Annotated in this window: 60 protein-coding genes and 2 pseudogenes (2 of these 62 cut by a window edge); 8 read left to right on the top strand and 54 right to left on the bottom strand. The window is 42.3% G+C overall.

The window, feature by feature from the left end; genetic code table 11:
• The 5 genes in view from nuoH to QLQ22_RS23870 are tightly spaced (at most 3 nt apart) and all read right to left on the bottom strand, a layout consistent with a single transcriptional unit that may run on beyond the window.
• Positions 1-130, bottom strand: partial view of an NADH-quinone oxidoreductase subunit NuoH gene (nuoH, locus tag QLQ22_RS23850; RefSeq protein ID WP_223438628.1) — the 5' portion only. The gene continues 875 nt to the left of window position 1, outside the view; 130 of the gene's 1,005 nt are visible here — the first part of the coding sequence; it begins with the start codon at positions 128-130; the stop codon falls past the left edge of the window.
• Complete coding sequence (locus QLQ22_RS23855) at positions 130-1,230, bottom strand: NADH-quinone oxidoreductase subunit D (RefSeq protein WP_284015727.1); 1,101 nt, start codon at positions 1,228-1,230, stop codon at positions 130-132. The genes nuoH and QLQ22_RS23855 overlap by 1 nt, the downstream gene beginning before the upstream one ends.
• Positions 1,231-1,233: 3 nt before the next feature.
• Complete coding sequence (locus tag QLQ22_RS23860) at positions 1,234-2,562, bottom strand: NADH-quinone oxidoreductase subunit C (protein ID WP_284015728.1); 1,329 nt, start codon at positions 2,560-2,562, stop codon at positions 1,234-1,236.
• Positions 2,552-3,073 (bottom strand): NuoB/complex I 20 kDa subunit family protein, encoded by a 522-nt coding sequence (locus QLQ22_RS23865; RefSeq protein WP_223438631.1) that lies wholly within the window; start codon positions 3,071-3,073, stop codon positions 2,552-2,554. Before QLQ22_RS23865 ends, QLQ22_RS23860 begins: the two co-directional genes overlap by 11 nt.
• Positions 3,064-3,438 (bottom strand): NADH-quinone oxidoreductase subunit A, encoded by a 375-nt coding sequence (locus tag QLQ22_RS23870; protein WP_252207701.1) that lies wholly within the window; start codon positions 3,436-3,438, stop codon positions 3,064-3,066. The genes QLQ22_RS23865 and QLQ22_RS23870 overlap by 10 nt, the downstream gene beginning before the upstream one ends.
• Before the next feature lie 535 nt (positions 3,439-3,973).
• On the opposite strand from QLQ22_RS23870, the gene QLQ22_RS23875 reads away from it, so the two are divergent.
• Entirely contained in the window at positions 3,974-4,477 is a 504-nt protein-coding gene (locus tag QLQ22_RS23875; protein WP_223438633.1) for a hypothetical protein, read from the top strand.
• A 192-nt stretch (positions 4,478-4,669) separates the two neighbouring features.
• Here the strand turns inward: QLQ22_RS23875 and QLQ22_RS23880 are convergent, their stop codons facing one another.
• Positions 4,670-5,656, bottom strand: coding sequence for a Gfo/Idh/MocA family protein (locus tag QLQ22_RS23880; RefSeq protein WP_252207702.1), 987 nt, complete (start codon positions 5,654-5,656; stop codon positions 4,670-4,672).
• Between the two features lie 152 nt (positions 5,657-5,808).
• On the opposite strand from QLQ22_RS23880, the gene QLQ22_RS23885 reads away from it, so the two are divergent.
• Positions 5,809-7,008, top strand: coding sequence for an NAD(P)/FAD-dependent oxidoreductase (locus tag QLQ22_RS23885; protein WP_284015729.1), 1,200 nt, complete (start codon positions 5,809-5,811; stop codon positions 7,006-7,008).
• A 101-nt stretch (positions 7,009-7,109) separates the two neighbouring features.
• Here the strand turns inward: QLQ22_RS23885 and QLQ22_RS23890 are convergent, their stop codons facing one another.
• The 18 genes and pseudogenes from QLQ22_RS23890 to QLQ22_RS23975 all read right to left on the bottom strand — a co-directional run bounded on the left by QLQ22_RS23890 (position 7,110) and on the right by QLQ22_RS23975 (position 23,228).
• Complete coding sequence (locus QLQ22_RS23890; RefSeq protein WP_223438636.1) at positions 7,110-7,382, bottom strand: hypothetical protein; 273 nt, start codon at positions 7,380-7,382, stop codon at positions 7,110-7,112.
• Between the two features lie 118 nt (positions 7,383-7,500).
• A pseudogene (locus tag QLQ22_RS23895) lies at positions 7,501-7,752 on the bottom strand (sugar ABC transporter permease); the annotation flags it as partial.
• Between the two features lie 58 nt (positions 7,753-7,810).
• On the bottom strand, positions 7,811-8,470 hold the full coding sequence (locus QLQ22_RS23900) for a TIGR03943 family putative permease subunit (RefSeq protein WP_284015730.1): 660 nt from the start codon (positions 8,468-8,470) through the stop codon (positions 7,811-7,813).
• Between the two features lie 326 nt (positions 8,471-8,796).
• A complete protein-coding gene (locus QLQ22_RS23905) occupies positions 8,797-10,113 on the bottom strand; it encodes an MFS transporter (RefSeq protein WP_252208820.1) in 1,317 nt (438 codons plus the stop codon).
• Between the two features lie 263 nt (positions 10,114-10,376).
• On the bottom strand, positions 10,377-10,781 hold the full coding sequence (locus QLQ22_RS23910; protein ID WP_070877088.1) for a F0F1 ATP synthase subunit epsilon: 405 nt from the start codon (positions 10,779-10,781) through the stop codon (positions 10,377-10,379).
• A 25-nt stretch (positions 10,782-10,806) separates the two neighbouring features.
• Positions 10,807-12,228, bottom strand: coding sequence for a F0F1 ATP synthase subunit beta (gene atpD, locus QLQ22_RS23915; protein WP_252202733.1), 1,422 nt, complete (start codon positions 12,226-12,228; stop codon positions 10,807-10,809).
• Positions 12,229-12,297: 69 nt separating this feature from the next.
• On the bottom strand, positions 12,298-13,155 hold the full coding sequence (gene atpG, locus QLQ22_RS23920) for an ATP synthase F1 subunit gamma (RefSeq protein ID WP_223438640.1): 858 nt from the start codon (positions 13,153-13,155) through the stop codon (positions 12,298-12,300).
• An 85-nt stretch (positions 13,156-13,240) separates the two neighbouring features.
• Positions 13,241-14,749, bottom strand: a complete 1,509-nt coding sequence (gene atpA, locus QLQ22_RS23925; RefSeq protein WP_223438641.1) for a F0F1 ATP synthase subunit alpha — start codon at positions 14,747-14,749, stop codon at positions 13,241-13,243.
• Positions 14,750-14,764: 15 nt separating this feature from the next.
• A complete protein-coding gene (locus QLQ22_RS23930; protein ID WP_223438642.1) occupies positions 14,765-15,310 on the bottom strand; it encodes a F0F1 ATP synthase subunit delta in 546 nt (181 codons plus the stop codon).
• Complete coding sequence (atpF, locus tag QLQ22_RS23935; protein WP_223438643.1) at positions 15,307-15,825, bottom strand: F0F1 ATP synthase subunit B; 519 nt, start codon at positions 15,823-15,825, stop codon at positions 15,307-15,309. Before atpF ends, QLQ22_RS23930 begins: the two co-directional genes overlap by 4 nt.
• Before the next feature lie 167 nt (positions 15,826-15,992).
• Positions 15,993-16,205, bottom strand: a complete 213-nt coding sequence (atpE, locus tag QLQ22_RS23940; RefSeq protein WP_029283354.1) for a F0F1 ATP synthase subunit C — start codon at positions 16,203-16,205, stop codon at positions 15,993-15,995.
• Positions 16,206-16,271: 66 nt separating this feature from the next.
• Entirely contained in the window at positions 16,272-16,982 is a 711-nt protein-coding gene (gene atpB, locus QLQ22_RS23945) for a F0F1 ATP synthase subunit A (RefSeq protein ID WP_223438644.1), read from the bottom strand.
• Positions 16,983-17,002: 20 nt separating this feature from the next.
• Positions 17,003-17,371 carry an ATP synthase subunit I gene (locus QLQ22_RS23950; protein WP_223438645.1) on the bottom strand — a complete coding sequence of 123 codons (369 nt, stop codon included), beginning with the start codon at positions 17,369-17,371 and terminating at the stop codon, positions 17,003-17,005.
• A gap of 7 nt (positions 17,372-17,378) precedes the next feature.
• Positions 17,379-17,600, bottom strand: coding sequence for an AtpZ/AtpI family protein (locus QLQ22_RS23955; protein WP_070877080.1), 222 nt, complete (start codon positions 17,598-17,600; stop codon positions 17,379-17,381).
• A 187-nt stretch (positions 17,601-17,787) separates the two neighbouring features.
• Positions 17,788-19,713: a S8 family serine peptidase gene (locus QLQ22_RS23960; protein ID WP_284015731.1), complete on the bottom strand. Its 1,926-nt coding sequence runs from the start codon at positions 19,711-19,713 to the stop codon at positions 17,788-17,790.
• Positions 19,673-20,026, bottom strand: coding sequence for a hypothetical protein (locus QLQ22_RS23965; RefSeq protein ID WP_284015732.1), 354 nt, complete (start codon positions 20,024-20,026; stop codon positions 19,673-19,675). Before QLQ22_RS23965 ends, QLQ22_RS23960 begins: the two co-directional genes overlap by 41 nt.
• A gap of 210 nt (positions 20,027-20,236) precedes the next feature.
• Positions 20,237-20,866, bottom strand: a complete 630-nt coding sequence (upp, locus tag QLQ22_RS23970) for a uracil phosphoribosyltransferase (protein ID WP_070877078.1) — start codon at positions 20,864-20,866, stop codon at positions 20,237-20,239.
• A gap of 235 nt (positions 20,867-21,101) precedes the next feature.
• On the bottom strand, positions 21,102-23,228 hold the full coding sequence (locus QLQ22_RS23975; RefSeq protein WP_284015733.1) for an alpha-amylase family glycosyl hydrolase: 2,127 nt from the start codon (positions 23,226-23,228) through the stop codon (positions 21,102-21,104).
• Between the two features lie 374 nt (positions 23,229-23,602).
• Here QLQ22_RS23975 and QLQ22_RS23980 point away from each other — a divergent pair, with 374 nt between their 5' ends.
• Entirely contained in the window at positions 23,603-24,430 is an 828-nt protein-coding gene (locus QLQ22_RS23980; protein WP_223438647.1) for an undecaprenyl-diphosphate phosphatase, read from the top strand.
• Positions 24,431-24,510: 80 nt separating this feature from the next.
• On the opposite strand, the gene QLQ22_RS23985 is transcribed toward QLQ22_RS23980, so the two are convergent.
• The 8 genes from QLQ22_RS23985 to spoIIR all read right to left on the bottom strand — a co-directional run bounded on the left by QLQ22_RS23985 (position 24,511) and on the right by spoIIR (position 30,742).
• Positions 24,511-25,746, bottom strand: coding sequence for a serine hydroxymethyltransferase (locus QLQ22_RS23985; protein ID WP_223438648.1), 1,236 nt, complete (start codon positions 25,744-25,746; stop codon positions 24,511-24,513).
• Positions 25,747-25,948: 202 nt separating this feature from the next.
• Positions 25,949-26,521 (bottom strand): TIGR01440 family protein, encoded by a 573-nt coding sequence (locus tag QLQ22_RS23990; RefSeq protein ID WP_284015734.1) that lies wholly within the window; start codon positions 26,519-26,521, stop codon positions 25,949-25,951.
• A gap of 5 nt (positions 26,522-26,526) precedes the next feature.
• On the bottom strand, positions 26,527-26,976 hold the full coding sequence (gene rpiB, locus QLQ22_RS23995) for a ribose 5-phosphate isomerase B (protein WP_223438650.1): 450 nt from the start codon (positions 26,974-26,976) through the stop codon (positions 26,527-26,529).
• Positions 26,977-26,996: 20 nt separating this feature from the next.
• Positions 26,997-27,446: a low molecular weight protein arginine phosphatase gene (locus QLQ22_RS24000; RefSeq protein WP_252207707.1), complete on the bottom strand. Its 450-nt coding sequence runs from the start codon at positions 27,444-27,446 to the stop codon at positions 26,997-26,999.
• A gap of 106 nt (positions 27,447-27,552) precedes the next feature.
• Positions 27,553-28,113, bottom strand: a complete 561-nt coding sequence (locus QLQ22_RS24005; protein WP_420828808.1) for a manganese efflux pump MntP — start codon at positions 28,111-28,113, stop codon at positions 27,553-27,555.
• Between the two features lie 75 nt (positions 28,114-28,188).
• Positions 28,189-29,229, bottom strand: a complete 1,041-nt coding sequence (locus QLQ22_RS24010; protein WP_284015735.1) for an L-threonylcarbamoyladenylate synthase — start codon at positions 29,227-29,229, stop codon at positions 28,189-28,191.
• Positions 29,230-29,392: 163 nt separating this feature from the next.
• On the bottom strand, positions 29,393-29,836 hold the full coding sequence (locus QLQ22_RS24015) for a hypothetical protein (protein ID WP_252207709.1): 444 nt from the start codon (positions 29,834-29,836) through the stop codon (positions 29,393-29,395).
• Between the two features lie 234 nt (positions 29,837-30,070).
• Positions 30,071-30,742, bottom strand: coding sequence for a stage II sporulation protein R (gene spoIIR / locus QLQ22_RS24020; RefSeq protein ID WP_284015736.1), 672 nt, complete (start codon positions 30,740-30,742; stop codon positions 30,071-30,073).
• A gap of 453 nt (positions 30,743-31,195) precedes the next feature.
• Here spoIIR and QLQ22_RS24025 point away from each other — a divergent pair, with 453 nt between their 5' ends.
• Positions 31,196-32,191 carry a nuclease-related domain-containing protein gene (locus QLQ22_RS24025; protein ID WP_284015737.1) on the top strand — a complete coding sequence of 332 codons (996 nt, stop codon included), beginning with the start codon at positions 31,196-31,198 and terminating at the stop codon, positions 32,189-32,191.
• Here QLQ22_RS24025 and prmC read toward each other — a convergent pair.
• Complete coding sequence (gene prmC, locus QLQ22_RS24030) at positions 32,185-33,051, bottom strand: peptide chain release factor N(5)-glutamine methyltransferase (protein WP_284016939.1); 867 nt, start codon at positions 33,049-33,051, stop codon at positions 32,185-32,187. The genes QLQ22_RS24025 and prmC overlap by 7 nt on opposite strands.
• A 5-nt stretch (positions 33,052-33,056) precedes the next feature.
• Positions 33,057-34,127 (bottom strand): peptide chain release factor 1, encoded by a 1,071-nt coding sequence (gene prfA / locus QLQ22_RS24035; protein WP_223438655.1) that lies wholly within the window; start codon positions 34,125-34,127, stop codon positions 33,057-33,059.
• 228 nt (positions 34,128-34,355) lie between these two features.
• On the opposite strand from prfA, the gene gloA2 reads away from it, so the two are divergent.
• Entirely contained in the window at positions 34,356-34,769 is a 414-nt protein-coding gene (gloA2, locus tag QLQ22_RS24040) for an SMU1112c/YaeR family gloxylase I-like metalloprotein (RefSeq protein ID WP_223438656.1), read from the top strand.
• A gap of 127 nt (positions 34,770-34,896) precedes the next feature.
• Positions 34,897-35,415, top strand: coding sequence for a MerR family transcriptional regulator (locus QLQ22_RS24045; protein WP_284015738.1), 519 nt, complete (start codon positions 34,897-34,899; stop codon positions 35,413-35,415).
• 33 nt (positions 35,416-35,448) lie between these two features.
• Here QLQ22_RS24045 and QLQ22_RS24050 read toward each other — a convergent pair whose 3' ends face one another.
• The 9 genes from QLQ22_RS24050 to QLQ22_RS24090 form a co-directional block, all read right to left on the bottom strand.
• Positions 35,449-35,859: a hypothetical protein gene (locus tag QLQ22_RS24050; protein WP_284015739.1), complete on the bottom strand. Its 411-nt coding sequence runs from the start codon at positions 35,857-35,859 to the stop codon at positions 35,449-35,451.
• Between the two features lie 84 nt (positions 35,860-35,943).
• Positions 35,944-36,564 carry a thymidine kinase gene (locus QLQ22_RS24055; protein ID WP_223438659.1) on the bottom strand — a complete coding sequence of 207 codons (621 nt, stop codon included), beginning with the start codon at positions 36,562-36,564 and terminating at the stop codon, positions 35,944-35,946.
• A gap of 229 nt (positions 36,565-36,793) precedes the next feature.
• Positions 36,794-36,994: a 50S ribosomal protein L31 gene (gene rpmE / locus QLQ22_RS24060; RefSeq protein ID WP_029283312.1), complete on the bottom strand. Its 201-nt coding sequence runs from the start codon at positions 36,992-36,994 to the stop codon at positions 36,794-36,796.
• A 134-nt stretch (positions 36,995-37,128) separates the two neighbouring features.
• The gene (gene rho, locus QLQ22_RS24065) at positions 37,129-38,412 is read right to left on the bottom strand and encodes a transcription termination factor Rho (protein WP_223438660.1); all 1,284 of its coding nucleotides are present in this window, start codon (positions 38,410-38,412) and stop codon (positions 37,129-37,131) included.
• Between the two features lie 317 nt (positions 38,413-38,729).
• Positions 38,730-39,692 carry a class II fructose-bisphosphatase gene (glpX, locus tag QLQ22_RS24070; protein WP_223438661.1) on the bottom strand — a complete coding sequence of 321 codons (963 nt, stop codon included), beginning with the start codon at positions 39,690-39,692 and terminating at the stop codon, positions 38,730-38,732.
• A 158-nt stretch (positions 39,693-39,850) separates the two neighbouring features.
• Positions 39,851-41,140: a UDP-N-acetylglucosamine 1-carboxyvinyltransferase gene (locus QLQ22_RS24075; protein ID WP_223438662.1), complete on the bottom strand. Its 1,290-nt coding sequence runs from the start codon at positions 41,138-41,140 to the stop codon at positions 39,851-39,853.
• Between the two features lie 356 nt (positions 41,141-41,496).
• Positions 41,497-42,141 (bottom strand): fructose-6-phosphate aldolase, encoded by a 645-nt coding sequence (gene fsa, locus QLQ22_RS24080; RefSeq protein ID WP_284015740.1) that lies wholly within the window; start codon positions 42,139-42,141, stop codon positions 41,497-41,499.
• Between the two features lie 121 nt (positions 42,142-42,262).
• On the bottom strand, positions 42,263-43,120 hold the full coding sequence (locus QLQ22_RS24085) for a class II fructose-bisphosphate aldolase (RefSeq protein WP_223438664.1): 858 nt from the start codon (positions 43,118-43,120) through the stop codon (positions 42,263-42,265).
• A 189-nt stretch (positions 43,121-43,309) separates the two neighbouring features.
• The gene (locus QLQ22_RS24090) at positions 43,310-43,681 is read right to left on the bottom strand and encodes a response regulator (RefSeq protein WP_223438665.1); all 372 of its coding nucleotides are present in this window, start codon (positions 43,679-43,681) and stop codon (positions 43,310-43,312) included.
• 401 nt (positions 43,682-44,082) lie between these two features.
• Here QLQ22_RS24090 and QLQ22_RS24095 point away from each other — a divergent pair, with 401 nt between their 5' ends.
• Together QLQ22_RS24095 and QLQ22_RS24100 are read left to right on the top strand one after the other, a co-directional pair.
• Positions 44,083-44,616, top strand: coding sequence for a DUF2529 domain-containing protein (locus tag QLQ22_RS24095; protein WP_284015741.1), 534 nt, complete (start codon positions 44,083-44,085; stop codon positions 44,614-44,616).
• Positions 44,603-44,734 carry a hypothetical protein gene (locus QLQ22_RS24100; protein WP_284015742.1) on the top strand — a complete coding sequence of 44 codons (132 nt, stop codon included), beginning with the start codon at positions 44,603-44,605 and terminating at the stop codon, positions 44,732-44,734. Before QLQ22_RS24095 ends, QLQ22_RS24100 begins: the two co-directional genes overlap by 14 nt.
• Positions 44,735-44,958: 224 nt before the next feature.
• Here QLQ22_RS24100 and QLQ22_RS24105 read toward each other — a convergent pair whose 3' ends face one another.
• The 11 genes and pseudogenes from QLQ22_RS24105 to QLQ22_RS24155 form a co-directional block, all read right to left on the bottom strand.
• Positions 44,959-46,563, bottom strand: coding sequence for a CTP synthase (locus QLQ22_RS24105; protein WP_284015743.1), 1,605 nt, complete (start codon positions 46,561-46,563; stop codon positions 44,959-44,961).
• Between the two features lie 467 nt (positions 46,564-47,030).
• Positions 47,031-47,585 (bottom strand): DNA-directed RNA polymerase subunit delta, encoded by a 555-nt coding sequence (rpoE, locus tag QLQ22_RS24110; protein WP_284015744.1) that lies wholly within the window; start codon positions 47,583-47,585, stop codon positions 47,031-47,033.
• A gap of 283 nt (positions 47,586-47,868) precedes the next feature.
• Entirely contained in the window at positions 47,869-48,957 is a 1,089-nt protein-coding gene (locus QLQ22_RS24115; RefSeq protein ID WP_223438669.1) for a toxic anion resistance protein, read from the bottom strand.
• A gap of 26 nt (positions 48,958-48,983) precedes the next feature.
• The gene (locus QLQ22_RS24120) at positions 48,984-50,591 is read right to left on the bottom strand and encodes a YceG family protein (protein ID WP_223438670.1); all 1,608 of its coding nucleotides are present in this window, start codon (positions 50,589-50,591) and stop codon (positions 48,984-48,986) included.
• 91 nt (positions 50,592-50,682) lie between these two features.
• A pseudogene (locus QLQ22_RS24125) lies at positions 50,683-50,868 on the bottom strand (helix-turn-helix domain-containing protein); the annotation flags it as partial.
• A 128-nt stretch (positions 50,869-50,996) separates the two neighbouring features.
• The gene (locus QLQ22_RS24130) at positions 50,997-51,812 is read right to left on the bottom strand and encodes an HAD family hydrolase (RefSeq protein ID WP_284015746.1); all 816 of its coding nucleotides are present in this window, start codon (positions 51,810-51,812) and stop codon (positions 50,997-50,999) included.
• 12 nt (positions 51,813-51,824) lie between these two features.
• Positions 51,825-52,943, bottom strand: coding sequence for a cysteine protease StiP family protein (locus tag QLQ22_RS24135; RefSeq protein WP_284015747.1), 1,119 nt, complete (start codon positions 52,941-52,943; stop codon positions 51,825-51,827).
• Positions 52,936-54,303 carry a phosphoribosyltransferase family protein gene (locus QLQ22_RS24140; protein ID WP_284015748.1) on the bottom strand — a complete coding sequence of 456 codons (1,368 nt, stop codon included), beginning with the start codon at positions 54,301-54,303 and terminating at the stop codon, positions 52,936-52,938. The genes QLQ22_RS24135 and QLQ22_RS24140 overlap by 8 nt, the downstream gene beginning before the upstream one ends.
• The gene (locus QLQ22_RS24145) at positions 54,242-55,459 is read right to left on the bottom strand and encodes an HpcH/HpaI aldolase/citrate lyase family protein (protein ID WP_223438674.1); all 1,218 of its coding nucleotides are present in this window, start codon (positions 55,457-55,459) and stop codon (positions 54,242-54,244) included. The genes QLQ22_RS24140 and QLQ22_RS24145 overlap by 62 nt, the downstream gene beginning before the upstream one ends.
• 373 nt (positions 55,460-55,832) lie before the next feature.
• Positions 55,833-56,411: a TerD family protein gene (locus QLQ22_RS24150; RefSeq protein ID WP_223438675.1), complete on the bottom strand. Its 579-nt coding sequence runs from the start codon at positions 56,409-56,411 to the stop codon at positions 55,833-55,835.
• A 43-nt stretch (positions 56,412-56,454) separates the two neighbouring features.
• On the bottom strand, positions 56,455-56,799 hold the 3' portion of the coding sequence (locus tag QLQ22_RS24155; RefSeq protein WP_223438676.1) for a TerD family protein. It continues 264 nt past the right edge of the window; 345 of the gene's 609 nt are visible here — the last part of the coding sequence; the start codon falls outside the window, past its right edge — the gene reads right to left on this strand; it ends in the stop codon at positions 56,455-56,457.

Consider the following 56,799-nt stretch of genomic DNA (forward strand, 5'->3'; position numbering starts at 1 on the left):
TCACTTTGCGCTCTGCCAGAATGCCATAGGTGACGAAACCAAGGACGACGAACAGAAATGCTGTTGCTAGCCCAAAGAATATTGCAAAGTTGCCTATGCCCGGCGATGATTGAAGCAAGCCTTCCACCATTATCCGTCCACCTCCCCAAGGACAATGTCAATGGCACCGAGAATGGTAATAAGGTTTGCCATGTTTTCTCCTTCCAAAAGCTTTGGCAGGATCTGCAGATTGTAAAAGGAAGGACGCCTGAACTTCAGACGGTATGGCTCTTTTTTTCCATCACTTGCAATGTAGCAGCCGATTTCACCGCGTGGAGATTCAATCCGTACATAAGCCTCTCCTTTTGGTGCTTTAATGATTTTCGGCACTTTTGCGATGATCGGTCCCTCAGCAGGGAATTGTTCAACAGCCTGCTCTAGGATTTTCAAGGATTCCTCAATCTCTTCCATGCGGCATTCGTAGCGGGCGAAAGCATCACCTTTTGTCCGTACAGGCACGTCAAAATCAAATCGGTCGTATATCGAGTATGGTTCATCCTTGCGAAGGTCCCATTTCACTCCAGTACAGCGCAGGTTTGCCCCGCTTAAGGAGTAAGCAAGCGCCTCTTCTTTTGTGTAAATGCCGACCCCTTTTACACGATTTAAGAAGATTTCATTTCCTGACACGAGATCATGATAGCCTTTCAGCTGCTCTCTCATATAAGGAATGAATTCTGCAACCTTTTCAATCCAGCCCTCAGGCGCATCCCACTTCACGCCGCCGACCCTCATGTAATTGAAGGTAAGCCTCGCTCCTGAAAGCTCCGTCAGCAAATTAATAATCATTTCCCGCTCGCGGAAGGCATATAAAAATGGACTTACTGCTCCAATATCAAGCAAATAGGTGCCCCACCAGACGAGGTGGCTTGCTACTCTTCCAAGCTCCATCGCAATCACCCTTAAATACTCGCCCCGTTCAGGGACCTGAATGCCGGTCATCGTTTCCACAGCATGACAAATCACATAATTGTTTGTCATGGCAGAAAGATAATCCATGCGGTCTGTATAAGGAATGATTTGTGTGTATTGAAGGTTTTCTGCAAGCTTTTCGGTGCCTCTATGTAAATAGCCGATAACCGGTGTAGCTTCTTTAATGATTTCTCCGTCAATTTTGATCACCAGCCGGAACACGCCATGTGTGCTCGGATGCTGCGGTCCGACATTCAGGAGCATTTCTTCTGTCCGTATCAAAAGCTACACCTCCACATCATAGGGTTCATAATCTTTGCGAAGAGGATGTCCGACCCAATCATCCGGCATCATAATTCTTGTCAGGTTCGGGTGGCCGGTAAAATGAATCCCAAGTAAATCAAATGCTTCGCGCTCAGGCCAATCCGCTCCTTTCCAAAGCGGTTCAAGGGAATCAATTTCAGGCTTGTCGCGGTCAAGCTTTACTTTCAGCACAACTGTATGGCGGTGGACGTAGGAAAAAAGATAAACGTACATTTCCATATGTGTTTCAAAATCCGTTCCATGCAATTCAGAGACGTAATCAAATGCCAATTCTTCCTGTTCTTTTAAAAACTTGGCGATGGTAAAATAGGATTCTTTCTTTGCAACAAGTGTCGGATTATCTTTAGACAGCCTATTAATATAGGATTCTTCTAAAACTTCTTTGCCGAGATGCTCCTCGATTACTTTTACATAATTTTTTAAAATGGGCTCATTTGGTGAAGGTTCTTCTTGTTGAGGCTGCTCTTCTGGAGTAAGTTTCTTCGCTTTTGCTGCAGCTGCTGCTTTTGCTTTTGCGGCTGCGATGGCCTTTGCCTTTTCTTTAGCCAATTCGTCATCTGAAAGATTTTCACGGGAAGCCTTTGCTTTCGCGGCGGCGGCGGCTTTTGCCTTTGCGACAGCTGCTGCTTTTTGCTTGGCTACATCATCTACCGGAGCACCTTCTGATTTTGCTTTTTGCTTCGCGAGGGCTGCCGCCTTTGCTTTTGCTGCTGCGACTGCTTTTTGTTTCGCAAGTGCAAGGTCATCTGCTGTTTCGTTGCCGGTCCCCTCTTCTGCTTGCCTGGCTTTCTGTTTTGCCAATGCTGCTGCTTTCGCTTTTGCGGCTGCAACTGCTTTTTGTTTCGCAAGTGCCAGGTCATCTGATGATTCGTTGCCGGCTCCCTCCGTTTGCTTCGCTTTCTGTTTTGCAAGTGCTGCTGCTTTCGCTTTTGCGGCTGCTGCCGCTTTCTGTTTCGCGAGAGCCGCCTCATCGGCCGGTTCAGCTGTTTCCTTTGCCTTTTGCTTTGCAAGTGCAGCAGCTTTCGCTTTTGCCGCAGCTGCTGCTTTTTGCTTCGCGAGGTTAGCGTCATCTATCGTTTCATTCGCTTTAGCTTCCTGCGCTTTTTGTTTCGCAAGGGCCGCGGCCTTTGCTTTTGCAGCTGCTGCCGCCTTCTGTTTCGCAAGCTCTGTGCTATCTGCAGGTATGTTTACTTGATTTGCCTGCTTTTCAGCCAGCTTTTTCAGGGCAGCTTCCTTTGCTTTTTGAGCGGCTTCACGTTTTAGCTGCTGGATGTCTTTCTCATCGCTCATGGATTATTTCACTCCCTGTTTTCGCCTCATAACGGATTTTTTCTTTCAGCTTGTTAATTCCGTAGATAAGAGCGGCAGGATTAGGAGGACATCCAGGAATGTACACATCAACCGGCACAATCTGGTCGACTCCTTTTACAACTGCGTATGATTTAATATAGGGACCTCCTGCTGTTGCACAAGAGCCCATGGCAATGACCCATTTCGGTTCAGGCATTTGATCGTAGAGGCGCTTTAGAACCGGAGCCATTTTTTTCGTCACTGTTCCTGAGACGATCATGACATCGGACTGGCGGGGTGATGTCCGGAAAAAGGATCCGAATCGGTCCAAATCGTAGTGGGACGAACCGACACCCATCATTTCAATTGCACAGCAGGCAAGCCCGAAAGTCAGCGGCCACAAGGAATTGCTTCTCGCCCAGCCCTTCAGCTCTTCAAGCGTTGTTAAAAAGACGCTGCGCTTCAGTTCTTCCATTTCATCCTGAGGTATATTCGTTACATTTAAGTCCATTTCAGCACCTTCTTCTTCCATGCGTAGACTAGCCCGATGACGAGCATGATGACAAAAATGAGCATTTCAATGAGGGCAAACACGCCTAACTTCTCATATGCGACTGCCCACGGATATAAAAACACGGTTTCAACGTCAAAAATGACAAACAGGAGACCAAACATATAATAGCGGACATTAAACTGCACGCGTGAATCATGGTATGGATCAATTCCGCTTTCGTATGTGGTTGCTTTTGCCTCGCTCGGTGCGTTCGGCCTCAAAATCCGGCCCATTCCGAGAGCGACAACAGGAAGCAAAATGCCAAGGAGCAGGAAAACGACAACGATTAAGTAATTATTTAAATATACGTTTAGTGATTCCATCCATTTCCCCCTGTTAAAAATAGTAGAATTCTCAAAATATTATAAATGTAACCGCTAACATTATAACATCATTATCCAATTCGTGTATATAATCCGAAATGCGGAACCGACTGTTTAGCCCAGGCATGGCAGATAAGAATTCACCGGAAAAGTCCGTTTTTGACTTTTTCGGGGAATTTGTTCTGACCGAGGGGTTAGGAGGTGAAGCTGGACACCACGAAATGCGGAACCGACTGTTTAGCTCCGACAGACAGATAAGGATCCGACAGAAAAGGCGCTTTTTGCCTTTACTGGCGGAGCCGTTCTGGCCGAGGAGTTAGGCGGTGAAGCTGGACACCACGAAATGCGGAACCGACTGTTTAGCCCAGGCATGGCAGATAAGAATTCACCGGAAAAGGACACCCCGAAACGCGGAACGGGTTCATTTATTTTATAAATCCAAAATTCACCTCCTTTGTAGCTTTAATGTAAGCTGCTCTATTAAAGTCATCAGGATGATATACTTGCAATTGAACAAAAGACGCGAGGTGACAGAATGCTAGAATCTTATAATCATCAAATTGAAACAGATTATGGCAGGAATTTGCCTGTCTTTGAAAATGAAGAAGCGGCCAAAGTGTATTACTATGAACAACGGAAAGAGAACTTGTCTCTATTAGAAGATATATATGCAGAACTCGGCTTAACATTAAACTATTCGGTAAAAAGTTTAATTGAACTTGAAGAAGTGTACTTTTCATTTTTTCAGGAAAATAAGTTCCGTGACTTTCAGTTGTCCATTAGGGACTTGGAAGAATGCATGAGCATATACTTTGGTGAAGTCGTCACGATTCACTTGGATGGAGCTTCATGGATCGTCAAAGAATATTCTTTTACTGAAGGCGCCTATGTTATGGGACTGCAGTGCGGACGCAGGGCGACTTATTTTTCTAACCTTTTTGAAGATCACTACATGACTGCAAAAGACGCATCCGGACAGAAAATGCATCAATTATATAAGCGATATGAGAGAAAAGCGAAGAAAATGGGACCAAACTAGTTTTTTGTTTGGTTCCTTTTATTTTATATGATTATGAATATTTAATCTATTTAAGATGATGGATATTTTTCATTATTTTTGAATTTATTGGCAAAAAAAGAGCCATAAAAAATTATGGCTCCCTCACTTTTTTATATGCTTCATTAAATGTGTTTTCTTGATAAAAGGACCATTAAAAAGAGTCCTTCGTCTTTATACGCTGATCGTTATTCTCCGCTTTTCAGTATTCGACTGAATCGCCGCTTCGTTCACTGCCGTTAACAGGAGGGCATCCTCATTCGAAATAGACGGTGTTTTTCCAGACTGGATGGCATCCGCCCATTGTTCCATTGGAATCGGAAGCTCTTTTGGCAGCTGTTCAATCACATGAGTACCTTCGCCATTTCTCAGCTCCACTTTTCCATCCTGAATCAGCAGGCATCCTTCTGTTCCGTATAATTCTAGATAAAACGGACTTCCGTGTGAAACAAACGAGGTTTCAATCACGCCAGTTACACCTTCCTCATAGGAAACGATGACAGAAGCCTGGTCTTCGACTTCTTTTGTATAGACGTAATCAAAATGAGCGGATACTTCTTTAGGTTTTCCTGCAAGGCGGTTGAGCAAATAGATCGGATGAGCCCCTAAATCTATGAGAGCCCCTCCGCCGCATTGCTCAGCATTGTAGAAGTGTGCAGGCAGCCATCCTTCAGGGTTTTCCGCTGAAGGCACTGAACCGTTGTGAGCGACACGGCATCTTGCCATTTTGAGTTCTCCAATTAAGCCATCCTTCAGTGCTTTTTCAGCATAGAGGTAATAGTTTGTGGTGAGCCTAGGCATTGAGACCACAAGAGAAACTCCCGCTTTCTCGACTGCTTCAAAGATTTCTTTGCAATCAGCTGTTGTTAACGCCAGTACTTTTTCTGTGAAAATGTGCTTTCCATTCTGTGCTGCTTTTATGATGACTTCCTTGTGCATGTTAGTCGGCGTGTCAACAACCACCCCTTCAATAGCAGGATTGCCTAGAACCTTCTCAAGCTCAGGTTCAAATGGAACATTCAGTTCATTTGCCCACCGCTGCCCTCTTTCTTTGTCCTCATCCCATACATGCGTAATATTCAATTTAGAACTGTTATGTATATCTCTTTCATAATCAACGGCATGAACGTGCCATTTGCTCAGCATTGCGACTGAAATCATTTTTTTCCCTCCCGGAATTTTTTCACACTTATATAGTAACTTCCTTTTCGGACACCTGATTTCCTTTTCAATTTTTGGATATTTTTTTAAAAGAGGTTTTTTCTTTGGATAAAAGAGGGAATATGCCTGTTATATCCTAAGGGGGAAAACGAATGAAGCTTCATAACGGCTCTCTATATTGGCCTCAAACGGTCAGCCATGTTCAGGCATATCCTGAGCTTCAAGATACCATAACATGTGATGTCCTCATCGTTGGAGGGGGAATGTCTGGTGCTTTGTGTGCTCACACCCTTTCAAAGTATGATTTAGATACAATTTTAGTGGAAAAAAGAACCGTCGGCAGCGGCAGTTCAAGTGCAAATACAGGGCTCCTGCAGTTTTCAAATGATACGATGCTCCATGAATTCATCAAAAAAATAGGTGAAGAGAAAGCGGTCCGTTTTTATAAAATGTGTTTAAAAGCAGTAGATGAGCTTGAGCTTGCAGCTAAAAGCTTATCGAAAGAAGTCGATTTCATCAGAAGAAAAAGCCTGTATTATGCAAGCACTCCAGGTGACAAATCAAAACTGAAAAAAGAGTTTAAAGCTCTTTCTAAACATGGTTTCCCTGTAGATTTTTTGAAAAAAGACGAAATAAAAGAGCGATTTGGATTTGAGAAGCCGGCCGCTCTTTTGACAGATGGCGATGCCGAAGTGAACCCGTATAAATTTATCCAGACTTTGATGGAGGACGCTCATCACAATGGCGTCCGGATTTTTGAGAATACAGAAATTGAAGAGACTGACAGAGATGATGAGTACGTCTATTTCCAATCTGCACATGGAAAAATTGCAGCAAAAAAAGTCATCTATTCGACCGGCTACGAAACGATTCCATTCGCGAAAAAATTGGGAGCCGAAGTGAATCGAACTTTTGCGATCGTCACTACCCCAGTACACTATCTTAATCATTGGGAAGACAAAAACCTGATTTGGGAAACGAAACGCCCCTACTTCTATATGCGGACAACGGTCGACGGCAGAATTGTTGCCGGAGGGCTTGATGAAGAGAGAATGGAAGCACCAAGCAGCGAAGAAATGATCCGCGAACGCGGTCAGCGGCTTTTGGACAAAATCAAGGAGCATTATCCGGGTTATGAAATGGAAGTTGATTCCGTATGGGGTGCAAGCTTTGGTGAATCAGACGACGGATTGCCATTCATCGGAAAGCATCCAAAGAAAGAAAATGTCTATTACTTGCTTGGCTTTGGCGGAAATGGAACCGTTTATTCCATGCTTGGCGCTGAAATCTTAAAGGACTTGATTCTTTATGACTCTCATCCTGATGCAGAAATTGTGAGATTGGATAGATAAAACGGGAAAAGCTTTGGCTTTTCCTGTTTTTTATGCTGGGAGCAAAAAACGATTTTCAGCAAACAAAAAAACAGCACCGCCATCAGGCAATGCTGCACCATTTATTTCTTCTTTTCATCATAGTATTGAACGGGATACATGGAGCCCTCTGAGACCATTTTATTATCTTCAACGTCATGAGGATCTGGATGACCCGCTTTTTCAACAGGGAATGCATCTGTGTTTTTACGTGCAAAGTAGGGAATCTTGTTTTTGGCGCTTTGAACGAATCCTGTTACCTTTTGACGGTTTGATTTATCCTTTAATAAATAGGATGTCACTCCGACTCCGACTGTTGATAAGGCAATACCTGAAATTAAAGTTTTCTGTCTCATACAAGTTGCTCCTTTCGCAGTGAATTTGTTGCATACTTTTAATTACCCGCTTCTTTCTTTTGCAAAACATAGAAACTTAAAGAATAAAACGCCGCACCAAAGTGCAGGAGTTCGAAAGCTATCTTTTCTTCTTATTCCGGCTGTATATATCAAACCACACATCAAGGACCAAAATGCTTCCTTTTACAATCAGCTGCCAATAGGCATCGATATTCATCATGCTCATGCCGTTAACAAGACTTGCCATAACAAGGGCTCCTATGATGGCGCCTGGAATGGTGCCGATTCCGCCCATTAAGCTTGTTCCGCCGATGGCACAGGCTGCAATGGCATCAAGCTCATATATGTTCCCTGCAAAGGCTGTACCGCTAACGAATCATCAGCGATACTGCCTTTTTATTCTGCGCCGAAAGAAAGACGTTTCTTCTTCAGTCAGTATGGGTGCCTTTACCCTCATAGACATAGGGCTGTGCGGGAGGTTTTATTTTTACTGCCTTTTTAATTAGCAGATAAGGTACCTCAGCTCCGGAATATGTATTTGTACTTAGTTCCCCTGTGACGTTAACCCATTGACTATCAAGAAGATTTTTTGCATTTTCCATCCTGGAAAGCAGGCCGTATAACCCGTCGTGCTCATCTGTACAGCAGGGATCACCGCTTCTTGCAATAACAAGCTGCGTTTCTGAAAAATCTTTTTCACGGAAGACAAAACCAGTCAATTCAACCTGTTTTCCCGCAAACTCCTTTGGAAATCGATCAAGAACTTCCAATATGGAGATATAATTTTCATTTGAAAGGATGATTTTATCCATTTTCAATAAATCATTTTTCTGATTTTCATAATATTCATCAGGTTTATCTTCCGCATGATGATCATCTTCATGATCAGGTTTATATTTTTCATCTAACTTTTTCATATATCCATCAGGATCTTCCAGATACTCTTTCGCATTCGCCAATGGTTCCTCTTTTTCCTGAGTTGCTTCTTGTTTTTCAGGCTCTCTCTCTTCTTTTTCTGGCTGCATACTTATCACAAATACAATACCTGCTATGATCAGAAGACCTAAAGCCGTTAAAAACTTTTTCATAAGTCATTACTCCTACTCCGTTTAATTACCGGGAACTGCCCTCTCTTTAGTTTAACAAAAAAGAAGGAAGTTTCGTAAAGCAGAAACTTCCAATCCCAGAATTACTTCGCGCGTGCTGATATTTTTCAATGTACCCGATCATCGTCTGAAAATGTCTGCGTACTCCCCCCACTGCTTGCGTATGATTTCCCTTTTCTGGCTCAACCCTAAATGTGTGTATTCATTGCGTGATTTCGGGTTAGACTTTCTTAAAAAACAAAGAACCATTTCTTTAAGAAATGGTCCGAATCCAAGATCATTTATCTTTTTTGAAAGCTCATGGGCAGCTAGCGTTTTTTCATGGCATCAATCTCGGCTTCGATATGGGAGACTTTCGAAGACTCACCCATTCGCAAGTAGGAGATTAAACTGACCGCAATACATGCAGCTACGTAGAAATAAAAGAATGTCTCTACTCCAGAGCTCTTCAGCCATAGCGCAATAAACTCCGCAGTTCCGCCAAACACTGCAACAGTGAGTGCGTAAGGGAAACCAACCCCAAGCGCTCGAATTTCAGTCGGGAAGAGCTCGGCTTTCACAATTGCATTAATAGAAGTGTAACCGGTGATAATGATGAGACCCGCCATCATAAGCAAGAATGCAACGATAGGACTCTTCGTCTGCTCCATGATCAAGAAAAGCGGCACCGTGAACAGCGTACCCAAGATACCAAAACTTATCAATAGAGGACGGCGCCCGATTTTGTCAGACAGCATGCCTGCTAGCGGTTGAAGCACGACGAATATAAGCAGGGCTATAAAGTTAATCAAACTGACAACTTCCTTATCAAGGCCTACAGTATTCACCATATACTTCTGTAAATATGTCGTATATGTATAGAAGGCGACTGTTCCGCCGAGTGTAAGTCCAACCACTGTCAGCACAGCCTTTGGGTGTTTCATCAGAGTTCTGATAGTACCTGCGTTCTCCCTGCTTTTTGAACCCATGTTTGAGAATTGCTCTGATTCATCCATCGTGCGGCGCAGCCACAATACGGCCAACGCACCCATTGCTCCGATGACGAATGGAATCCGCCATCCCCAGGACATCATATCGGATTCGCTGAGTGTTTGCTGAAGGACAATCTGGACACCAAGGGCCAGCAGCTGTCCTGCAACAAGTGTGACATATTGAAAGCTTGAATAGAAGCCGCGTCTGCCGCTGCTGGCCATCTCTGAAAGGTACGTTGCAGATGTTCCATACTCTCCGCCCAGCGACAGCCCTTGGAGCAGGCGAGCGAGAACAAGAATAGCGGGAGCCATCACACCAATGGTGGCATAACTTGGGGTTAAGGCAATGATCAGAGAACCACCGGCCATGACGGTAATGGAAAGCGTCAGTGCTGCACGCCGGCCATGACGATCAGCATAGCGGCCCATCAGCAAGCTCCCTAAAGGACGCATCAGGAAGCCTACCGCAAATATTGCTGCTGTGTTGAGCAGCTGGCTGGTAGGATCTCCCTTGGGGAAGAACGCTTCAGAGAAATATACGGCGAAAGCAGAATAAACATACCAGTCGTACCATTCGATCAAATTTCCAACTGAACCTTTGAAAATGTTTCCGGTTATTCGACGCTTATTAGCGTGCTCACTAGATTGATTCACTGTATATCCTCCTCTTGATGTATCTGTTCGAATTATGACAATTATCCATAAATCGACAAGAATAGTTTGAATTTTGTTGAAATTTAAGTTAATGGTAGCATTAATTTTATATATTGGTATACATGCCATTGTTTCTATTTTTAAACGACAAAAAATAGCCGAATTATCATAATCCCAAAGATTTATAAAAAGATGTGCTGCCCGAGATATCATTCCAGAAAAACGAAAAAAATCCCCGGGACCAGGTCCCAGGGATTTCTTTCTTAGATTTTATTCTGTGATACGTTAATTCGATTCATTGCTCGGCGCAAAGCAAGTTCGGCACGCTTGAAATCGATGTCGTCTGTACTTTTGTTCAGACGCTGTTCAGCGCGTTCTTTCGCAGATTGTGCACGAGTTAAATCAATATCTTCTACAGTCTCAGCAGCTTGTGCCAAGATTGTGACTTTGTCAGGCCGTACTTCTAAAAAGCCGCCGCTAACAGCCACGAGTTCCGTGGATTTTCCTGTTTTCAACCGAACCGCTCCGATTTGCAAAGGAGCAACCAACGGAATATGACCTGGCAAGATTCCGAGCTCACCGCTTTGAGCCTTTACGCTTACCATTTCGACGTCTGCATCGTAAACTGGGCCATCGGGAGTAACGACATTGACTTGTACTGTCTTCATACTCTATACCCTCCTGCGTCCCAAATTATACTTCTACACCCATGTTCTTCGCACTTTCGATAACATCTTCAATGCGTCCAACAAGACGGAATGCATCTTCTGGAAGATGATCGTATTTGCCTTCAAGGATTTCCTTGAAGCCGCGAACTGTTTCTTTAACAGGAACGTAAGAACCTGCTTGACCAGTAAACTGCTCAGCTACGTGGAAGTTTTGGGATAAGAAGAATTGAATACGACGTGCACGGGACACGACTAATTTATCTTCGTCATTAAGCTCATCCATACCAAGGATCGCAATGATATCTTGTAATTCTTTGTAACGCTGCAGTGTTTGCTGTACTTGACGTGCAACAGAATAGTGCTCTTCTCCAACGATTTCAGGAGATAATGCACGAGATGTTGAAGCAAGTGGATCCACCGCTGGGTAAATACCCATTTCAGAAAGTTTACGCTCAAGGTTTGTTGTTGCATCCAAGTGAGCGAAAGTTGTTGCAGGAGCCGGATCCGTATAGTCATCGGCAGGAACGTAGATTGCTTGAATCGACGTTACAGAACCAACGTTTGTAGACGTGATGCGCTCTTGCAATTGACCCATTTCAGTAGCAAGTGTCGGCTGGTAACCAACGGCAGATGGCATACGGCCAAGAAGGGCAGATACCTCTGAACCTGCTTGAGTGAAACGGAAAATGTTATCCATGAAGAAAAGAACGTCTTGTCCTTGATCATCACGGAAGTATTCAGCCATTGTAAGACCTGTAAGAGCTACACGCATACGTGCTCCAGGCGGCTCATTCATTTGTCCGAAAACCATCGCTGTTTTCTTGATAACACCAGAATCAGTCATCTCATGGTAAAGGTCATTTCCTTCACGAGTACGCTCTCCAACACCAGCGAATACAGAGATACCGCCATGCTCTTGAGCGATGTTGTTGATAAGTTCTTGGATAAGTACGGTTTTACCAACACCCGCACCTCCGAAAAGACCGATTTTTCCGCCTTTGATGTAAGGTGCAAGAAGGTCAACTACTTTGATTCCCGTTTCAAGAATTTCTACCTCAGTAGAAAGCTGATCGAATTTAGGTGCTAGTCTGTGAATTGGATCACGACGAGATCCAGCAGGAATTGCTTCATCCAAATCAATGTTATCACCTAATACGTTAAATACACGGCCTAGTGTAACATCTCCAACTGGAACTGAGATTGGAGCACCTGTATCTAAAACTTCACTTCCGCGAACAAGGCCATCTGTTGATGCCATCGCTACGGTACGAACCGTGTCGTCACCTAGGTGAAGGGCAACTTCTAATGTTAATTCTGACGCTGCTTCATTTTCGCTTCGTCCTTTGAATGTAACTTTAAGGGCGTTATAGATTTCAGGAAGCTGACCACTTTGGAACTTTACGTCAACAACCGGACCCATAACTTGAGTAACGCGTCCTTTATTCATCGTTTTCCCTCCTAACTTGCTAGTGCAGAACATTTCTGTCTATGGAACCCATATATTGGGCCTGTTTGTCTATTCGAGTGCCGCAGCTCCGCCGACGATTTCGGTAATTTCCTGTGTAATCGCAGCCTGACGTGCACGGTTATATGAAAGAGTAAGACTGTTGATAAGTTCTTTCGCATTGTCTGTCGCATTTTTCATCGCTGACATACGCGCAGCATGCTCAGAAGCTTTACTGTCTAAAAGTGCTCCGTAGATGAGACTTTCAGCATATTGTGGTAATAACACTTCTAAAATCTCTTCCTCAGAAGGCTCAAATTCGTAAGATGTTTTCTTAGAAGAGCCAGCTAGATCAGAAAGAGGAAGAAGCTTCGTTTCTGTTACGTCCTGCTGAATAACACTTGCGAAATGATTGTAATACACGTAGATTTCGTCAAATGTTCCATCATTGAACATATTAACTGTGTTTGTTGCAATATCTTTAATCTCAGCAAATGATGTGTCATCTGCAATACCAGTCACTTCAAGAGCGATTTGAACACCGCGCTTCTTGAAGAATTCACGTCCAATTTTACCGATTGCAATTACAGCGTACTCATCTTTCGACGTGTGGCGCTTTTGCATTGCCTGGTAAACGGCACGCAAAACGTTACTGTTAAGGGCACCAGCTAATCCTCGGTCAGACGTGATCACAAGATACGCTGTTTTCTTAACGGGACGGCTGACAAGCATTGGATGAGACACACCCGTACTGCCTAAAGCTATGTTTGCAACCACCTCTTGTATCTTATCCATATAAGGCACAAACGCTTTTGCGTTGTTTTCGGCGCGGTTCAGCTTTGCGGCTGAAACCATCTCCATTGCCTTAGTAATCTGGCTTGTTTTCTTCGTTGAGGTGATTCTTGATTTAATGTCGCGTAATGATGCCAAAGGTTCTCACCACCTTTTTATAAAAATCAACCTGATTCATTATCTTAAGATAAAGTATGAAGGCCTGCCTTCATACTTCACCTCATTATTCAGTAATCGCGAATGTTTTTTTGAATGCAGCAATAGCAGCATTGAAGTCGTTGTCTTCAGGAAGTCCGCCAGTTGTTCGAATATGATCAAGCAATGCTTTATGGTTTTGATCTAAGAATACATAGTACTCTTCTTCAAAGCGTTTAATATCTTCAACTGGGATATCATCAAGGAATCCGCGAGTTAAAGCGTAAAGAATCGCAACTTGCTTTTCAACTGCAAGAGGTTTGTTCAAGCCTTGTTTCAAAACTTCAACCGTACGTGCTCCGCGGTTTAATTTCGCTTGAGTTGCTTTATCAAGGTCAGATCCGAATTGAGCAAATGCTTCTAGCTCACGGTAAGAAGCAAGGTCAAGACGCAGTGTACCTGATACTTTTTTCATTGCTTTGATCTGTGCAGATCCTCCAACACGTGATACAGATAGACCGGCGTTAACCGCTGGACGTACACCTGAGAAGAATAAGTCAGACTGCAAGAAGATTTGTCCATCAGTGATGGAAATTACGTTTGTTGGAATGTATGCAGATACATCTCCAGCTTGTGTCTCAATGAATGGAAGAGCAGTTAATGAACCAGCGCCTTTTGCATCACTAAGTTTTGCTGCACGCTCAAGAAGGCGTGAATGCAAGTAGAATACGTCACCAGGATATGCTTCGCGGCCTGGAGGACGGCGTAATAATAATGAAAGTTCACGGTAAGCAGATGCTTGTTTTGTTAAATCATCATAAACAACCAAAACGTGCTTGCCGTTGTACATGAAATGCTCACCCATAGTAACACCAGTATAAGGAGCTAAGAATAATAGCGGTGCCGGCTGTGAAGCAGATGCTGTAACAACGATTGTGTAGTCTAATGCGCCATTTTTGCGAAGAGTTTCAACTACGCCGCGGACAGTAGATTCTTTTTGTCCGATTGCAACGTAAATACAGATCATATCTTCGTTCTTTTGGTTTAGGATTGTATCGATGGCAACAGATGTTTTACCTGTTTGACGGTCACCGATAATTAACTCACGCTGGCCGCGGCCGATTGGAATTAGAGAGTCAATCGCTTTAATTCCAGTTTGCAATGGTTCATGAACCGATTTACGGTCCATAACGCCTGGAGCCGGGCTCTCAATTGGGCGAGTATGTGTTGTTTCGATTGGACCAAGGCCATCAACAGGCTGTCCTAGAGAGTTTACGACGCGTCCGATTAACGCTTCACCAACCGGAACCTCCATGATGCGTCCAGTACGGCGAACTTCGTCACCTTCACGGATATCAGAGTAAGGTCCAAGGATAATGATACCTACGTTGTTTGACTCAAGGTTTTGAGCCATACCCATTACGCCGTTTGAAAATTCAACAAGCTCTCCAGCCATGACATTGTCGAGGCCATGAGCACGGGCGATACCGTCACCAATCTGGATAACTGTACCTACATCACTAACTTTGATATCAGACTGATAGCTTTCGATTTGCTTTTTAATCAGTGCACTAATTTCTTCTGCTTTGATGCTCATGAGTTTCACCCCTATCTACGATCTTTTTGCAACAAGTTGTCGCTCTATACGTTCAAGCTTTCCGCTTATACTTCCATCATAAATGCGATTGCCGATACGAAGCTTCACTCCGCCGATCAGATTCTGATCAATAACATTTCTTAAACGAAGAGATGTTTTGCCGATTTTTTTGGCAAACGTATCAGACAGCGCTGTTAATTCATCTTGATCCAGCAGTCTGACAGAATAGACAATGGCGTCTTCTGTGCCGCGTTCGTCATTGGCAAGCTTCACAAAATGATCAGCAAGCTCAGGAATCACATTGATTCTTTGACGTTCAATCAAGAGTAAAATTGTACTTAAAATTGGTTGAGATAAAGAAGCGAACGCTTCACTCATCATGGATTTTTTCTTTTCTAGAAGCACTTTTGGATGTTTAAGCACGTTTAATAATTCAGGATTTTCTTTCGTTACCTTCTGGATAACAAGCAATTCCTCTTCGAACTTGTCAATTGTGCCGTTTTCCTTTGCGATTTGAAAAAGAGCCAATGCATAGCGAGCTGCAACTATTTCTTTACTCATCGGCCTTCGCCTACCTCTTTAATATAATCCTGGATAAGCTTTTCTTGTTCTTTTTCATTTAATTCTTTTTCAATAACCTTCGTAGCAATTAAAATAGATAATGAAGCTACTTGCTCACGCAGAGCGGCAACAGCTTGCTCTTTTTCCTGAGCAATTTCTTTAAATGCAGACTGCTTCAGGCGTTCTGCTTCTGAACGAGCGACTTGGATGATTTCTTCCTTTTGCTTTTCACCAAGCTTCTTCGCACTTTCAACTAAACCCTGAGATTCAAGTCTTGCCTGCTTTAATAGTTCACGCTGCTCTTCAGCAAGCTTCTTAGCTTCCGCGTGTTTAGCTTCAGACGCGCTGATTTCAGATGCAATGTGCTCTTCGCGCTGTTTCATCATATTCATAACAGGTCCAAGAGCATATTTTCTCAGCAATGCAAGTAAGATTAAGAAAATGACCAGCTGGAATACAATGTCTCCAGTATTTAAATGTAAACCTGCACCAACTACTAGATTTGACGTTAACATTGCCCGGTTTCACTCCCTTCAAGAGTTCCATGATGGGTTACTATCAAAAAAAAGCACGAGATTGTTCTGTTTGACTCTCGGCCGCATATTTAAATAGAAACATAAAGCAATGGCGAAGAAGGGTAAAAAACGATCTTCGCCATTTATGTAGAGAACCTGTCTCTTTATTAACTTCCTAATACGATAAACGCGATAACTACTCCGATGATAGGAAGTGCCTCAACTAATGCGATACCGATGAACATGATTGTTTGAAGCTTACCTTGTAGTTCAGGCTGACGAGCAACACCTTCTACTGTACGTGAAACGATAAGACCATTACCAATACCAGCACCTAGTGCCGCTAAGCCGATTGCAATTGCAGCTGCGATTAAATTCATTATATAAATCCCCTCTCAAATTATTAAAAAGTTTTTGATTCTGATTAAACTGTTGAAACATATTAATTAATGGTCGCTGCTCACTTTGTGAGACATATAAACCATTGTTAACATTACAAAGATAAATGCTTGGATGGAACCTACAAAAATACTGAATGCCTGCCATACCATCATTGGCAATGCAGCAGATAAAGCGCCGATTGGACCAGTTACTGCAAGCCCAGCGAGAAGTCCCAAAAGGATTTCACCGGCATAGATGTTACCGTAAAGACGCAAGCCAAGAGTCAGCGTGTTAGCGAACTCTTCAATGATCTTGATCGGGAAAAGGAACGCCATCGGTCGGAAGAAATCCTTCCCATACTCAGCTGTGCCCTTCATTTTCACACCATAATAGTGTGTCAAAGCCACGACCATAACAGCAAGAGTCAGTGTAATCGTTGGATCTGCTGTAGGTGATTTCCACCATAGCTCATGGTTTACAGCAATTGAAAACGGCAGCCCGAGCATATTTGATACAAATATGTACATTAGGAGCGTAACGCCAAGCGTCAAGAATTTCCCGCCTGTATGCCAGTCCATTGAACTGTTGATGATTCCCTTGACGAAATCAACGATCCATTCAAAGAAATTCTGCATCCCTGTCGGCTTCATTGCCAATTTGCGAGTGGCTAGTACCGCTATTAGAAAAACGATAACACTTGCAACAGTGATCATTAAAACATTGGATAAGTTAAAAGTAAGGCCTAAAAACTCTACTATAGGAGCTTCGTGATGCAATAGATTCACCTCTCTTCCGGCTAAGCGCGTGAGTGTTGAAAAACATAATCTATCATAATGACAATATAAACTGTCATTAATCCAATAATGACACTAACCATATTCAGATATTCGGGAAACTTGATCGCGAGCAGGGCAGCTAAACCAGCTGACGCCAATCGGGATGCAGTGCCCAATGACCTGACCTTCCTATTCTGCTGAATCGCTTCACCGAACTGAACTTGCTTGCGCACCATTGACCATAAGTTGAACAAACTGAGTGCTGTTCCAAGCGCCAGTCCCAAAAAGACAGACTGATACCCGGTAAATCCCCAGCCTACGGCATAAAAGGACAATAAGTAGAACATATACTTGCGATATCTGTGGTACATCTGGTGCAAATCAAACATGAATGATTCAGTCTCCTGAAAAAAAGTGGTGGACTAGCTTGATCATCGCGGAAATACCGATTCCGAGCCCAATGAACAGTCCTATGATCATAAAAAGCGGTTCAGTCTGGAAATATCGGTCGAGCCATCTTCCTGAAAAGATGCCAATTAGTGTTGAACCGACTAGCTGAGATAGAATGCCTGTCATTAGTGCCATGGCCTGCATTGGATGACGCTCTTTTTTGCGCATTCACAAGTCCTCGCTAATAGATTAATAAAGGATTTTTCTGGGGATAAAAGCGGTATATGAAAGCGGTATGAAAACCTTATCATTTACCCTCGTCTAGCATACAATAGGCTCTAGTCAAAGTCAATTGGTTTAAAACCAAAAAACTGACAATCAAAAAAGCCTATCACAAAAAGTTCACATTTGATTTTTACCGCTTTTTTCCCTCAGAGTCTTCTAGGATAAGATCTGTTTCCATTGTATCTTCCCTGCTGCCTTTTCTTGCAAAAATGACCGCTTTATAGAGTCCCTCTTTCAGCTTTAGCTCATCCTTTTTAAACGTCTTCCTGACAACTCCTCTTTGAAGATTCCTGCCCCAGTCAAGAAAGCCCTCAAATCTGAGTGTATCCGGGTCATACAGGGCAATTCCCATTTCGTCTGCTCCGCCCGGCAGATAAAACTCGTACTTATACGTTCCTGCTGTATCACCGAATCCAAATTCAAATCCCATCACACGGGGGTAATCCGGTTCATCTACTACATATAGATAAGGAAGCTTTTCGATTCGGCCGCCTGCCTCCACATCCATCCATCCATGATGAAGTCCCGCTTCCATTCCATTTGAATAAATATCCAAAGTTACGAATACATCCTTTTTCTGTTTTGGTTCTACCTCTACTTTTTGCGGGATCCCCCATTGAAGCCCTTTTGTGTAAGGGGGATATTTAAATGTGTAAGCCTTTTTTTCATCAGACTGATTATCAAGAGTCAGCTTCACTTTTTTCCGGATACGGTCACCGTGCAGGGGAACTTGTCCGAATGACAATGAACCGGGATAGAGAAGCGCTTCTGTTTCCAGTGCACGTGTTAAATCGATTCTCCCCGTTCCCTGCGCGGTTGGTTCATAGTAGACTCCCTCCTTGTCTTTCAATGGCTCTGCTGAATTCATTAAGGCAGCTTTGATTTGCTCCGGGTTCCAATCAGGATGCGCCTGTTTTAAGAGAGCACTTGCTCCTGCAACATGCGGCGCTGACATACTTGTTCCCTGAAGACTTAAATACCCTTTCGGAACTGTGCTGTCAATTGCCACTCCGGGAGCCACGACATCCGGCTTGATTTCCCACGTATAAGTAACCGGACCTCTTGAGCTGAAATCTGCCAGCTGATCGGACTCATTCTGATAGAATGTTCGAACAAGCGCCCCATTGCCCAATTGTTTTTTAAGCCAAAAACCATTCTCTTTTGAAATAGAGACAACCGGAATACCTACTTCAATTTCAAGGTTTCCCGCAAAGTTACCTTTCATGTTGTTGTAAATGATAATAGCCTTGGCTCCAACTTTTTCCGCAAAAAGGGCTTTTTCAGTAAACGTAATCTTTCCTCTCTCTACAAGAACAATTTTCCCTTTCATATCCGATTTATACTGATGTTCTTCACCGATGCCGGCAAAGACGATTTCTTCCCCTTGATTAAGGTCCCACTCTTTTGACCCTGCAAGGGCTGTAATCGGAACCATTTTTCCAGTACCGCTAAGCTTTAAATAAGGTATTTTTTGCGGAGGTGTAGATGCCCCGACAGAAATGGATTTACTTGAAGTTCCGGGAGAGCCGATTGTCCAGACTCCGGGACCTGAATTCCCGCTTGATGTCACGGCTACAATTCCGTGTTCAACTGCACGATCCAAAGCGAGACTTGTAGGCCAGTCAGGTCCATTGACTGTATTCCCAAGCGATAAGTTTAAGACATCCACTTTATCTTCAATGGCCTTTTCAATTGCTGCTATCACTTGTTCGCTAGTACCGTATCCTCCAGGACCAAGCGCCCGGTAGGCGATGATTTCCGCTTCCGGTGCTACACCCTGAAGTTTTCCATTCGCTGCAATGATTCCGGCCACATGTGTACCGTGCAGTGTTTCCGTTCCATCAGTCGCTTTTGTTTCCATCGGATCACTGTCACCGTCTATGAGATCTGATCCGCCGTGATAGCTGCGGAACAAATCCGGATGCGTATAATCTATCCCTGTATCAATAATGCCGACCTTCACTCCCTTGCCTGTCAGCCTTTTATGGTGAGAATCGAATTTTCCGCGAACTTCATTACCGCCGATAAAACGGGACACTTTCTTCAATGTCGGCATGATAGGCTGTAACCGGGCTCGCGTGCAATACATGGGGTTCTTTCTGAATAGCTGTCAGGTCTTTATGCTTTCCTTCAACTGTGAAACCGCTGAATACTTTTTTATAGGTACGGCGAATGTGAACATTTGGATAAGATTGCGTTATTTTTCGGGATACGGCCTCTGCATGTTCTTTTTCAACTACAATCATGATCGTTTCTGTCTTATCTGGTGATTCCTTAGGAATAGCAGGGATAGCAGGGATAGTTTTTGCCTGTGCTGAAAAAGAAATCAGCATGAAAAATATAAAAGAAATCGTGCATTTTCGGCCCATTTTTGTCACCTCCCTCTTATTCTTTTCTAAGGAAGGTTCTTTCATGTAAGAAAAGCGGAAGCGCCAAGCGATGCTCCGACAGAAATGACCGGGTTTGACTTTTTTGGCGGAGCCGTTCTAGAGGCGCTGAAGTTTGACAGACATGCGAAATTTTTTATCCTGTATAAAACTAAAAATCCCCCTTTTTTATAAAGGAGGATTTCATTTCTATTATTTCGTTCCGAACATGCGGTCTCCGGCATCACCTAGGCCAGGGACAATATATCCATGATCATTTAATTTTTCATCAAGTGCTGCAATGTAAATATCAACATCAGGATGTGCTTCCTTCACAATCTCCACACCTTCTGGAGCCGCGATTAAACACATGAATTTGATATTTTTAGCGCCGCGTTTTTTCACACTGTTGATTGCTTCAACAGCAGATCCGCCTGTTGCAAGCATTGGATCAACAACGATAAATTCGCGCTCTTCCACGTCAGAAGGGAGTTTCACATAATACTCGATCGGCTTTAACGTCTCTGGATCGCGGTATAACCCTACATGTCCAACTTTTGCAGCCGGGATCAGTTTAATGATTCCGTCAACCATTCCAAGACCAGCTCGGAGAATAGGGACAATCGCAAGCTTTTTGCCAGCCAAAACCTTTGATTTTGCTACTTGCACCGGTGTTTCAACTTCCACTTCTTCAAGCGGCATGTCTCTTGTAATTTCAAACATCATCAAACTCGCAACTTCATCAACAAGCTCACGAAATTCTTTCGTACCTGTCTTTACATCACGGATATATGTTAGCTTATGCTGAATAAGTGGATGATCAAAAACGTATACTTTGCCCATCGGCTCATCTCCTTTTCTATGACACTTCAATAGATTTTACAGAAAAAGCAGATCTGTTTCAAGAAGGATGGGAGATTTATTTGCAGGATTCTTTAAAAGGACCGTTAGACCGCAGATAATAATAAAATTTCTTTCAGAACATTTATCGGTGTAACTCCGCGGCAGTTCTCCCTTTTATCAGTCTTACTCATGAATGAAAAACAGCTCACCCCTCAAACAGGTGAGCTGATCATTATTAGTTCTGGAAATTAGAAATAGATGTCCCCGGTCCGCTTGATGGGGTCGTGTAAAAGTGGTTCGCTCCGCTTTCCCAGACAACATTTCCGCTTGCATCCTTTTTAATAAACTTAAATTCAACATTGCGGCCAGCCGGCACGCTGACGTCATAATACCAGCCCGGATACTTTGTGATTACCTGGTTATACATCGGTCCAATAGCCTTCGCTGCATCCCAGTTTCCAAGCTCGCTTACATTTCCTACTATATATACTGACTGGCCAGGACTAGTTGTTGCATTGTTCACTATAAACCGTACAGATGACTGCTTTCCGGATAAAACCTCAACTGGACCGTACGTATTGCTTACAGTCCCTCCGGAGGAAGTGACAGACACCTGATAATTGCCTCCAGCTAAAACTGGCACCTGTGCACGAATTTCTGTATTCGACCAGGATAATACGGCTGCATTTCCTGTTCCAACCTTCACTGAACCAACAGATGTGCCGAAGGATTCTCCGCTGATTGTGATGGTGCTTCCAGGCACTGCCATGACCGGTCCGATTTGACCGATTGCCGGTGCGGCTGCGGTTCCGTTGGAAGAATAGACGCCTGCTTCCCCTGGTGAAAGGTCAAATGCAGAAACAGCTCCTCCGCTGCCCACTGATAAACTGTTGCCATTCAATAAGGAAGTCAGCTGATCAGAATAACTCCCTGCAGACAGGGCCGTTGTGAGATTTGTTATATTGTAAGATGCTGTTTTGCTTTTATTCACTGCTACCAATACTACATCTTTGCCAAATGTTCTTTCATAGATATAGACATCATTATTAATCCATCTTTCTTTTGTCTTTCCGTAGCCTAAAGCCTGGTTCGATTTACGCAGGGCTGCAAGCTTGCTGATAATCTGATAGGCCTTTGTTGTTTTATTGAACGATGTTTGTTTTTTCCGGTTGTTCGGGTCTCCATTGCCTGTCATATATTGCTCGGTTCCGTAATAAACGTTCGGCACACCTCTTGAAGTGAGCATGACAGCTAAAGCAAGATCTGTATTTTTTACATCCGCCCCGTCAAAGTGAAAGCGGTCCATATCGTGGTTATCAAGGAAGGTAACCTGATCGGCAGCCTGTTCATACTTCGCTTCCGACTCAGTAATCATCGAGTTAAAGCCATTCCAGTTGTCAGAGCCGTTTCTCAATACCTGTCTCAGTTTTTGGCCAAAACGGAAATCAAGCAATGACATTCCTGCGGTGTTGGCAAAGTTATAATAGTTTTGATCCACCTCATTTTCCCCAAGGAACCATTCTCCGAACGTAAACACCGGTTTATAGCTGTAGATGGTTTCCATAAAGGTCTTTTGCCAGCCGAACGGCATGTGCTTAACTGCATCTACCCTGATACCGTCGATTCCCATATCGAGCCAAAGCTTCACAGAATCCTTTAAGTATTTATCCACTGTCGGGTTCTGATGGTTGAAATCTGCCAGATCATAGAGATTTCTGTAAATTCCATCTTCAATAGAAGAAAAATCCGTTCCGCCATTATGATGGAATAAGTCTTTCGTATCGTTTGAATAGCCGCCAACAAGCGATCCGTTATCATATAGCCTTCCGTTTTCCATATAAGATGGAGTGTCTTCAGATGCTGGAGAGGTGTGATTTGGCGCAAAATCAATAATGACCTTTATTCCCTTTTGATGTGCTGTATTGATAAGGGTCTGAAACTCTTGCATCGTGCCAAAAAATGGGTTTGTCTTTTTAAAATCCCTCGCCCAATATCCATGATAGGATGTCGTGCCTGCCGTATCATTCAAAACGGAATAAACATTTTCAACAGGCTGGGATATCCATAACGCCGTAATCCCCATATCCGTGAAATATCCGTCATTCAATTTATTAATAATTCCCTGCCAGTCACCGCCGCAGTATTTTCTTAAATTCGAGCAGTCTGCGCTGAACAAGCTGCCTGTCGGGTTGTTATTAGCGTTCCCATCACTGAATCGATCCGTCATAATCTGATAGATAACATCGTTCGAATAGTTTACTTTATTATCAGTGGAAGCGTTTGCATAATTATCCGCAAACGGTCCATACAAACTAAAAATAAGAACAAATACAACTGTTAAACTCATTGCTTTTTTTAACATCCAGCCATCTCTCCCTTGATCATGTTTTCCTGTACTTCCTATTGCTGCGTCCTCCTTTCCATAATAAAACCCCGTTATTCATAAAGAATAACGGGGTTGTTGTCCATATTAGGACAATGCATAGCCCTCAGGTTATGTTGCAGGTACGGGTTGCAGTTATCTAAGAATGATATTAAATAGATTTAATCGTTTACACAATATTCTAAATACTCATTTTCCACTTTTAGCTTTTAAGTATTTTGGCCCATCCTCAGAGAATTTCACTTTACACAGATTACCATTTTCATGAAATTCATAGACTTCTATCTATGAAACGTTTAAAATCATCAAAGAGCGTTTTTTAAATTGAACTAGTTAAAGAGGTGGATTTAAACTTGAATTTATGGGAGATTTTTGTTGCTGTTGTATTAGGAATTGTGGAAGGTTTAACGGAATTTGCTCCAGTATCCTCTACTGGACATATGATTATATTTGATGATTTGCTGTTTCAATCGAAAGACCTTTTTGGTGCACCTGTTGCAAATACGTTTAAAATCGTGATTCAGCTAGGATCCATTCTTGCGGTCGTCATTATTTTCAGAGAGCGTTTTATCAGCTTGCTCGGTCTGAAAAAAGAATCAGCTGAAGAAAAACGAACAAAGTTAAAATTAACACAAGTCATCGTAGGTTTGCTGCCTGCTGCTGTTCTTGGTCTTCTATTTGAAGATTATATCGATGAATATTTATTTTCTATCCATACAGTTTTAATTGGCTTAGTAATTGGCGCGTTCTTGATGCTGGCTGCTGATTTCGTTCAGCGCAAAAGAACCATTACAACAGAAACCGTGGATAAAATCACATACAAACAGGCTCTGCTTGTAGGGCTGATCCAATGTTTATCGTTATGGCCAGGATTTTCGCGTTCCGGATCGACGATTTCCGGCGGCGTTATGCTTGGCATGAATCATAGAACTGCTTCTGACTTCACCTTCATCATGGCCGTGCCAATTATGGCAGGTGCAAGCGGACTGTCGCTTCTTAAGAATTGGGAGCACTTCACGCTGGACGCACTTCCATTCTTTATTGCAGGTTTTATCAGCGCATTCGTTGTCGCTTTAATTTCAATTCGTTTCTTCCTGTCCCTTATCAACAAAATTAAATTAGTGCCGTTTGCCATTTACCGCATTATTTTAGCAGCAGTGATTTATTTTGTATTTCTATAAGAGAAAAGAGCAACTCCGGTTCATCTGGATTTGCTCTTTTTTTGGTCAAAAAAAAGGGCTGAACAAGTCAGCCCAATCAATTATACATACAAAGAAAACTTAGAAGTTAAAGCTTCTACTCTGTTCTTTGCTTCTTCTAATTTTGCTTCATCTTCAGGGTTGCTTAGAGCAAGACCCATGATCGCAGCGATTTCATCCATATCTTCAAGACCGAAGCCTCTGCTTGTTACAGCAGCAGTACCGATGCGGACTCCGCTTGTCACGAATGGACTTTCCGGATCAAATGGAATCGTGTTTTTGTTCACTGTAATTCCGATATCATCCAACACTTTTTCTGCAATTTTGCCAGTCAGATTCAAAGAACGAACATCAATTAAAATCAAGTGATTGTCTGTTCCGTCTGATACTAGCGTTAATCCTTGGTTCTTCAAGCTTTCAGCAAGACGATTTGCATTAGCAATGATGTTAGATGCATATGTTTTGAAGTCGTCTTGAAGGACTTCTCCAAATGAAACAGCTTTTGCAGCAATAACATGCATAAGCGGTCCGCCTTGGATTCCAGGAAAAATCGACTTATCAATCTTTTTAGCGAATTCTTCTTTGCAGAGAATCATACCGCCGCGAGGTCCTCGCAATGTTTTATGTGTTGTTGTTGTAACAAAATCAGCATAAGGAACAGGATTTTGATGCAGGCCTGCCGCTACAAGTCCTGCAATATGAGCCATGTCTACCATGAAATAAGCTCCGACTTCATCCGCAATTTCACGGAATTTCTTGAAATCAATTGCACGAGGATATGCACTTGCTCCTGCAACAATAAGCTTCGGCTTATGCAAGCGGGCTTTTTCTAATACATCTTCATAGTTAATGCGATGTGTTTCTTGATCCACACCATACTCAACGAAATTGTATTGCACGCCGCTGAAGTTAACAGGGCTTCCGTGAGTTAAGTGACCGCCATGAGATAAGTTCATGCCAAGAACTGTATCACCCTGTTCAAGGATTGTGAAGTACACAGCCATGTTTGCCTGTGCACCTGAATGAGGCTGCACGTTAACATGCTCTGCACCGAAAATTTCTTTTGCACGGTCTCTAGCGATATTTTCTACAACATCCACATGCTCACAGCCTCCGTAATAACGTCGGCCAGGGTATCCTTCTGCATATTTGTTCGTAAGGACAGATCCTTGAGCTTCCATTACGGCTTCTGTCACAAAGTTTTCAGAAGCAATCAATTCGATTTTCGTGCGCTGACGCTGTAATTCATCCTGAATTGCTTCAAATACACTTGTATCCTGCTTGCTTAAATGTTTCATGTTTTAGAATCCCCCTATCCATTTCATCTGATTTTTTTGCAGACAATTTTCACATTCAATTCAACTTTATTGTACACGTTCATGATCAAGATTGTAATAGATTTATGTATATTTTTTATCGAGAACGGTGTTTTTTGAGAGAATAGCACTAAAATAACGAATGATAACTACACAATTTTTTTATATTGTTCGTATTTTTTTATTACGTACACTTCCTGTTTTCTTCAATGGCTGCATACACGGCTCTTTCTCCGCCGATCAGCTTCGGACGCGTCTTTGCCATTGTAACATGAGCATGTCCAACCTGATTTACAGAGCTCCTGACCGGAACCGCAACATGCAAAAGATGCATGCCGATAAAAGTATCACCGATATCAATGCCGCCGTCAGCTTTAATGAATTCAACCACAACAGGCTCTTTAAAAGCTGAATAAGCATATGTCGCCATCGCTCCGCCAGCCGCTCGGACAGGTGTAACTGTTACTGCTTCAAGGTTATAGGAAGCAGCTGTCTCATGCTCAACTACTAAAGCTCTGTTCAAATGCTCGCAGCATTGAAAAGCAAGATGCATGCCTGTTCGTTCTTTAAACGCCTTTAATTCTTCAAAAATCATTTCTGCGGCTTCAATCGTACCTGCCGTACCTATCTTTTCTCCAATCACTTCACTCGTGCTGCAGCCAACCACAAAGATGTTTCCCGCGCGAAAGGAAGACTGCTCTTCTAAATCAGCGAGCATCGTACGCAGCTGTTTCTTCCACTCCCCAATCGTTGTCATTTCGCTCACCCCTGCAGTTTATTTTCAAATGCAGTGATTTTGCTGACGCGATTTTCGTGTCTTCCGCCTTCAAATTCGGTTGTCAGCCAGATTCTTGCAATTTCACGGGCCAGACCAGGACCGATAACACGCTCGCCCATAGCAAGCATATTGCTGTTATTGTGCTCTCTAGTTGCTTTTGCACTGAATGTATCATGTACAAGCGCGCAGCGGATCCCTTTTACTTTATTGGCAGAAATGCTCATGCCGATGCCCGTGCCGCAAATCAAAATTCCGCGGTCAAACTCCCCGCTTGCCACTTTTTCTGCTACCGGAAGCGCATAGTCCGGATAATCTACAGACGTTTCGCATTCACAGCCAAAATCTTCATACTGTATTTTCATTTCATCCATCAGCTGCTTGATTTCCTCGCGGAGATTCAGTCCGCCATGGTCAGAAGCAATTGCAATCTTCATTTTTGAACCCTCCAGAACGCTTAATTTTCTAATTTCTTAATCAGAAGCATAATCATTTTTTCTAAATCTTCACGGGTCATTCTGTAAATCTCAAGTGAACCGCCGAACGGATCCATGACATCGCGCCGATTCTGTTCACCCTCCATCACAAATTCAGATAGAGTAAAGGTTTTTTCGATCGCCTGCGGATATCGTTCAAATATCAGCTCTTTATGGCTGTCAGTCATTGTTAAAATGTACGTTGCCCAACGGATGTGCTCTTCATTCAAAAGGGCCGACCGGTGATTGCATACAATTCCTTTTTCATCAAGGGCCTGTTTTGCATGAATGGAAGCATCACTTCCGTCACTTGCAAACACACCTGCAGATTTGACCGATAGGAGATCGTTTTCTTTCATATGATTCAATAATGCTTCGGCCATTGGGCTTCTGCATGTATTTCCGGTACAAACAAAAAGGATATTAATCATTCATCTGCCTCCTTTGTTTTATTATAATCCAATTATGATTAGGAAAGTAGTCATTGGGACTTCCTTAGAAAAACAAAAAACAGGCCATTATTGGACCTGTTATCATCTATATTGGAAAAATCAGCTTCAGGCCAAAACCTAATAGAATACTTCCGCCAAGAGCTTCACCGTATGTACCTAGCCAGTTTTGAACTCTTCTTCCAATCAGAAGGCCAATCCATGTGAGCACCATGCTGACAAGGCCGAACATTGCGATTGTCAGGAACGTTCTTGCACCGTAAATTCCAAGACTTAAACCGACTGAAAAGCTGTCCAGGCTTACGCTGAGCGCAAAAAAAAGGAGCCCAAAGCCTACCGGCGTAATCATAGGTTCATTATCTTTTTTAAATGAAGCGAAAATCATCTGCACTCCGAGAAGGATCAGCAGAGCACCGCCTGCAATCGAGGCAATATTCCCAAACGTACTGGAAAGCACTTTTCCAATCCACATTCCGGCAAGAGGCATCCATAAATGGAACAGACCAATCGTCAGACCAATATAAAAGATCTCCCTTAACCGGAGTTTAATCAGCCCCATCCCAAGCCCGACTGAAAAAGCATCCATTCCAAGTGCAAATGCCATCATAAATAAGGTAATGAGTTCCCCAATTAATGCCTCTATATTCATTCTAAAGCCTCCTCGGACACGCCTCATTCAAACTTATGCAAGTCCGAGTTTGCTTAGAACATCTTCTAAGTCTTCTTATTCCTTCACAACCTGCTGTCCTGCAGCCTTCAGTAAACGGTTCATCACCGCTTGCCCGACACCTTTATTTGAAAAGCTTTCACTGTAAATACAATCTACTTCCGCCGCGTCGAATTCACGCAGCACATCGTAGAGTCCGGCTGCAACTGTCTGCATGTCATCTCTGCTTCCGCAAACTAAAACAGTGTCGGCCTGATAGCTTTCTGCTTTTTCTTTTGTTGCAAGCACACCAACTTTTTTCCCTTCTCGTCTTGCAGCATCAATTGTTTTTTGAAAAAAAGTTAAAGAGCCTTCAACAATTATTAATGGTGCTTTCGGTGCATAGTGGGTATATTTCATTCCAGGCGACTTTGGAGTATGCCCTTCTTCTATTAATGCCTGATCCATTTTAACTTTTCCAATTAGGCTTTCAAGCTGTTCCTGCGTCACTCCGCCCGGTCTTAAAATGACCGGAATCTGCTGAGTGCAGTCTAAGACAGTAGACTCCACACCTACACCAGTTGACCCTCCGTCCATAATTCCGGCGATTCTGCCATTTAAATCATCATATACATGAGCAGCGCGTGTAGGACTTGGCTTTCCAGACAGATTCGCACTAGGTGCAGCAATCGGCAGATCTGTTTCTTTGATAATGGCAAGTGCCAACGGATGATCTGGCATTCTTACAGCTACCGTATCAAGTCCTGCTGTTACACGATCAGACAGTCCGGGTTTCTTCGGCAAGACAAATGTAATCGGGCCCGGCCACAAAACATCGATTAACTTTTCCACATAAACAGGCACTTCAGCAGCAATTTCATGCAGCTGTTCTTTTGTCGCAATGTGGACAATCAGTGGATTATCGCTCGGCCTTCCTTTTGCTTCATAAATCTTACCCACAGCGAGATCCGACTTTGCGTTTGCGCCAAGGCCATATACGGTCTCAGTTGGGAAAGCCACAACCTCATTCTCTCTTAATTTGGCTGCTGCCTGTGCAATTTGTGGATAACTTAAGGATAAATCCTTTAAATTATCCACAATCCAAACTTTTGTTTCCATTCTTATAACTCTCCTGTCTAACATGTGAATAACTTTATATTTCCCGACCTTTTCTTCCATTCCTCATGAAAGTATAAAAGATGACCCCAAATAAAACAAGCTTTATCCACATTTTGTGGATAAAGCTTGTGAATCGGTGGATAACTATGTGGATATATCCACATCAGGAGGTTTTTACCATCACAACGGCATGCTCCTTTTCCAATGATTCTTTAAAATGAGCCGATTTTAATAAGTGCTCAGGAATCTCGTTTTGTTCCACAGACTGATAACCAATGAGCTTAAGAAATTCGATAGAATTTTTCTTATTGGTGACGAGGTAGCTTCCGAGAAGCCCCTTTTCTTTTCCCAATGCATGGATACTTTCAAATAATGAAAGAAGATGAGCCTGATTTATATTTTCAGAAACGACAAGGGAACGCAGTAAACCGTCTCCATTCACAGGTTCAATTCCCAAGCTTGCAACGATTGTATTTTCATCACTTTCCAATACGACAAAGTATTCGGCAATGTCCTCTATTCCATCAGAGATCAAACCCGCTTTTTCGATAAATGATTTTATGGCTTGTACATCTTTTTTCTCTGCAATTCGCAATTGATAGTACATCATTTCACCCCGTTTTTCTTTTCTACTTCAAATCTATGACGGGGAATGAATTTTATGCACTCAATAATAAGAGAAGTGAAAGCACCCGTTTAGCTCCGTAAGACAGATAAGTTTCCGGCAGAAAAGTCCGGGTTTGACTATTATGCCGGATTTGTTGAGGATCAAAGCACAAATTTTTATCATTTCTTACTACTAGAAAAAAAAGAAAGACTTAAGGATTTTCCCTTAAGTCCATCATGAGAATAAGTTCGAAAACCATTCAACCAGAAAGAATTTGACTTCTACTTCTTCTTTTTCTTCTTCTTCATCTACAATTAGAGCACTAAGCTCTTCGGACGTTTTATCAGCTTCTGCACTTTTGTCCTCTTCTTCTATCTCAGCTGCCTGGACAGCTTGTCCGTTAGAAAAATCAAGGAAGCAAAGCGGCGGAAACAGCACGCACCACCAGTTGGCCCCTTTCCCTTCACCGAGCGTGATCAGAATTGCCTCATAGTCACCTGCCGGGTAAATATAGCTGCCATACATCTTTGTCGGAAAACTGACATTATCAAAATCAACGCTGAATTCCTGCTCCTTGTTCTCTTTCACTAAAACAGACTGAACAATTTTCTCAATCTCAGGAAGTCTTGACTGAATTAATTCACGTGCCGCCTCTATAGAAGTGAGCTTCTCAACCCAAACCGTAATCTCTTTATTCACTTCGTCGCGGATTTTGCGTTTTAAAGCCTGATCCTCATCAGAATCGCTGTTGGCCAAAATACGGAGACGAATCGCCTCTTCCGGAATCACAACCGGTTCCGATCCCTGCTGCTCGGCTTCAGCCGAAAGCGGTTCTTTATATACGTTCATTATTGCACCAAGTAATAATAATAAAATATAGATAAATGCGATATGCTGTTTCTTCATTTCCCTCACCATCCCCTTCTAGGAAACAGTATGGACAGGGATTTAGATTCTTAAACTAGTTTTTTGAGACTAGTAATCTATTTTTTTGCTGAAAAATCTGATTGCGAGTTAGACTGCCATTTGTGTGAATTGAAATGTGATTTCTGCGAGTTGGGGATGGTTTTTTGCTAATTGGATGGCGGTCTTTATGAGTTGGGCACTTCTCATCCAAGTCTGGTTCCTGATGCAGCCTGAATTTCTTTCATATTTTTAGCTGCATCTATGACTAATTAGCCAGCGGCATTTAGTAAAAGCTAATTTTCAAGTAAAAATGAATATAAATGTCGGATAAATTGAATAATTCACCTATAGAAAAGTTAAATACCATCTATGAAAATCCTAATTTGCAGAAGAAGAAGGATTCTAACATCTTCTGCAGAAATAAAAAAAGACTAAAATAAAAGGAGCATCCCATTGATAAAAAAGGAACGTGAAATACCAATTAAATTAAGAAAACTAGAGGCACTTCTTAGAAGATTGCCGGTAAATCATCCAAGAAGAAGTAAAATCGAAGAGGAATATGCCAAAATTCGAGCTGGATTTCGAGGTGAAAAGTCAATTGACTACTATTTAAATTCATTGGATGAAAAGAGATTTTTTATTTTTCATGATGTAAGGCTCCAGCATAGTAATAATGAGTATTTTCAAATGGATATTTTATTACTGACAAGCAGCTATATTGTCATACTTGAGATAAAAAATATGAACGGAACATTGTGCTTTGATCAAAAGTTTCATCAACTGATTAGGGCTTTAAATGGTAGAGAAGAAGCATTTCCAGATCCTATCACCCAAGTAAAACGTCAGAAAAACCATTTGCATCAATGGCTAGTTTCTAATCATATCCCCTCACTTCCTATTTATCCCCTAATTGTTATAAGTAATCCTGCAACCCTTATTAAATCGATTCCAGCATATTCAGACGAAGTAACAAGAAAAGTGATCCACGCTTCACATCTTCACTCAAAAATTGAACATATCAATCTGCGAGTGAAAGATGATGTGCTAAGTACCAGAGAGATAAATAAACTTTCCCGTTTACTATTAAAACTGCATTCTCCTCATAATCCAGATATTCTGTCTCACTTTCAATTAGAGGATAAAGATCTTCTTAGAGGTATTCTATGCCCGAATTGTAAAAACCTTGAGATGCACAGAGTAAATGGTTCTTGGATCTGTTCAAGTTGCAAAATCTCGAGTAAGAATGCCCATGTGGCAGCATTAGATGATTATAGTCTTCTAATTTCCGCTATCATCACCAATCAAGAATTACGTAAATTTCTAAAAATCTCTTCTGTTTCAACTGCTGTATATCTTCTGAAACAATTAAAGCTCGAAACCATAGGCTCCTACCGCCACCGCAAATACCATCTCCTCCCACTAAACAAAACAAAAACGCCTCATCACTGAGACGTTCCATTCACTACAGCAAATACCATGCGATCTTTACCGTTTATATCGTATTTTACTTCTGCTTCTGCATGCGGCAGCTTGTCCAGCAGCAAAGCTTTTACATCTTCGCCTTGTCCTGCTCCGACTTCGAATGCAATCAGGGCGCGTTCGTTGATAACGTGTGGAATTTCTGCGGCGAGTCTGCGGTAGAAATCCAGTCCGTCCTCGCCGCCTGCCAGTGCGCGAAGGGGTTCATGGTCCTTCACAACTGGAGACAGCTCCAAAATGTCAGCATCCGGGATGTAAGGCGGATTAGACACGACGACATCAAGCTTTTTGCCGCTATTTAAAATCGGGGATAACAGATCTCCGTGTAAAAATTGGACCTCTGCTCCAAGATTTTTCGCATTCAGCTGAGCGACTTCAAGTGATTCGGGTGCAATATCGACCGCTCTTAGCTTGAACATTGAATTTTCCAAAGCAAGGGAAATAGCAATGGCACCGCTCCCTGTCCCGATATCCGCTGCTTCCACTGAAGCATATCCATTAAACAAGTATTTTGCTTTTAACAAAATTCCTTCTACCAGCTCCTCGGTTTCCGGTCGAGGTATGAGGACTTCTTTGTTAACCACAAATGAGCGGCCGTAAAATTCTTCTGATCCGATCATATGCTGAACGGGTATCCCTTCAGCATGACGATTTATATCTGTTTTAAAGCTTTCCCAGCCCCCGTCAGGAAGATCCGTTCTAAGGTTAGCCAGCATTTCTGCACGGCTCATATTTAAGTGGTGGCGCAGAAGGAGTTCCCCCGCATTGTGATCCCGTTCTGCCTCCGCCAAAAAAGAAGAAGCCCACTTCAGGGCTTCATATATCTTAATCACGCTTACTGGTCTGCCTGATCGAGTCTGCTCGATTGATCTTCAACGATAAGAGCATCGACAAACTCATCAAGTTTCCCTTGCAGAATCTGATCAAGCTTTTGGATCGTCAGGCCAATGCGGTGGTCTGTTACACGGTTTTGCGGGAAGTTATACGTGCGGATCCGTTCTGATCGGTCACCCGTACCGACCGCAAGCTTGCGGGTTTGGTCGTATTCAGCCTGTGCTTCACGCTGAAATTTATCATAAACGCGTGCTCGCAATACTTTCATTGCTTTTTCTTTGTTTTTGATCTGGGATTTTTCATCCTGACATGAAACGACTGTTCCTGTTGGAAGATGCGTTAAGCGAACAGCTGACATTGTCGTGTTTACACTTTGTCCGCCCGGTCCGCTTGATGTGAATGTATCTACACGAATGTCCTTTTCATGGATCTCAATCTCTACTTCTTCTGCTTCCGGCAAGCATGCAACGGTAGCTGTTGAAGTATGGATTCTTCCGCCTGATTCTGTTTCAGGAACGCGCTGTACACGGTGTGCCCCATTCTCATATTTCAGCTTTGAGAATGCGCCTCTTCCGTTGATCATGAAAATGATCTCTTTGTAGCCGCCGACTCCTGTTGAGTTTGCTTCCATCACTTCTGTTTTCCAGCCTTGGGCTTCAGCAAAACGGCTATACATGCGGTAAAGATCGCCTGCAAATAAGGCTGCCTCGTCTCCGCCTGCTGCACCGCGAATCTCCATGATTACGTTTTTGTCATCGTTCGGATCTTTTGGAACAAGAAGGATTTTCAAACGTTCAGAGAGCCCTTTTTCCTGTGCCTGAAGCTCAGAAAGCTCTTCTTTCACCATTTCGCGCATATCTGCATCAAGCTTGTCATCAAGCATGATTTTTGCGTCATCGATCTGCTCTTTCACAGATTTATATTCACGGTATACTTCAACAGTTTCCTGCAGGTCAGATTGTTCTTTTGAATATTCACGAAGCTTCTTAGAATCGCTGATAATATCAGGATCCATCAGCAGCCCATTTAATTTTTCGTAGCGGTCTTCTACGGATTGTAAGCGATCTAACACGTTATTCACCTCAATTTTCGTCCATAACGTTATAATTATAGTATAGGTTAACCCAAGCGTCAAAAGCAAATTGACTAAGAAAAGTGCAAACGCCCGTTTAGTGCAGGCAGACAAATAAGGATTCGGCAGAAAAGACGCTTATTGGCTTTACTGACGGATTCATTACGCTTGCCGTCGAATCGAAAAATCTAATACATTCTTAAAACTACAGAAAGCAAGGGAAGAAAAATGAAAATAAGAAAAGTGCATCATGTTGCCGTTATATGTACCGATTATGCCTTGTCAAAGGACTTTTATGTGAATAAGCTTGGATTTGAAGTAATCCATGAATTTTACCGTGCCGAAAGGGATTCGTATAAATTGGATCTGGCTGTTGGAGATCACACTCAAATTGAGCTGTTCTCTTTTCCATCACCCCCGGAACGTCCTTCACGCCCAGAAGCAGCAGGCCTTAGACATCTGGCTTTTTCTATTGAAAATATTCATGAGACAGTGAGTCATTTGAGTAAACTGGGAATCGAAACAGAGCCGATACGGGTTGATCCCTTCACAAACAGACACTTCACCTTTTTCCAGGATCCAGATGGATTGCCGCTGGAATTATATGAGGATCCCGTCGAAACAGCGAGTCACAAATCGTAAAATCTTCACTTTCTTTGACGAATCCATTCTTCTTTTGTCTGCATAGAAGGGATGCATCTTCCCCTTATCGAACATGTTGATTATCGTGTTTCGTATGTTTCGGATCGATTAAGATAGGGGGAAAAAGATGAATACAAGCCAGGTCGCGAAGTTATTGGGTGTGTCGCCGAAAACCGTACAGCGCTGGGTAAAGCAGCTGAATTTGCAGATGGAACGGAATGAGCTCGGCCATTATTTGTTTACAGATGAAGATATTAATACCTTAAGGGATATTAAAGATCAATTAAATCAGGGGATCCTTTTTCATGAAGTAAAGGTTGCGGAAAAGAAATCTCCTAGAAAAGGAATTATGAAAACAGAAGCAGCTGAATCCGATCCTGATTTCGATGAACTATTGCAAAAGATTGCTGAGCTTGATCAAAAAGTAAACAGCAAAGCAGACAGTGTTGTCTCATACCAGCTTTTGCAGCACCGCAGGGAAATTGAGGAATTAAACGAGCGAATCGCTGAACTGGAAGCTAAGATTGAAAGCTTCGAAAAACAAAAAGATAAGCAGCCTGCCCAGCATCCTCTTGTTTTCGATCATATCAAAGCACCTAAAAAACAAAAGCGCAGAAATCTGATCAGCTCCATCTTCAGTTTCTAGCATGAAAAAACTCGTTTACTCAGAAACGAGTTTTTATTTTGTTTCAAGATTCACTTTAATATCGTAACGCGGAATGATATTCTGCATTTTTGTTTGAAGTTCTGCCTGCTTCTTTTGTTTTTCATCCTCTGTGAGTTCTGAATCAGATGCTACATCCACCCAAATTGTGTTTCCATTCATCGTGACGTTGTCGATTTTAAGAGACTTGTCATTCCGGATGGCTTCTTGAAGTTTATCCATTTCATCTTCGTTTTGCTCGCGGTTTTTTGACAGATTTAAAAAGTTGGGGTTCTGTTCCGTTGTTCCGCGTTCATTTGATACCCCTTCCCCTGTTTGTTTCAGCTCACTGCCTTTATGCGACTCAGGCTGAATTTCGGACTTCCCGCTTGGATTTGAACACGCTCCCAGTAAAAGCAATATAATGACCATCCAAACAACTTTCATTATGAACACCTCCATTTTTAAGGTGCCCAAATTCCTCATAAAAAAAGCTGCCTGATAAAAATTATCGGCAGCTTTGGTGTTTTATTATAAGTTCTGAGTTTCCTGTTCACTTCGAAATGCTTTTACAGGTTTTTCAGGTACTTCATGATGATGGCGGCATCTTGGCTCGTACGATTCAGATGCACCGACAAGAATGATTGGATCGTTGTACGATGCCGGTTTGCCATTAATCAGTCTTTGGGTTCGGCTTGCAGGAGATCCGCAAACAGAGCAGACAGCCTGAAGCTTTGTTACGAGCTCAGCGACAGCCATTAGTGCTGGAACTGTGCTGAATGGCTCTCCTCTGAAATCTTGATCAAGTCCTGCAGCAATCACACGGTATCCTTGATTGGCAAGCGTTGTGACAACATCCACAATTCCTTCATCAAAAAATTGAACCTCATCAACAGCGATAACGTCTGTTTCGGGTGTAATATATTTAAATAGATCACTTGAAGAGGCAACGGCATGACTGATCATCGCAGTCCCATTATGTGAAACAACCTCTTCGTCACTGTAGCGATTATCGATGGCGGGCTTAAACACCTTAACTTGCTGTTTGGCAAATTGCGCCCGGCGGACTCTTCTGATCAGCTCTTCAGATTTCCCCGAGAACATGCTTCCGCAGATGACCTCAAGCCACCCGCTTTGTTTCATAACATACATGAAAACGGCCTCTCCCTTCATGATTAAACCTGTTTCTATGGTTGAGCGCCCTTTATGACGTCACATTTCTATCGTAAAATAAACCGCAGCGGTTTATAAGTCTCGTATGAATCCATATGTAAAAGTGCTTATTCCACTCTTATTATGGCTGTTTTTCCCAAGAATTCGCGGGAAATGGCGTAAAAAAACAGGCAAGACAGAAATCTTGCCTGTTTCCTTTAATCTATGATTATTTAAGACCGTATTTTTTGTTGAAGCGATCAACACGACCGTCAGCAGAAGCGAATTTTTGACGTCCTGTGTAGAATGGATGGCACTCAGAGCAAACCTCGATGCGCACCTCGTCTTTTACAGAACCAGTTTCAAATTCATTTCCACAAGCACATTTAACCATAACTTTTTTGTAGTTAGGATGTATAGCTGCTTTCATTCCGTTTCATCTCCTTCCGCCCTGAATCGTTTGTCGAAACAGAGTTATCAATTCCAGAAGATTGACTTCCGGAAAAGCACATAAAAAAATTATAACAAGCTTCCAATTTATTTGCAACTAGTTCGGAATAAAATTTACAATCGTTTTCCCGAGACACCTGCCGCTTTCCATTCAGCATCCAAAATGCTGAAGAATTCTTCATTGGATTTTGAATTACGCAATTTTTTAAGGAATTTTTCAGCAAAGTCAGGTGAATCTGACATTGATTTGCGGATCGCCCAAAGTTTTTCAAGATGCTCTCTAGGAATAAGCAATTCTTCTTTACGCGTTCCAGAACGGCGGATATCGATTGCCGGGAAGATGCGTTTTTCAGCAAGAGAACGATCAAGGTGAAGTTCCATGTTGCCCGTTCCTTTAAACTCCTCATAAATCACATCATCCATACGTGAACCTGTATCTACTAGAGCTGTTGCAAGAATTGTCAGGCTGCCGCCTTCTTCAATGTTTCTTGCCGCTCCAAAAAACCGCTTCGGACGGTGAAACGCAGCCGGATCGATGCCGCCTGACAGCGTACGTCCGCTTGGCGGAATAACAAGGTTATAAGCACGCGCAAGGCGAGTGATGCTGTCCATAAGGATGATGACGTCTTTCTTATGCTCGACAAGGCGCATTGCACGTTCAAGTACGAGCTCTGCAACTTTGATATGGTTCTCAGGAACTTCATCAAATGTTGAGCTCACGACATCGCCCGCTACAGAACGTTCAATATCCGTTACTTCCTCGGGACGCTCATCGATAAGAAGAACGATCAATTCAGCTTCAGGATGATTCGTTGTCACACTGTTAGCGATTTCTTTTAATAGCATCGTTTTACCCGCTTTAGGAGGAGCAACGATTAGTCCGCGCTGTCCAAATCCAACAGGAGCAATCACGTCCATGATGCGTGTCGAAAGGTCATTTGGTTTTGTTTCAAGAATAATTTGTCTGTTCGGGTACAGCGGTGTCAAAGCCGGAAAATGAACACGCTCTTTTGCAGATTCAGGGTCGTCCCCATTTACTGCCTCTACGTGAAGCAATCCGTAATAGCGTTCATTTTCCTTCGGCGGACGCACTTTACCGGAAACCTTGTCTCCGTTTCTTAAATCAAAACGGCGGATTTGCGAAGCTGAAATATAGATATCTTCAGAACTCGGGGAATAATTGATAGGTCTTAAGAACCCAAATCCCTCTGATTGAATAATTTCAAGAACGCCTTCCATGAACAATAAGTCCTCTTGTTCAGCGTTTGCTTTTAAAATGGCAAAGATCAATTCTTTTTTTGTCAGTTTACTGTAATATGAAATTTTATAATGACGCGCAAGTTCATATAACTCTTTTAATTTCATATGTTCGAGATTGGAAATTGAAACCTCGCTCATGTCAACACCACACTTTTTAAATTATAAAAAACATTGGTTCTTCCATCTATATTCGTAAAAAATTAGAAAATGGATCAGATATAGAGAAGAAATAGAAGATAGGCTTGAAGTAGGAAAAGCAGTGTGAAAGATAATCTTTCATTTACGCAGCACTCTTTAGTTTTACCTTATTTGCTGAATTTAATCAATATATTTCACACATTGAAATGATTTTGAAATAAACCCAGAAAAGCTGAAACGGCTTGCACAGACCTTAGATTATTCTACAAAAAAGAAGCGAGCAGCCGAAGCCGCTCTGCTTTTTTCATTATTGTGGTTTATTTCATTACTAGATTTGGTTTTTTGCTTAAGCTGTGTGTGCCGTCAATAAAACGAACAGTTCCTGATTTTGCACGCATAACAAGTGATTGAGTTGTTCCGATAGAAGCTTTGAACTGAACCCCTTTAAGGAGTTCCCCGTCAGTAACGCCTGTTGCAGCAAAAATGGCATCTTCGCCTTTTACCAGGTCTTCCATGAGGAGAACCTTGTTAACGTCTAGACCCATCTTTTCGCATCTTTCGCGTTCTTCATCATTTTGCGGGAGCAGTTTGCCTTGGATTTCTCCCCCAAGGCACTTTAGCGCCACTGCTGCCAATACGCCCTCAGGCGCACCGCCTGATCCAAACAGGATATCTACACCCGTATGATCAAATGCTGTATTGATCGCACCAGCAACGTCGCCATCATTGATCAGCTTAATGCGGGCGCCAGCCTCTCGAAGCTCTTTAATGATATGCTCGTGTCTTTCACGGTTTAAGATCGTTGCAACGACATCCTCAATGTTTTTATTCTTTGCTTTTGCAACAGCCTTTAAGTTATCGATGATTGGAGCATTAATATCAATGCAGCCTACTGCTTCAGGTCCAACCGCAATTTTATCCATGTACATATCCGGTGCATTCAGAAGATTTCCGTGATCTGCAATTGCAATGACTGCAAGTGCATTCCAGCCTCCTGATGCAACGATATTTGTGCCCTCAAGCGGATCAACAGCAACGTCTACACGCGGTCCATAGCCTGTCCCAAGCTTTTCGCCGATGTAGAGCATTGGCGCTTCGTCCATCTCGCCTTCTCCGATTACAACTGTGCCTTTCATCGGAATGGTATCAAATACGTCTCTCATTGCGGATGTTGCTGCATCATCAGCTTCATCTTTTTTGCCTCTTCCCATCCAGCGTGCAGAAGCAAGTGCTGCTGCCTCCGTTACGCGGACCAGTTCCATCGATAAACTTCTCTCCATTGTTGGTTCCTCCCATGTATCCCATGCTGTGATTTTTATTTATCTAAACTCTTTTCATAATTATTGTTGCTTATATTTGAAAAAGAGCACGATATATACCTCTATACGTGAGAAAATTAAATACGGAAAGCAACTACCTCTGCAAAATCAGCCTTTATTTATGAGCTTTGCAGCTGCTCAATTTCCTGTTCTGTCAGCTTTTCACGCCAAATTGTTGCCCCGAGGCTTGTCAGCTTTTCTTCAAGCTGGCTGTAGCCGCGGTCAATGTGCTCGAGACCCGTGACCTCTGTCACTCCTTCTGCAATCAAACCGGCTGCTACCAATGCAGCCCCTGCGCGAAGATCGCTCGCCTTTACTTTGGCGCCTTGAAGCTTTGTTGGCCCTGACACAATCGCTGATCTGCCTTCCACCTTAATCTTTGCTCCCATCCGGCGCAATTCATCAATATGCTTAAAGCGCGCAGAATAGATCGTATCCGTCACAACACTTGTCCCAGAAGACTTCGTTAACAAGGATGTAAATGGCTGCTGCAGATCTGTCGGAAAACCTGGATAAACAAGCGTTTTAATATCTACTGCTTTTAGTTCCTTCTGGCCGCCGACAATCCAGATCTGATCATTATTTGTTTCAACGTGGATGCCCATCTCTCTGAATTTGGCAATGAGAGATTCAAGGTGAAGCGGAATTACATTATCAATCAGCACTTCCTGACCCATTGCTGCCCCGATAATCATATACGTTCCAGCTTCAATTCTGTCCGGAATAATGGAGTGTCTGCAGCCATGAAGACTTTCAACACCATCAATGCGGATGACATCTGTACCTGCGCCTTTTATTCTTGCGCCCATGCTGGATAAAAGCGTAGCAACATCAATAATCTCCGGCTCTTTTGCTGCATTCTCAATAATCGTCTGTCCTTTTGCAAGCACAGCAGCAAGCATAATATTAATGGTTGCACCAACACTTACAACGTCCAAATAGATTCGTGCACCTTTTAATTCCTCAGCGCGCAAATAGATGGCACCTTGTTCATTTGTTACCTGTGCCCCTAAAGCTTCGAAACCTTTAATATGCTGATCAATTGGTCGAGGCCCAAGGTGGCATCCTCCAGGCAAACCGATAACTGCCTTTTTAAAACGTCCAAGCATCGCACCCATTAAATAATAGGAAGCGCGCAGCTTTTTGACCTTCCCGCTTGGAAGAGGCATGGAGATCATCTCTGCCGGATTCACATACATTTCGTTATCCTTAAATTCAGCTGTCCCTCCAATTTCTTCGAGAAGCCCTTTTAAAATATGTACATCCGAAATATCGGGTAAACCTTCAATCGTCACGGGTGATTGCGCAAGGATGGTAGCGGGTATTAATGCAACCGCACTGTTTTTGGCACCGCTTATATTAACCGTTCCTTTTAAAGGATATCCGCCTGCTATTTTTAACTTTTCCATGATAGTCTCCTTTCTCAGAGAAGTTGGCTTATTGCTCAAGCTAAAAGCCATCGTGTTATGAGATTAAAATGGTGGTTCTTAAGTCTAAAAACCCTAACCTGCACGATTAAAAATGAAAGAGACTCTGGAAAAGATCTCTTTTCAACAAATATTTTCCATTAATGCGGCAAAGAATACAAGTTCAAGATTTTTTTTCTTTTATTCATTATGACATATGAAATTTTTTTAGATACCATTTAATTTAATGAAGAGGTCATTTGGCAGGGGGAATTTATAAGCGAATAGAAGATTCTTAATTTAAGAGACAAATGGCAAGCACTATGCTTGCCATTCATTAAGTCTATAGTCATTGCAATCTATTGTATACGATTATTCCAGTCTGCTAAAAACTTTTCGATTCCCTGATCTGTTAAAGGATGCTTGCAAAGCTGATTAATGACGTTGAATGGAATAGTGGCAATATGTGCACCGTGAAGAGCTGCTTCTGTCACGTGCATTGGATGTCTGATGGATGCTGCAATGATTTGAGATTCGATTCCGTGAATATCAAACATTTGCGAGATTGTAGAAATCAGCTCCATGCCATTTTGTCCAATGTCATCCAATCGGCCCACAAATGGTGATACATATGTAGCACCGGCTCTTGCAGCAAGCAATGCCTGATTTGCATTGAAAATCAGTGTAACATTCGTTTTAATGCCAAGGTCTGTTAAAGCTTTGACAGCCTTCAAGCCGTCTGGCGTCATTGGAACTTTCACTGTGATGTTCGGTGCAATTTCAGCAAGCTCCTTGCCCTCGTCAATCATTTCCTCTGCCTTTAAGGAAATAACTTCTGCACTGACTGAACCTGAGACGATTGCTGTGATTTCTCTTAGGCGATCATGAAAGGATACATTTTCTTTTGCTACTAAACTCGGATTCGTTGTAACACCTGATAAAATTCCAAGAGACTGTGCTTCTTTTATTTCTTCGACATTTGCCGTATCAATGAAAAATAACATTCTGCCATCCTCCTAAGATATCAGAAAAATTGATCTTGTTTACGCTTACTTATTATTGAAAGAGAAACCGCCTTATCGTTTCTGAAGTGTATCAAAGGCGGTTTTATCTTTTTTTGAAAAATTAAGCTCTGCCAGCAGAACCGAATTCTTTCATTTTGCCTGCAACTGTAGCTTTAATTGCATCGCGTGCAGGTCCTAAGTATTTACGTGGATCGTATTCGTTAGGCTTAGCTGCTAATGTTTCGCGAACTGCTTTTGCAGAAGCGATTTGGTTTTCAGTGTTAACGTTGATTTTAGCTGTACCGAAAGAGATCGCTTTTTTGATATCGTGTGTTGGGATACCAGTTCCGCCATGAAGAACTAAAGGCATACCTGTAAGGTTACCAATTTCTTCCATCTCTTTGAAACCTAAGTTAGGCTCGCCTTTGTAAGGGCCGTGTACTGATCCAAGTGCTGGAGCAAGGCAGTCGATGCCTGTGCGTTTTACCATTTCGTCGCACTCTTTAGGATCAGCGTAAATAACGCCTTCAGCAATTACGTCATCCTCTTGTCCGCCGACAGTTCCAAGCTCAGCTTCAACAGAAACGCCTTTTGAATGAGCATAGTCCACAACTTTAGCTGTTGTTTCGATGTTTTCTTCAAATGGGTGGTGAGAAGCATCAATCATAACTGAAGTGAATCCAGCATCGATTGCTTCTTTACATTTTTCAAAGCTTGAACCATGGTCAAGGTGAATCGCAACTGGAACAGTCACTTTCAAGTCTTCCATAAGTCCTTCTACCATTTTAACAACTGTTTTGAAGCCGCTCATGTAACGTGCAGCGCCCTCAGATACACCAAGGATTACAGGTGATTTTTCTTCTTCAGCAGCTTGAAGAATTGCTTGAGTGAACTCAAGGTTGTTCAGGTTAAATTGACCTACAGCGTAACCTTCGCTTTTTGCTTTATTCAACATTTCTGTCATTGATACTAAAGGCATGTCGAAATATCCTCCCTATGCAGCTAATTTGCTAAACCGAAAAGCTTACGTAACATCTAGCATGACCAGAACGATTGCAATGTATGTAATCTGATGAAATGATATACGGGCTTTTCTCATTAACTAGCATACCAACTTATGAGAGAAACGGCAACTTTTCGACATAAATCTGAATTTTCTGTAAAATATTTAATTTGATCTGATTGGAATGTACTTTCTCACAGCATCACGAATCTCATCTATATCAAATGGTTTTGCGAAATGCGTAAGCGCTCCAAGGTCTTTCGCTTCCTGAATCATATCGAGCTCGCCATATGCAGTCATAATGATAACGCGGATGTCAGGCTCAACCACCCTCATGCGTTTTAGGATTTCAATTCCATCCATTCCAGGAATTTTCATATCTAAAAGCACTAAATCCGGTTTATGCTTGTCAACAATTTCCAAAGCCTGAAAGCCATTTGCCGCCTGGAATGTCTGATATCCTGCTTTTTGAAAAACCTCATTCAGCAAAATTCGGATTCCATACTGATCGTCCACAATTAATATTTTTTCATTCATGTCCCTGCACCTCTTCATATTAGGATTATTCAGCAAAAACTGCCGACCATTTCTATTTAAGCTCTTTTCTGAATCCTTGTTGCTTTCAAATGATATTTAAGGTGCTCACCGCACTTTTAAGACTCTAATGCTTAACTGGCAAAGAGCACGAAAACCATTTTATATACGTAGTTTTACTGCGAAACAACAATCTATGCGAAAACAGCTATGTTTACTTAAACCTGCGGAGAGCTTTCTCCCTAGTATAAGACAGTCCGCTGAAACATACGATATTTATTCGGTTCTGCGTATTCTTATTCCTGCTTAAATAAGAAGAACTTTATCGACAAATTCTGAAATGCCCTGTTAGGAGTTCTAATTATTATTCGTTATAATAATGGATGTAAAGGAGTGTTTTTTCTATGATGAAAATTTTCATGACACAATTGAATGGCCACTTCAGCCGGATCCATGAGCAGGAAGAGTCTGCAATAGAGGACGGCGCAAGACTGCTTGCACAGGCTGCAGTCGGAAGCGGCACTATATATATACATGGGTTTGATGAACTTGGCGGCATTACTGGTGAAGCGGTGTTAAGCGCTGAGCCCCTGCCTGGTGCAAAATCTTTGTTTCTTGAGGACGGCTCAATGAATAAGCTAACAGATGCAGACCGCGTGCTGCTGTTTACCCATCGGTCGAATGACCTGAAGGCGATAGAGCTTGCTCTGAAGCTGCAAGAAATCGGCGCCGGCACAGTCGGCGTATCATGCTTGATGAAGGATGAAGATGCAGGTCTTGATGAGCTTGTGGATGTTCATATTGATTCAAAGCTGAAAAAGGGTCTGATTCCGGATGAGGATGGCAGCCGCTATGGCTATCCTGCTTTAATGACATCGCTATTTGCCTATTATGCACTGAGTTTTACACTAAAAGAGATACTTAGTGAGTATGAATAGACATGCGGTGCCGAAAGGAGGCTTTGCCCTCGCAGAAAAACGAAATCTGCTGCATCTTCCAAACATGCAGAAACAGTTTTCAGCGAAAATCGCCCTTTTATTAGCGGAAAAGGTATAAATTATAGCCAGTTTTCTGTTTTTATTAGCCGATTTTGAGTTTTATTTAGCCGGCCATTTTTTCGAACTATCCGCTACATTTAATAATTGTGCACTTTTTCTAATTTCTGAGAATTGGCCTTGACTAGCCAAAATTTATCTTGGGACAACACGGGAACATCAAAATCCTCTGTTAGCTAAGACAAAAAACCCCTGACAGCTCAGCTGTCAGGGGTTTTCTCATATTTATTTTTCAGAAGCCATCAATGATGCATTCACGAATTCACGGAATAATGGCTGCGGTCTTGTTGGTCTTGATGTAAATTCCGGGTGGAACTGGGATGCCACAAACCAAGGATGATCTTTTAATTCGATGATTTCAACCAGTCTGCCGTCAGGGCTTGTACCTGAGAAGATGAATCCTGCGTCTTCCATTGCTTGACGGTATTCATTGTTGAACTCATAGCGATGACGGTGACGCTCATAGATTACTTCATCCTGATATGCCTCAAATGCACGTGATGCTGGATCAAGCTTAGCCGGGTAAAGTCCAAGACGAAGTGTGCCGCCAAGGTCCTCGATATCTTTTTGCTCTGGAAGCAAGTCAATAACCGGGTATGGTGTTGCAAGATCAAGCTCTGATGAATGTGCACCCTGCAGTCCAAGAACATTGCGTGCATATTCAATTGAAGCTACTTGCATGCCAAGACAGATTCCAAAGAATGGCACTTTGTTCTCACGAGCATATTGAGTTGCAAGGATTTTCCCTTCTACGCCGCGATCTCCGAATCCGCCTGGAACAAGGATTCCATCCACGTCTGAAAGCAGCTCTTCTGTGTTCAATGCTGTTACTTCTTCAGCATTGATCCATTTGATGCTGATGTCTGCATCAAATGCATAGCCTGCATGACGCAACGCTTCAACAACGGAAATGTAAGCATCTTGAAGCTCTACGTATTTACCGACGATTGCAATGCGAACTGTTTTAGACAGGTTCGTTACTTTTTGAACTAGCTCGATCCACTCAGACATTTCAGGTTCGCGTGAATCAAGTTTTAAGTGATCGCAAGTGATTTGGTCAAGATGCTGTTCTTGAAGTGCCAATGGGATGGAGTAAAGAGTATCTGCATCACGGCATTCAATAACTGCGTTTGTATCAATATCACAGAATAAGGCAATTTTGTCCTTCATGTCCTGTGAAATTGGCATTTCTGTACGAAGAACGATTACGTTTGGCTGAATGCCCAAGCTTCTTAGTTCTTTTACACTGTGCTGTGTCGGCTTTGTTTTCATTTCGCCAGCAGCTTTGATGTAAGGAACAAGTGTACAGTGGATGTACATGACATTGTCACGGCCAATGTCGCTCTTCATTTGACGGATAGCTTCAAGGAATGGAAGTGACTCGATATCCCCTACCGTTCCTCCGATTTCAGTAATAACAACATCCGCATTTGTTTCTTTTCCTGCACGGAATACACGGTCTTTGATCTCATTTGTAATATGAGGAATAACCTGCACTGTTCCGCCAAGGTAATCGCCGCGGCGTTCTTTCTTTAATACAGACGAGTAAATTTTACCAGTTGTTACGTTGCTGTATTTATTTAAATTTATATCAATGAAACGCTCATAGTGTCCTAAGTCCAAGTCTGTTTCAGCACCATCGTCCGTTACGAAGACCTCTCCATGCTGATAAGGACTCATCGTTCCTGGATCCACGTTGATGTATGGATCAAACTTTTGGATTGTCACCTTTAATCCGCGGTTCTTTAGCAAACGTCCAAGAGATGCAGCTGTAATCCCTTTTCCTAATGAGGATACAACTCCTCCTGTAACAAAAATATACTTTGTCATGTGTTCTTCTCCCTTCAAGTGATGTATAAGATTAATGTGCACAAAAGAAAACATTCCCAATCTAATGGGAACGATTTTACTTTATAAGTTTTGTTTGGGGGCTATAAAGAAAAGCGGAAGCGCCTTGTTCAGCTCCGACAGGCAGATAAGGATCCGGCAGATAAGGCGCTTTTTGCCTTTACTGACGGGGCTGTTCTGACCGAGGAGCTAGGCGCTGGAGCTAGACATGAATGCTCAAACTTGCTCTCGCCTGTAAATAAATAAAGCGGAAGTAACTTGCCCGGCAGTAAAAATGCCAGCTTTCGGCTGCCTATATATGGCCAGCAGGAATTGATCCGCGCTTTGTAAAAATAAGAAAGCTCCCTTTCCGCTTTACGAAAGGGAGCATGGTATATAAAATCCATAGGTATTGCTTTTAAAGAGCCCAAATAAGATTCTACCTAGTTGGTTCCTGAAAGTCAAGATGATTATAAATCTTCTTCCTCTTCTTCTTCAAGATCCTCGTCCAGGTCTTCTTCCAACTCTTCTTCTTCAAGATCGAACTCTTCGTCTTCAATGACTTCATCGATTTCTTCTGCATCGTCATCCAGATCGTCGTCGTCATCAAGGTCATCGTCAGTATCGTCTTCGTACTCTTCGATGTCATCATATTCTAATTCTTCTTCATCCACTTCATCGAAATCATCAATTTCAAGGTCTTCAGCAACCGCTTTTTTCGCTTTTTTCTTCTTAGGCTTAGCGACTGGCACAACCTCTTCTTCGATTTGTTCATATGGGTACCAGCTGCGCAGTCCCCAAGTATTTTCCCCAACACAAATATAACGTCCGTCGATATTCAAATCCGTGTAGAATTGTGAAATTTTATCTTCAACCTGGCTTTGAGTCAAGCCGATTATTTGGCTGATCTCTTTTACTAAATCTTTAAAAAGATATGGCTGTTTTTTTTCTGTCATCAGGTCGTATGCAACTTCAACCATTGACAATTCTTTAAGCTGTTCCTTGGAATATTGTGAAATATTCAAAGTGAGGCACTCCCTTTCTCGTCGTTCATCTATTGGAGGTAAAAAAAACGCAAGCGGCTTTGTCAGCTGGACAGCCTGTTTTTTCTCACCCTATAAGAAATCCGGAAGTGAGATTGATAGCACCGTCCGAATCCTATGTATTCAAGTCATACCATTCATTATAAACAAATTCTAACACTTTATGCTACCTTAATCTTCTTCCTTGTAATAAATCAGAATAATTTTCATCATTTCTATTAAAATTTAGATCTTCATAGAAAAACTCGGAAGAATTCCCGAGTTTTCAGCGGCTGTTTTTGATTTGTTTAAAGTTGTTCTGAAGCTCCTGAAGGCGGACGCGGCCTTGTTCGCGCAGCTGTTTGTTCTCATCTTCAATTGCCTTTGTTTCCTGCATGCCTTTTAGGATAATGCTCCAGGTTTCTTCGATTGTTTCCATTTTAATGCTTGGACTTCCTGAAAGTCTTGCAATATCAACACTTTGCTTTGATATATTTTGAGCGTTTCGGACAAGCATTTCATTTGTGCGTTTTTCAAGCTCGTTCATAGAATCGGCCACAAGCTTCTGTCTTTTTGCAGCAATAGCATTGATAAGACCTGTTTTAAAGATTGGAATGGTTGTGACGAAAGCAGAGTTGATTTTTCCTATCAGCTTTGTATTTCCTCTTTGCAGAAGCCGAATTTGCGGCGCTGACTGATAGGCAACTTGTTTGGCAAGCTCCAGGTCATAAACTCTTTGTTCAAGTACTTCTACCGCATTTCGCATTGTATCAAGCTCCATTTGTGCAAGCTGATCTCCTGATGCTGCTTTTGTTTCTAAAGCCGGAAGCTGCTGCTTCAGTTCAGCTGCTTTCATATCCCCGGCCACGATATATTTTTCAAGCTCCATGTAATACTGGAAGTTTTGTTCATACAGCTGTTCTAGTGTATTGGTTGAACGCTTCATTTCATCTTCATATTTGACGATTTCCATGTACACTTTATCAATTTCCCCGCCCATCGTCTGGTACTTGGACATGATTTTCTCTACCATTTTCTGACCGCGGTTAAAGATTTTCTTCATAAACCCTTTATTTTCCGCAAAATCCTTTGGATCAAAGCGGTCCATGATTTTGCCAAGATGTTTGAGGAGAGCGCTTGACTCTTCCATACTGCTTGACTGCATCGTATTTAATATTTTTCCTGAAAAAGCGGAAATTTCATCCGCCGGCGCTTTTCCATATTCAAGCATGCCGACTTGATTGCGGTAGTCAATCATTTGCGCAAGCTTTTGAACTTCCGGTTCTTTTTGCAGCTGCACTTTCATATTGTTCGGCCCTTGCTGCAGAACCTCTTCCATTTGATCCACTTTACCCAGTCCTGGTACTTGAGACATGTTGGTATCCTCCCTCGATAATAAAATCAGAACATTTTTCGGATGAATTTTTTCAGCCGCGAAGGCTCCTGAAACGCTTCACCAAAGCTCATTTCATCCAGCCAATGACTGTCAAAATATCGTTCATCTACAAAGTTTTCTATGTCATTATGACCCGGCGGATTGTAAATCACGATATCCAGTCCGAATTCATTCATTAAAAGCAGAATGGCTGCATCAGCACGTGTCATGATGCCGTTATTCTCATTATTGTAAAGCACAACCCGCGGCACATATTGAGAGTAATCGAAATTCTGCAGCAGCTTAATCATGCTGTTTGGAATATTCATAGCTTGATTAAACAAATATAATTGCAGATCATATAAGCTTTCCTGATCTTGTTTTTTCAATTTAGGATGTGCGCAATATCTCGAGATTGCTTCAGCAATTCCCTTTTGCAGGCCGGTTGGAAGGTTGCTGTATCTCCACCAATGACTGTTCATCATTTTTTCAGCCTGGAGCTCCTGCTTTTCACTCAGGGCATTTTGATAATGAAAGTGAGGGTTTCCTTTCGCTTCCCAAGTAAAAGGAAATTGTTTAATAACCTCTGCATATTCATAATCGGCCAAGTCCTGAATCTTGCTCCAGTAAGCCCGCCGGTTTTTTGTCATCCCAAAAATTTTTGAAAAGATGGCCGGTATATTCACTGTCTGGTTCCGGACTTCAAAATTCGGCCTTAAAAATGCTCTTTCTTTTATAAGAATGAAAAGTTCGTCGTATGTTGTTTTCAGCGTAATGGCATTAGGAGAATAATTTCTGAATTGCCACGGCTTATAAAGCATGGAATCATCTGAATGAAGTACCTGGTCTATTTCTTTCGATGCTTTATAAGCAATAGTAGAAGTTCGCTCAGGCCTTATTTTTGGAAACGCTGTCAGTTGATGAGTCCCCGGATAGCGAATGATCTTGCATATCGCTTCATCCGGATCTGCATCGGCCATTATATCTGTTCCCTCCGGATGGGCAATGATGACGTCACAGCCGAAAAGAATAAGGAACGTAAGAAAGTATTGCTCGCTTGCCGTCGCATTTCCATACCAGAAAAATGCTGGTATTCTGTCTTCTTGCTTTGCAGTTTTCTCAAGTTCTTTATATAAATGATTCCATGTCCATTTAACAAGATCCACAATGACTCTTCTGAAATCTCCTGTTTCATCCTTGCGCTCCTCGAAAAAAGGAGTCAGCACTTTGATGACACAAGCTCTCAAATGGCGGTTCAATTCAGGATTTTTAAGCATTGGAAGCAGCTGGTCACGGTCCATAAAAGCGACAAACCGGTTCACTGACAGTTTTTCTTTTCCATGCAGTATTAATAAGTTCTGAATCGCCTGGAATTTTTCCTGCGGAATCGTTTTGTCGAGATTTTCACTGATAAAGTGAAGGTCAAGTTCTTCGTTATGAACAAGATCATAGAGCATTTGAAAATACTCATCTTCCACTAAAGGTGTTCCAAGCATCCGAATGGCTATTTGAGGGATTTTCATTTCAGAGGGAGTATTCACAAATCCCGAGCGCTCGGATAACGGCTGAAAAAGAAGCGCTTGCCAATCTGTTTCAAGATTAGCCGCTGCTACAGGCTGATATGTTCGAATCATCTCTCTTCCCTCCCCCAAAAGTCACATCCAGCTATCTATTTTATATTCTTACGTTTCATTCGAGCAGAAATGTAACGTTCCAGAAAAGAGTCTATCTGCCTGTTCTCTTTTCGCCAAAAACGTGCTGCATTCCTTCACTCGTTACAACCCATGTTTTCCCGAATTTTCGAATGGTGCCTTTAGGGAATTGATCAATCCGTTTACGCAGGGCAGAATTGTCTATCCCCCATTCCCGGCAGGCCTGAGTGGAACTCATAATATTCTTATCCAATAAATTTGTATGGTTCTTTTCTAATGTAACCAATACGTTCACTCCAATAATATCTAAAGAAAATCAATCTTGCAGCCATTTGACATCGGAACACCTTGTTATTATTGTACCAGCACGAGGTAAATATTTCTATTTTACAACTCAGCTGGTTCCGGGCTTACTTTCGCCAATATGTTTTCCAAAATTTCTTCAGAGGCAAAAATCCCATTTTTGTTCGTTCTTTTAATCGTTTCTACTAAACGTGTATTTGATTCGCCCAATTCTCCGTGCAGCGGTGAAAAGGCATGATCTGCTCCTTCAAGCATGCATAGATCAAGCAGTGAATCCCCCGCAGTAATAACAGTTTTTGCACCAATTGCTTCTTTGACATAAGCAACGGCATCCCATTTGTTGATCGGCTTTGGTACAAAGTAAAGCTTTCTCCCTTGCAGAGAGTGCTTCCAGCCATGTCGATCCAGCCACAGGATAAATTCCTGCAGACGCACTTCAGGAATGAGAGCGCGATCGATAATATTATATAGAAAGAGATTTTCAGCATTTTTTTGTTTTAACACCCAATCATCTGCTGCAATCTCCTGAAACTTGAGGGAAACCTCTTCTAAACTTGTGCATTCATTTTTCATCAGGTTTTCTAAATGCTCTTTCCATTCCGAGTCGAGCTTCCCGTTCTTGAATACATGTCCACCGTTACTGGTGACCGCATAGCCTGGGATAATTTCTTCCTGGAAAACAGTGATGCGCTCGTATTGTGAGGGGGTTCTTGTAGTTACGGGCACAAATGTCATTTGCTCCGCAATTTCCTTCAGCATGGAAATGGCTTTTTTCGTCATAAATGAAATTTCCTGACCTTCGAGCGTTTCGATCAGGCGAATATCAGATTCGCTCACCGGCTCCCGGAAGGACCTTCTTGAATAAATGAGTGTTTGATCCAGATCACTTGCAAAAATCACAGATTGTTCCTCCTAGTTTAGGGGCTTAATAATGCCGCAGCATGAATATGACATGTTCTTGTATTCGATGACCGGTACGTTTCTTTCTTTTGCAAGCAGGAAAATGTGTTCAAGATCCTTATTGTTTAAATCTTTCACAAGAATTTTCCATGGTATTCGGCGCAAAAGCACACGTGTTGTTTCTCCGACCCCAGGTTTAACATGGTGAATATTTTCAATGCTGAAATCATCCTGAATTTGTTTAATGTCCTGGATGCCTTTCCAAGTCGGTTCTTTATCCTCTGCCTCAAGCTTTAACACTTGCTCGGCGATTTCTTTCGAAACATGTGAAAACTCAGAGACGACAACGTCAATAAAGTGATTCGAAACATCCTCAGGAAGCAGTTCAGAATAATATTTAGCCCCGTGAAAATCATCAGATCCAATGAACTGGTCATTTAATACGGTCCTGCTGACCAATCCTGAAACGGTAGAATTCAAGCAGGCACTTGGAATTAAGAAATCTTCTCTAGTTCCGTAAATCTCCGTGCAATAACCAGGATCTGCCAAGACAGCAAGTGAATCATCGATATTCATTTCGTATTTTCTGTTGAAGCCGGCGACAGCCTCTGTCAGTTCTCTCGTAATAGCGCCTTTACCAGTCCAGCCGTCCACAAACTGTACATGATCATTCGGATGATTCTGAGCAATATATCTTATCGCATTTTCATCAATCCCGCGGCCCCTGACGATGGAAACACTATAATGAGGAACGTTAAGATTATAGGTTTGCAGCAGATATCTCTTCATCAAAATGCCGATCGGTGTACCTGCTCTTGCAAGTGATACAAGAACGATGCTGCACCCCTTCACTTTAAGGATTCGCTCTGCAACTGTTCCTACTGCAATCGCCAGTTTCTGTTTGTACATATCTAAAGAATGATGAAAAAGCTGTAAATATTCATCTGTCGGCTTGTATTCAATCGGTAGCATTTCTGAGTAATGGGTTCCGCTTTGAACTGCCTGCTCTCTTTCTAAGGTTGATTTTTCAAGGCTGACCTGACTCAGATCCTTTAATAAGAAAATAACGTCCTGCTCCGAGTAGCTTCCCATTGCTGCCGGTTTTGGCAATTGCTGCTCCACCTTATTCATCTGCTGCACTTCCTTTTTTGTTTGTACTGAAAAAAACGAGATTGATGATTGGAAAAACTCTTTTCAGCTGGTTCATCATTGATTTCATATGATCACTTAAAACAGCCCGTTCAAAAAAGACAAAGACTTCATCGTATTGACCCTGTTCTGCATTATAAAAGAAATTAGCCGTTTCTCCGTCTTCCGGGCTTGTAAAAGGATAACCGCTTTTCACCGCGTAATCTTCCCTGTCAACCGGATGAATCGGACTTCTGGTAGTTGATTGATAGAAGATCCCTTCTCCCATAAAGGATGCCGTTTTCATAGGCACATACATAAATTCCCCTGTACCAAGGCATAGCGTTTTCTTTCCTTTACGGAATTCAAGAAGCCTGGCTGCTGCGCTTTGACAAAAATCATCGACACTAAGCTGCGCCTGATCTGAAAGACCGAATCTGCCTGTGTGTATTATATAGGGTGCAGAAAGAAGTTCAGAGGAATATGAAGTCGTATCATTACCAGATATATAGATTTCATTTATCTCAGATTCAGACACCTGTTCTGATCGTTTTTCAGCCTGGTTCTCTGCAACCGGGTTCCCGGTTGTTGAAATAAGACCTGTTATTAAAGAAACAGTATGAATCGTAACACCAAGTCTTTCTTCTGTTTCTTTGAATCTTTTTTGGTCCTCTTCTGAGCGCCAATCCAGAATAGACACGACTGTATATTCACGGCGAGGATACTTCGATTGGATAGATTCAATGATATTCAGAGCCGTTTTCCCTGTTGTTACTTCATCATCCACTAAAACGATCGGACTGTCATTTTCAAATAGACTCTTGTCCACATAACAGCGGTGAGAGGTCGCATGAGAGTGCTCTTCTTCAAAATTAATTATGGAATCCATTCCAGATACCAATTCCCTTGTCGTATGAAAAAAAGAAGCATTTTCAAAGTTTTCAAAAACTGCATGTCCAAGGGCAGTTGCTGTTTCAGCAAATCCTATAAATAGAGCCTGATCATTTAAAGTGCAGCGGTACTCACTCTTTTGAATCGCTTCTCCGTTTAATCCAGCAAGGATTTGGTCTCTTTCAGGATGGGTTTTTCCGTGTACAACCTCCATATATCTTGCTGCAAGAGCTTGTCCAGTTAAAAGAGCAAGCGCAGGATCAACAGGAATATGTTTGCCGAGGACTTTGCTCACAAATAAGAAGCCTCTTTTTTTATTAATCCGTGCTGCCATTGAAAACAGGTTTTCCAAAGGAAGAAGATACGGATTGCTTGTCAATTCAATTTCCACAGAAAGCTTTCCTAATAAATCAAATGTATAATTGTTCGTTTGTTGTTTCGCTGATAAGGTCAATAAATGATTGCTGCTCATGGAACACCCCGTATATTTTTGATTTCAAGATGATTTTCCGCGCCCAATTGTAATGGGGTTTAATTTCGTTCATTTTATTTGAAAACTCACTTCTGATGACGCCGTTATAAGATTGCGCCTGATCAAGGATTGATGATGCATCCAAATATTCTTCCTTTGTCACAGCATTCAGCGCGTTTACTATTTTAATATGCAGCGGATGAATAATGGTCTTGCCTACAAGGCCATTCGTATTATCAAGGACGATTTCATGGATTAATCCATCGTCATAACGGTCGATCAGGTTTGCTCTGAACTCAAGACCCTCGGTGCCGTATGCCTGCTGAAAAGGAGTCTGTCTGATTTGAGGCTTTAAAATCCGCTGGCCTCCGCCAAAATATTCCCAAACGGGTCCTGAAATGACATATTCTTTTTCACATCTTCCAAACACATTAATGATGTCTGTAATGCAGTCACGAATGACGGAAATATCATAAATGGTTGTATCTCGGCTTCTTCTGATGCCGAATAATCCTGATAAATCCGTTCCGCCAAGGCGAACATTCAGAACGAGTTCATAGTAATCATCAAGAATCTCTTTGATGCCGAGCAATTCTGCTATACGCGACTCTTTATAAATAATTTCCTTCGTCTCTAAAATAGGCATCCCATACAGTGTGACAGAATAAAGAGCGGCGACCTCCTGCAGGGCAGCATAATAGCCTCTTCCATTTTCAGAAGTGAATTTCGGGAAGACAAACCCGCTTAAAAGCTGGATATGATGCTTAAGCTTTGAGGCAAGGCGTTTCATTTGGTCTTCACTTCTGATCCGCACAAAAATAAGCGGCAGATTCCTCTGATCAAACTGGCCTTTTAAGATGCTGTTTGAGATTACTTCGATTTGCCTGACTGTATTCTCTTCCGCTGATTCTACTTCCGTATCACCGATTGAATCCTCAAGACAAATAACCATTGAAGTTAATCCTTCATGCTTTCCATTAAGAAATTTACCAGATAGTACATCGCTTGAAATTGCTGTCCGATTACCAGGCATGTAGAGAGTCGCACCTAACGTATAGGCCAATGTTTCCCGTTCTGTTTCTTTTGAAAAATGGATTGGTTCGTATAAAAAGATTTCATTTCGCTTTTCTTTTGATAAATATTGAAAATGCTTCAAGCTTGTTCCTCCATTCAGACCCTCTGCGTGATGTACTAGGTGGTAAATTGCTTATGCGAAAAGCGGAACCGCCCTGGGCAGACTCGGGCAGGCAGATAAGGATCCGGCAGATAAGGCGCTTTTTGCCTTTACTGACGGATCCGTTCTGACCGAGGGGCTGGGCGGTGCAGCTGGACAATAGAAAAGCGGAACCGCCCTGGGCAGACTCGGGCAGGCAAATAAGGATCCGGCAGATAAGGCGCTTTTTGCCTTTGCTGACGGAACCGTTCTGACCGAGGAGCCTTTGAGCGGTGCCTTCAAACTTTTTCTTTTTAAAAAGGCGCGTTGTTTATAAAAACAACGCACCTCTCATCATTATTTTTCAGTCCGGTTTTTAAACGTCTAAACCGTAGTCTTTTACAAGTGATCCTAAGCCGCCCTGGTAGCCGCTTCCGATCGCGTTGAATTTCCATTCAGCGCCGTGACGGTATAACTCGCCAACTACAACCGCTGTTTCGATAGAGAAATCTTCTCCTAAATCGTAGCGGATTAATTCTTGATTGCTCTCTTCGTTTAAAATGCGTACATATGCATTTGAAACTTGTCCGAAGTTTTGGCTGCGTGATTCAGCATCATGGATCGTGATTGTGAACGCAATTTTGTCGATTGTTGATGGTACTTGAGAAAGGTTTACTTTGATTACTTCATCATCGCCTGAACCTTCTCCAGTACGGTTGTCCCCAGTATGCTCAACAGAACCGTTTCCGCCTACAAGATTGTTGTAGAAAATGAAATCTGCTTCGCTTGCAGCTTTGCCGTTTGCATCTAATAGGAAAATAGATGTGTCCAAGTCAAAATCATTTCCGCCGTCATACTTGTTTGTGTCCCAGCCAAGACCTACTAATACTTTTGTTAAACCAGGATTTGATTTTGTTAAATCGATTTTTTGACCTTTAGATAAACTGATTGCCATTTCGATTCGACTCCTTTTATGTATAAGTTTTTATTTTTAATAATTATGAGTGACGATTTGCAATTTCAGTGATTGATGCATCTTTAGTGCCTGATCCGACTGCTGCGAATTTCCACTCGCCGCCGTGACGGTAAATTTCTCCCGGAATAAGAGATGTTAAGCCGGAATAGTCATCAGACAGGTTGTAATGTACAAGCTCTGTTTTAGTTGCTGAATCCACTACACGGATAAACGCATTTTGAATCATTCCGAAATGCTGCTTCCTTTGCACAGCCTGATAAATGTTTACAACAAACACAATCTTATGCACGTTCGACGGCACTTTGCTGAGGTCGATTAAAACCTGCTCGTCGTCTCCATCGCCATCACCTGTTAAGTTGTCGCCTGT

Source organism: Metabacillus hrfriensis (assembly GCF_030127205.1).
In the GTDB taxonomy this organism is placed as follows: Bacteria; Bacillota; Bacilli; order Bacillales; family Bacillaceae; genus Bacillus_P; species Bacillus_P dongyingensis.

What these genes read in the sequence shown, in the direction of transcription:
- QLQ22_RS23965 (WP_284015732.1), bottom strand. Translation starts at nt 20,026, where the DNA reads ATGGGCCGAAAATGCACGATTTCTTTTATATTTTTCATGCTGATTTCT.
- QLQ22_RS24150 (WP_223438675.1), bottom strand. Translation starts at nt 56,411, where the DNA reads ATGGCAATCAGTTTATCTAAAGGTCAAAAAATCGATTTAACAAAATCA.
- QLQ22_RS24055 (WP_223438659.1), bottom strand. Translation starts at nt 36,564, where the DNA reads ATGTATGTTATGAAACAAAGCGGGTGGCTTGAGGTCATCTGCGGAAGC.
- QLQ22_RS24135 (WP_284015747.1), bottom strand. Translation starts at nt 52,943, where the DNA reads ATGAATAAGGTGGAGCAGCAATTGCCAAAACCGGCAGCAATGGGAAGC.
- QLQ22_RS23865 (WP_223438631.1), bottom strand. Translation starts at nt 3,073, where the DNA reads ATGGACTTAAATGTAACGAATATACCTCAGGATGAAATGGAAGAACTG.
- QLQ22_RS24085 (WP_223438664.1), bottom strand. Translation starts at nt 43,120, where the DNA reads ATGCCTTTAGTATCAATGACAGAAATGTTGAATAAAGCAAAAAGCGAA.
- QLQ22_RS23975 (WP_284015733.1), bottom strand. Translation starts at nt 23,228, where the DNA reads ATGTTAAAAAAAGCAATGAGTTTAACAGTTGTATTTGTTCTTATTTTT.
- QLQ22_RS24015 (WP_252207709.1), bottom strand. Translation starts at nt 29,836, where the DNA reads ATGTACTATCAATTGCGAATTGCAGAGAAAAAAGATGTACAAGCCATA.
- atpA (WP_223438641.1), bottom strand. Translation starts at nt 14,749, where the DNA reads ATGAGCATCAAAGCAGAAGAAATTAGTGCACTGATTAAAAAGCAAATC.
- QLQ22_RS24115 (WP_223438669.1), bottom strand. Translation starts at nt 48,957, where the DNA reads ATGTCTCAAGTACCAGGACTGGGTAAAGTGGATCAAATGGAAGAGGTT.
- fsa (WP_284015740.1), bottom strand. Translation starts at nt 42,141, where the DNA reads ATGTTATTTTTCATTGATACGGCAAATGTCGAAGAAATAAAAGAAGCA.
- QLQ22_RS23870 (WP_252207701.1), bottom strand. Translation starts at nt 3,438, where the DNA reads ATGGAATCACTAAACGTATATTTAAATAATTACTTAATCGTTGTCGTT.
- rpmE (WP_029283312.1), bottom strand. Translation starts at nt 36,994, where the DNA reads ATGAAAGCAGCTATACATCCTAACTACAAAAAAGTTATGGTTAAATGT.
- QLQ22_RS23890 (WP_223438636.1), bottom strand. Translation starts at nt 7,382, where the DNA reads ATGAGACAGAAAACTTTAATTTCAGGTATTGCCTTATCAACAGTCGGA.
- QLQ22_RS23880 (WP_252207702.1), bottom strand. Translation starts at nt 5,656, where the DNA reads ATGATTTCAGTCGCAATGCTGAGCAAATGGCACGTTCATGCCGTTGAT.
- QLQ22_RS23985 (WP_223438648.1), bottom strand. Translation starts at nt 25,746, where the DNA reads ATGAAACATTTAAGCAAGCAGGATACAAGTGTATTTGAAGCAATTCAG.
- QLQ22_RS24075 (WP_223438662.1), bottom strand. Translation starts at nt 41,140, where the DNA reads ATGGAAAAGTTAAAAATAGCAGGCGGATATCCTTTAAAAGGAACGGTT.
- QLQ22_RS24050 (WP_284015739.1), bottom strand. Translation starts at nt 35,859, where the DNA reads ATGAAAGTTGTTTGGATGGTCATTATATTGCTTTTACTGGGAGCGTGT.
- QLQ22_RS23860 (WP_284015728.1), bottom strand. Translation starts at nt 2,562, where the DNA reads ATGAGCGATGAGAAAGACATCCAGCAGCTAAAACGTGAAGCCGCTCAA.
- QLQ22_RS23875 (WP_223438633.1), top strand. Translation starts at nt 3,974, where the DNA reads ATGCTAGAATCTTATAATCATCAAATTGAAACAGATTATGGCAGGAAT.
- QLQ22_RS24095 (WP_284015741.1), top strand. Translation starts at nt 44,083, where the DNA reads ATGATGAAAATTTTCATGACACAATTGAATGGCCACTTCAGCCGGATC.
- QLQ22_RS23955 (WP_070877080.1), bottom strand. Translation starts at nt 17,600, where the DNA reads ATGCGCAAAAAAGAGCGTCATCCAATGCAGGCCATGGCACTAATGACA.
- QLQ22_RS23910 (WP_070877088.1), bottom strand. Translation starts at nt 10,781, where the DNA reads ATGAAGACAGTACAAGTCAATGTCGTTACTCCCGATGGCCCAGTTTAC.
- QLQ22_RS23960 (WP_284015731.1), bottom strand. Translation starts at nt 19,713, where the DNA reads ATGCCGACATTGAAGAAAGTGTCCCGTTTTATCGGCGGTAATGAAGTT.
- QLQ22_RS24120 (WP_223438670.1), bottom strand. Translation starts at nt 50,591, where the DNA reads ATGATTCGAACATATCAGCCTGTAGCAGCGGCTAATCTTGAAACAGAT.
- atpD (WP_252202733.1), bottom strand. Translation starts at nt 12,228, where the DNA reads ATGAATAAAGGACGCGTTACTCAAGTTATGGGTCCGGTTGTTGACGTA.
- upp (WP_070877078.1), bottom strand. Translation starts at nt 20,866, where the DNA reads ATGGGCAAAGTATACGTTTTTGATCATCCACTTATTCAGCATAAGCTA.
- QLQ22_RS23950 (WP_223438645.1), bottom strand. Translation starts at nt 17,371, where the DNA reads ATGTTTGATTTGCACCAGATGTACCACAGATATCGCAAGTATATGTTC.
- rho (WP_223438660.1), bottom strand. Translation starts at nt 38,412, where the DNA reads ATGAGCGAGGTTTCAATTTCCAATCTCGAACATATGAAATTAAAAGAG.
- QLQ22_RS23900 (WP_284015730.1), bottom strand. Translation starts at nt 8,470, where the DNA reads ATGAAAAAGTTTTTAACGGCTTTAGGTCTTCTGATCATAGCAGGTATT.
- QLQ22_RS24105 (WP_284015743.1), bottom strand. Translation starts at nt 46,563, where the DNA reads ATGACAAAGTATATTTTTGTTACAGGAGGAGTTGTATCCTCATTAGGA.
- rpiB (WP_223438650.1), bottom strand. Translation starts at nt 26,976, where the DNA reads ATGAAGATTGCAATTGCTTCTGACCATGGCGGACTGAATCTCCGCGAG.
- QLQ22_RS24000 (WP_252207707.1), bottom strand. Translation starts at nt 27,446, where the DNA reads ATGATTAATATCCTTTTTGTTTGTACCGGAAATACATGCAGAAGCCCA.
- QLQ22_RS24090 (WP_223438665.1), bottom strand. Translation starts at nt 43,681, where the DNA reads ATGAATGAAAAAATATTAATTGTGGACGATCAGTATGGAATCCGAATT.
- QLQ22_RS24005 (WP_420828808.1), bottom strand. Translation starts at nt 28,113, where the DNA reads ATGAATATAGAGGCATTAATTGGGGAACTCATTACCTTATTTATGATG.
- atpF (WP_223438643.1), bottom strand. Translation starts at nt 15,825, where the DNA reads ATGTTAACGTCAAATCTAGTAGTTGGTGCAGGTTTACATTTAAATACT.
- glpX (WP_223438661.1), bottom strand. Translation starts at nt 39,692, where the DNA reads ATGGAGAGAAGTTTATCGATGGAACTGGTCCGCGTAACGGAGGCAGCA.
- atpE (WP_029283354.1), bottom strand. Translation starts at nt 16,205, where the DNA reads ATGAATTTAATCGCAGCTGCAATTGCAATCGGCTTAGCGGCACTAGGT.
- QLQ22_RS23885 (WP_284015729.1), top strand. Translation starts at nt 5,809, where the DNA reads ATGAAGCTTCATAACGGCTCTCTATATTGGCCTCAAACGGTCAGCCAT.
- QLQ22_RS24140 (WP_284015748.1), bottom strand. Translation starts at nt 54,303, where the DNA reads ATGAGCAGCAATCATTTATTGACCTTATCAGCGAAACAACAAACGAAC.
- spoIIR (WP_284015736.1), bottom strand. Translation starts at nt 30,742, where the DNA reads ATGAAGAAACAGCATATCGCATTTATCTATATTTTATTATTATTACTT.
- QLQ22_RS23930 (WP_223438642.1), bottom strand. Translation starts at nt 15,310, where the DNA reads ATGAGTAAAGAAATAGTTGCAGCTCGCTATGCATTGGCTCTTTTTCAA.
- QLQ22_RS24010 (WP_284015735.1), bottom strand. Translation starts at nt 29,229, where the DNA reads ATGGAAACAAAAGTTTGGATTGTGGATAATTTAAAGGATTTATCCTTA.
- QLQ22_RS24045 (WP_284015738.1), top strand. Translation starts at nt 34,897, where the DNA reads ATGAATACAAGCCAGGTCGCGAAGTTATTGGGTGTGTCGCCGAAAACC.
- QLQ22_RS23990 (WP_284015734.1), bottom strand. Translation starts at nt 26,521, where the DNA reads ATGACAACGATTGGGGAGTGGAAGAAACAGCTGCGTACGATGCTCGCT.
- gloA2 (WP_223438656.1), top strand. Translation starts at nt 34,356, where the DNA reads ATGAAAATAAGAAAAGTGCATCATGTTGCCGTTATATGTACCGATTAT.